This is a genomic window from Sphingomonas sp. 3-13AW, from assembly GCF_049311085.1.
Classification (GTDB): domain Bacteria; phylum Pseudomonadota; class Alphaproteobacteria; order Sphingomonadales; family Sphingomonadaceae; genus Sphingomonas.
Genome location: NZ_JASNVZ010000003.1, coordinates 228908 through 284342 on the forward strand (window position 1 = coordinate 228908; position 55435 = coordinate 284342).

At 68.5% G+C, this 55435-nt stretch carries 52 protein-coding genes and 2 tRNA genes (2 of these 54 cut by a window edge); 26 read left to right on the forward strand and 28 right to left on the reverse strand.

Annotation, left to right across the window (positions count from 1 at the left end):
* The 3 genes in view from QP045_RS06010 to QP045_RS06020 are tightly spaced (at most 7 nt apart) and all read right to left on the reverse strand, a layout consistent with a single transcriptional unit that may run on beyond the window.
* Positions 1-413, reverse strand: the 5' end (the start) of a protein-coding gene (locus QP045_RS06010; protein WP_422514059.1) for an MlaD family protein. Its footprint begins 553 nt before the window's first position; the window shows 413 of its 966 coding nt (coding positions 1-413); its start codon is at positions 411-413; its stop codon lies off the left edge, out of view.
* 7 nt (positions 414-420) lie between these two features.
* Positions 421-1230, reverse strand: a complete 810-nt coding sequence (locus QP045_RS06015) for an ABC transporter ATP-binding protein (RefSeq protein WP_422514060.1) — start codon at positions 1228-1230, stop codon at positions 421-423.
* Positions 1227-2333: an MlaE family ABC transporter permease gene (locus tag QP045_RS06020; RefSeq protein ID WP_422514061.1), complete on the reverse strand. Its 1107-nt coding sequence runs from the start codon at positions 2331-2333 to the stop codon at positions 1227-1229. The genes QP045_RS06015 and QP045_RS06020 overlap by 4 nt, the downstream gene beginning before the upstream one ends.
* 56 nt (positions 2334-2389) lie before the next feature.
* Here QP045_RS06020 and QP045_RS06025 point away from each other — a divergent pair, with 56 nt between their 5' ends.
* Entirely contained in the window at positions 2390-3070 is a 681-nt protein-coding gene (locus QP045_RS06025) for an HAD family hydrolase (protein WP_422514062.1), read from the forward strand.
* Positions 3071-3090: 20 nt separating this feature from the next.
* Here QP045_RS06025 and QP045_RS06030 read toward each other — a convergent pair whose 3' ends face one another.
* Genes QP045_RS06030 through QP045_RS06040 form a run of 3 tightly spaced genes read right to left on the reverse strand, consistent with a single transcriptional unit; the run spans position 3091 to position 8743 of the window.
* Positions 3091-4356: a DUF445 domain-containing protein gene (locus QP045_RS06030; protein WP_422514063.1), complete on the reverse strand. Its 1266-nt coding sequence runs from the start codon at positions 4354-4356 to the stop codon at positions 3091-3093.
* 45 nt (positions 4357-4401) lie between these two features.
* Positions 4402-7542, reverse strand: coding sequence for an efflux RND transporter permease subunit (locus QP045_RS06035; RefSeq protein WP_422514064.1), 3141 nt, complete (start codon positions 7540-7542; stop codon positions 4402-4404).
* A gap of 4 nt (positions 7543-7546) precedes the next feature.
* Complete coding sequence (locus QP045_RS06040; RefSeq protein WP_422514065.1) at positions 7547-8743, reverse strand: efflux RND transporter periplasmic adaptor subunit; 1197 nt, start codon at positions 8741-8743, stop codon at positions 7547-7549.
* 207 nt (positions 8744-8950) lie between these two features.
* Here QP045_RS06040 and QP045_RS06045 point away from each other — a divergent pair, with 207 nt between their 5' ends.
* Positions 8951-9679, forward strand: a complete 729-nt coding sequence (locus QP045_RS06045) for an SIMPL domain-containing protein (RefSeq protein WP_422514066.1) — start codon at positions 8951-8953, stop codon at positions 9677-9679.
* A 111-nt stretch (positions 9680-9790) separates the two neighbouring features.
* Here the strand turns inward: QP045_RS06045 and QP045_RS06050 are convergent, their stop codons facing one another.
* Both QP045_RS06050 and QP045_RS06055 read right to left on the reverse strand, forming a co-directional pair.
* Positions 9791-10042, reverse strand: a complete 252-nt coding sequence (locus tag QP045_RS06050) for a GlsB/YeaQ/YmgE family stress response membrane protein (protein ID WP_422514067.1) — start codon at positions 10040-10042, stop codon at positions 9791-9793.
* 349 nt (positions 10043-10391) lie between these two features.
* A tRNA-Leu gene (locus tag QP045_RS06055) sits at positions 10392-10478 on the reverse strand.
* A gap of 152 nt (positions 10479-10630) precedes the next feature.
* On the opposite strand from QP045_RS06055, the gene QP045_RS06060 reads away from it, so the two are divergent.
* From QP045_RS06060 to gltB, 4 genes are all read left to right on the forward strand, one after another.
* Positions 10631-11560 (forward strand): complex I NDUFA9 subunit family protein, encoded by a 930-nt coding sequence (locus tag QP045_RS06060; protein WP_422514068.1) that lies wholly within the window; start codon positions 10631-10633, stop codon positions 11558-11560.
* 21 nt (positions 11561-11581) lie between these two features.
* On the forward strand, positions 11582-12382 hold the full coding sequence (locus tag QP045_RS06065; protein ID WP_422514069.1) for an undecaprenyl-diphosphate phosphatase: 801 nt from the start codon (positions 11582-11584) through the stop codon (positions 12380-12382).
* 154 nt (positions 12383-12536) lie between these two features.
* On the forward strand, positions 12537-14018 hold the full coding sequence (locus QP045_RS06070; RefSeq protein WP_422514070.1) for an NAD(P)-dependent oxidoreductase: 1482 nt from the start codon (positions 12537-12539) through the stop codon (positions 14016-14018).
* Between the two features lie 17 nt (positions 14019-14035).
* Positions 14036-18583, forward strand: a complete 4548-nt coding sequence (gltB, locus tag QP045_RS06075; protein WP_422514071.1) for a glutamate synthase large subunit — start codon at positions 14036-14038, stop codon at positions 18581-18583.
* A gap of 131 nt (positions 18584-18714) precedes the next feature.
* On the opposite strand, the gene QP045_RS06080 is transcribed toward gltB, so the two are convergent.
* The 4 genes from QP045_RS06080 to bsh form a co-directional block, all read right to left on the reverse strand.
* On the reverse strand, positions 18715-19752 hold the full coding sequence (locus tag QP045_RS06080) for a zinc-dependent alcohol dehydrogenase family protein (RefSeq protein ID WP_422514072.1): 1038 nt from the start codon (positions 19750-19752) through the stop codon (positions 18715-18717).
* Positions 19753-19937: 185 nt separating this feature from the next.
* Complete coding sequence (locus QP045_RS06085; protein ID WP_422514073.1) at positions 19938-21269, reverse strand: ferric reductase-like transmembrane domain-containing protein; 1332 nt, start codon at positions 21267-21269, stop codon at positions 19938-19940.
* A 128-nt stretch (positions 21270-21397) separates the two neighbouring features.
* Positions 21398-22066: a trimeric intracellular cation channel family protein gene (locus tag QP045_RS06090; RefSeq protein WP_422514074.1), complete on the reverse strand. Its 669-nt coding sequence runs from the start codon at positions 22064-22066 to the stop codon at positions 21398-21400.
* A gap of 62 nt (positions 22067-22128) precedes the next feature.
* Complete coding sequence (gene bsh / locus QP045_RS06095) at positions 22129-23103, reverse strand: choloylglycine hydrolase (RefSeq protein WP_422514075.1); 975 nt, start codon at positions 23101-23103, stop codon at positions 22129-22131.
* Positions 23104-23579: 476 nt separating this feature from the next.
* Here bsh and QP045_RS06100 point away from each other — a divergent pair, with 476 nt between their 5' ends.
* Positions 23580-23993 (forward strand): MucR family transcriptional regulator, encoded by a 414-nt coding sequence (locus QP045_RS06100; RefSeq protein ID WP_422514076.1) that lies wholly within the window; start codon positions 23580-23582, stop codon positions 23991-23993.
* 63 nt (positions 23994-24056) lie between these two features.
* Here the strand turns inward: QP045_RS06100 and QP045_RS06105 are convergent, their stop codons facing one another.
* Positions 24057-24455, reverse strand: a complete 399-nt coding sequence (locus tag QP045_RS06105; protein WP_422514077.1) for a RidA family protein — start codon at positions 24453-24455, stop codon at positions 24057-24059.
* A 150-nt stretch (positions 24456-24605) separates the two neighbouring features.
* Here QP045_RS06105 and QP045_RS06110 point away from each other — a divergent pair, with 150 nt between their 5' ends.
* Positions 24606-25202 (forward strand): TetR/AcrR family transcriptional regulator, encoded by a 597-nt coding sequence (locus tag QP045_RS06110; RefSeq protein WP_422514078.1) that lies wholly within the window; start codon positions 24606-24608, stop codon positions 25200-25202.
* Positions 25203-25216: 14 nt separating this feature from the next.
* Here the strand turns inward: QP045_RS06110 and QP045_RS06115 are convergent, their stop codons facing one another.
* Positions 25217-25762: a TlpA family protein disulfide reductase gene (locus tag QP045_RS06115; protein ID WP_422514079.1), complete on the reverse strand. Its 546-nt coding sequence runs from the start codon at positions 25760-25762 to the stop codon at positions 25217-25219.
* 52 nt (positions 25763-25814) lie between these two features.
* Here QP045_RS06115 and argH point away from each other — a divergent pair, with 52 nt between their 5' ends.
* Genes argH through QP045_RS06140 form a run of 5 tightly spaced genes read left to right on the forward strand, consistent with a single transcriptional unit; the run spans position 25815 to position 30427 of the window.
* Positions 25815-27194, forward strand: a complete 1380-nt coding sequence (gene argH / locus QP045_RS06120; protein WP_422514137.1) for an argininosuccinate lyase — start codon at positions 25815-25817, stop codon at positions 27192-27194.
* Positions 27191-27436 (forward strand): hypothetical protein, encoded by a 246-nt coding sequence (locus QP045_RS06125; protein ID WP_422514080.1) that lies wholly within the window; start codon positions 27191-27193, stop codon positions 27434-27436. The genes argH and QP045_RS06125 overlap by 4 nt, the downstream gene beginning before the upstream one ends.
* A gap of 12 nt (positions 27437-27448) precedes the next feature.
* A complete protein-coding gene (lysA, locus tag QP045_RS06130; RefSeq protein WP_422514081.1) occupies positions 27449-28711 on the forward strand; it encodes a diaminopimelate decarboxylase in 1263 nt (420 codons plus the stop codon).
* Position 28712: 1 nt separating this feature from the next.
* A complete protein-coding gene (locus QP045_RS06135; protein WP_422514082.1) occupies positions 28713-29477 on the forward strand; it encodes an NAD(P)-dependent oxidoreductase in 765 nt (254 codons plus the stop codon).
* The gene (locus tag QP045_RS06140) at positions 29474-30427 is read left to right on the forward strand and encodes a CorA family divalent cation transporter (protein ID WP_422514083.1); all 954 of its coding nucleotides are present in this window, start codon (positions 29474-29476) and stop codon (positions 30425-30427) included. The genes QP045_RS06135 and QP045_RS06140 overlap by 4 nt, the downstream gene beginning before the upstream one ends.
* A gap of 29 nt (positions 30428-30456) precedes the next feature.
* Here the strand turns inward: QP045_RS06140 and QP045_RS06145 are convergent, their stop codons facing one another.
* Complete coding sequence (locus tag QP045_RS06145; RefSeq protein ID WP_422514084.1) at positions 30457-30855, reverse strand: Dabb family protein; 399 nt, start codon at positions 30853-30855, stop codon at positions 30457-30459.
* Positions 30856-30939: 84 nt separating this feature from the next.
* Positions 30940-31479: an NADPH-dependent FMN reductase gene (locus QP045_RS06150; RefSeq protein ID WP_422514085.1), complete on the reverse strand. Its 540-nt coding sequence runs from the start codon at positions 31477-31479 to the stop codon at positions 30940-30942.
* A 118-nt stretch (positions 31480-31597) separates the two neighbouring features.
* Between QP045_RS06150 and QP045_RS06155 the strand changes: the two genes are divergently transcribed.
* From QP045_RS06155 to QP045_RS06170, 4 genes are all read left to right on the forward strand, one after another.
* A complete protein-coding gene (locus QP045_RS06155; RefSeq protein ID WP_422514086.1) occupies positions 31598-31807 on the forward strand; it encodes a ParD-like family protein in 210 nt (69 codons plus the stop codon).
* Between the two features lies 1 nt (position 31808).
* Positions 31809-32585: a type I methionyl aminopeptidase gene (gene map / locus QP045_RS06160; RefSeq protein WP_422514087.1), complete on the forward strand. Its 777-nt coding sequence runs from the start codon at positions 31809-31811 to the stop codon at positions 32583-32585.
* A 74-nt stretch (positions 32586-32659) separates the two neighbouring features.
* A complete protein-coding gene (locus tag QP045_RS06165; RefSeq protein WP_422514088.1) occupies positions 32660-32791 on the forward strand; it encodes a hypothetical protein in 132 nt (43 codons plus the stop codon).
* A 77-nt stretch (positions 32792-32868) separates the two neighbouring features.
* Entirely contained in the window at positions 32869-33816 is a 948-nt protein-coding gene (locus QP045_RS06170) for an aspartyl protease family protein (protein ID WP_422514089.1), read from the forward strand.
* Between the two features lie 42 nt (positions 33817-33858).
* Here the strand turns inward: QP045_RS06170 and QP045_RS06175 are convergent, their stop codons facing one another.
* The 3 genes from QP045_RS06175 to QP045_RS06185 all read right to left on the reverse strand — a co-directional run bounded on the left by QP045_RS06175 (position 33859) and on the right by QP045_RS06185 (position 38919).
* A complete protein-coding gene (locus tag QP045_RS06175) occupies positions 33859-36609 on the reverse strand; it encodes a TonB-dependent receptor (RefSeq protein WP_422514090.1) in 2751 nt (916 codons plus the stop codon).
* A gap of 74 nt (positions 36610-36683) precedes the next feature.
* A complete protein-coding gene (locus QP045_RS06180; protein ID WP_422514091.1) occupies positions 36684-37676 on the reverse strand; it encodes an MBL fold metallo-hydrolase in 993 nt (330 codons plus the stop codon).
* Between the two features lie 157 nt (positions 37677-37833).
* Positions 37834-38919: an anhydro-N-acetylmuramic acid kinase gene (locus tag QP045_RS06185; RefSeq protein WP_422514092.1), complete on the reverse strand. Its 1086-nt coding sequence runs from the start codon at positions 38917-38919 to the stop codon at positions 37834-37836.
* 118 nt (positions 38920-39037) lie between these two features.
* Here QP045_RS06185 and QP045_RS06190 point away from each other — a divergent pair, with 118 nt between their 5' ends.
* The 3 genes from QP045_RS06190 (at position 39038) to QP045_RS06200 (ending at position 43583) form a co-directional block, all read left to right on the forward strand.
* Positions 39038-40675 (forward strand): FAD-dependent monooxygenase, encoded by a 1638-nt coding sequence (locus QP045_RS06190; protein WP_422514093.1) that lies wholly within the window; start codon positions 39038-39040, stop codon positions 40673-40675.
* 78 nt (positions 40676-40753) lie between these two features.
* Positions 40754-43261, forward strand: coding sequence for an ATP-dependent helicase HrpB (gene hrpB, locus QP045_RS06195; RefSeq protein ID WP_422514094.1), 2508 nt, complete (start codon positions 40754-40756; stop codon positions 43259-43261).
* 40 nt (positions 43262-43301) lie between these two features.
* A complete protein-coding gene (locus QP045_RS06200; RefSeq protein ID WP_422514138.1) occupies positions 43302-43583 on the forward strand; it encodes an ETC complex I subunit in 282 nt (93 codons plus the stop codon).
* Positions 43584-43620: 37 nt separating this feature from the next.
* On the opposite strand, the gene QP045_RS06205 is transcribed toward QP045_RS06200, so the two are convergent.
* The 4 genes from QP045_RS06205 to QP045_RS06220 are packed head-to-tail and all read right to left on the reverse strand — an operon-like array spanning position 43621 to position 46323.
* On the reverse strand, positions 43621-44157 hold the full coding sequence (locus QP045_RS06205) for an NUDIX hydrolase (RefSeq protein WP_422514095.1): 537 nt from the start codon (positions 44155-44157) through the stop codon (positions 43621-43623).
* Complete coding sequence (locus tag QP045_RS06210; RefSeq protein WP_422514096.1) at positions 44154-44825, reverse strand: TPM domain-containing protein; 672 nt, start codon at positions 44823-44825, stop codon at positions 44154-44156. Before QP045_RS06210 ends, QP045_RS06205 begins: the two co-directional genes overlap by 4 nt.
* The gene (locus tag QP045_RS06215) at positions 44825-45724 is read right to left on the reverse strand and encodes a TPM domain-containing protein (protein WP_422514097.1); all 900 of its coding nucleotides are present in this window, start codon (positions 45722-45724) and stop codon (positions 44825-44827) included. The genes QP045_RS06210 and QP045_RS06215 overlap by 1 nt, the downstream gene beginning before the upstream one ends.
* 8 nt (positions 45725-45732) lie before the next feature.
* Positions 45733-46323: a LemA family protein gene (locus tag QP045_RS06220; protein ID WP_422514098.1), complete on the reverse strand. Its 591-nt coding sequence runs from the start codon at positions 46321-46323 to the stop codon at positions 45733-45735.
* Between the two features lie 81 nt (positions 46324-46404).
* Here QP045_RS06220 and mscL point away from each other — a divergent pair, with 81 nt between their 5' ends.
* The gene (gene mscL / locus QP045_RS06225) at positions 46405-46869 is read left to right on the forward strand and encodes a large conductance mechanosensitive channel protein MscL (RefSeq protein ID WP_422514099.1); all 465 of its coding nucleotides are present in this window, start codon (positions 46405-46407) and stop codon (positions 46867-46869) included.
* Between the two features lie 21 nt (positions 46870-46890).
* Here mscL and hisN read toward each other — a convergent pair whose 3' ends face one another.
* Positions 46891-47676, reverse strand: a complete 786-nt coding sequence (hisN, locus tag QP045_RS06230; protein WP_422514100.1) for a histidinol-phosphatase — start codon at positions 47674-47676, stop codon at positions 46891-46893.
* 123 nt (positions 47677-47799) lie between these two features.
* Between hisN and QP045_RS06235 the strand changes: the two genes are divergently transcribed.
* Together QP045_RS06235 and QP045_RS06240 are read left to right on the forward strand one after the other, a co-directional pair.
* Positions 47800-48354, forward strand: a complete 555-nt coding sequence (locus tag QP045_RS06235; protein WP_422514101.1) for a peroxiredoxin — start codon at positions 47800-47802, stop codon at positions 48352-48354.
* Between the two features lie 561 nt (positions 48355-48915).
* Entirely contained in the window at positions 48916-49533 is a 618-nt protein-coding gene (locus QP045_RS06240) for a YbhB/YbcL family Raf kinase inhibitor-like protein (protein WP_422514102.1), read from the forward strand.
* 48 nt (positions 49534-49581) lie between these two features.
* On the opposite strand, the gene QP045_RS06245 is transcribed toward QP045_RS06240, so the two are convergent.
* Both QP045_RS06245 and QP045_RS06250 read right to left on the reverse strand, forming a co-directional pair.
* Positions 49582-50433 (reverse strand): glucose 1-dehydrogenase, encoded by an 852-nt coding sequence (locus tag QP045_RS06245; protein WP_422514103.1) that lies wholly within the window; start codon positions 50431-50433, stop codon positions 49582-49584.
* Positions 50434-50500: 67 nt separating this feature from the next.
* Positions 50501-51172, reverse strand: coding sequence for a glutathione S-transferase family protein (locus QP045_RS06250; RefSeq protein WP_422514104.1), 672 nt, complete (start codon positions 51170-51172; stop codon positions 50501-50503).
* A gap of 65 nt (positions 51173-51237) precedes the next feature.
* Here QP045_RS06250 and QP045_RS06255 point away from each other — a divergent pair, with 65 nt between their 5' ends.
* Positions 51238-51795, forward strand: a complete 558-nt coding sequence (locus tag QP045_RS06255) for a hypothetical protein (protein ID WP_422514105.1) — start codon at positions 51238-51240, stop codon at positions 51793-51795.
* A 4-nt stretch (positions 51796-51799) separates the two neighbouring features.
* Here QP045_RS06255 and QP045_RS06260 read toward each other — a convergent pair whose 3' ends face one another.
* Positions 51800-52669 carry a PEP-CTERM sorting domain-containing protein gene (locus QP045_RS06260; protein ID WP_422514106.1) on the reverse strand — a complete coding sequence of 290 codons (870 nt, stop codon included), beginning with the start codon at positions 52667-52669 and terminating at the stop codon, positions 51800-51802.
* Between the two features lie 427 nt (positions 52670-53096).
* Between QP045_RS06260 and QP045_RS06265 the strand changes: the two genes are divergently transcribed.
* Positions 53097-54227, forward strand: a complete 1131-nt coding sequence (locus QP045_RS06265; protein WP_422514107.1) for a glycoside hydrolase family 26 protein — start codon at positions 53097-53099, stop codon at positions 54225-54227.
* A gap of 132 nt (positions 54228-54359) precedes the next feature.
* Here QP045_RS06265 and QP045_RS06270 read toward each other — a convergent pair.
* Positions 54360-54433, reverse strand: a tRNA-Gln gene (locus QP045_RS06270).
* A gap of 206 nt (positions 54434-54639) precedes the next feature.
* On the opposite strand from QP045_RS06270, the gene QP045_RS06275 reads away from it, so the two are divergent.
* Positions 54640-55435 carry the 5' portion of a Ppx/GppA phosphatase family protein gene (locus QP045_RS06275; RefSeq protein WP_422514108.1) on the forward strand. It continues 248 nt past the right edge of the window, so only the first 796 of its 1044 coding nucleotides appear in the window; the start codon lies at positions 54640-54642; the stop codon falls past the right edge of the window.

Consider the following 55435-nt stretch of genomic DNA (forward strand, 5'->3'; position numbering starts at 1 on the left):
GGCACGCCCATCGGGCACGAGGTTTCCGGATGCACTTCCGGGCAGGCGATCGGCGGCGCGCCCTTGACCGCGCCGTCGAGCGCGATCTGGCTGACGCCGGTGAAGCCCACGCCCTGGATGGTGGCGGTGGTGCCCTCGAGGATCGGAACGCCCTCGTTGACGGCGATGCGGACCCGGACCAGCGAAGGGTCGGGCTTGAACAGCGAAATTTCCTTCACCTGTCCGGACGGTACCCCGGAAAAGGCGACGGGCGATCCCTTGTTGATGCCGTCGACTGCCTGCTTGAAGAAGATGTCATACTCCTTCTCGTCAGAGCCGTTCACGCGCGCCAGCCACACGGTGAAGATCGCCAGCATGGCCAGCAGGATCAGCACCACCGCGCCGACCAGGACATGGTTCGATCGGGTTTCCATCAGCCTCTCAAGCCCCCTGTGCCTGGCGCGCTTCGGCGCTGCTGGCGCTGGCCACCGCGGCACGTCCGCGAGGCCCCTTGAAATATTCCTGAATCCACGGGTGATCCAGTGCGAGAAGTTCGTCGATCGTGCCGACGGCGATCACCTTCTTGTCCGCCAGCACGGCGACTCGATCGCACACCGCATAGAGCGAATCGAGGTCATGGGTGATCAGAAACACGGTCAGGCCCAGCGTGCGCTGGAGCGACCTGGTGAGCTCGTCGAACGCGGCCGCGCCGATCGGGTCGAGGCCGGCGGTCGGCTCGTCGAGAAACAGCAGGTCGGGATCGAGCGCCAGCGCGCGGGCCAGGCCGGCGCGCTTGCGCATGCCACCCGACAGCTCTGCCGGAAACTTGGGCGCGGCATCGGCCGACAGCCCGGTCATCACCACCTTGTAGGTCGCGATCTGCTCCAGCAGCGCCTCGTTGAGGCCCGGGTAGAACTCGCGCAGCGGCACCTGCACATTCTCCCCCACGGTCAGGGTAGAGAAGAGCGCGCCGCCCTGGAACAATACGCCCCAGCGCTTGCGGATCTCGATCGCCTCGGTTTCCTCGCGCCCCAGCGTCGACTCGCCAAAGACCGAGATCTCGCCCGCGACGGGCGTCTGAAGGCCGATGATCGAGCGCATCAGCACCGACTTGCCGGTGCCGGAGCCGCCGACGACGCCCAGGATTTCGCCGCGGCGGACGTCCAGGTCCAGGTTCTCGTGCACGACCTGCTCGCCGAACGCGTTCTTGAGACCGCGCACCTGAATGACGAATTCGTCCTTCGCCGTCATATCCAGCCGATCCGTTCGAAGAAGACGGCGAAGAAGGCGTCGAGCACGATCACCAGGAAGATCGCCTGCACCACTGCAGAAGTGGTCCGCAGGCCGACCTGCTCGGCGTCGCTTTCGACCTGCATCCCCTGGAAACAGCCCGAAACCGCGATGATCAGGCCAAATACCGGCGCCTTGATCATGCCGACGTACAGGTCGGTAATCGGCACCACCTCGCGCAGCCGCTGGATATAGGTGACGGGCGGGATGTCGAGCGTCGTCCAGCACAACAGGCCGCCGCCGATGATCGCGACGATCGAGGCATAGAAGCCGAGCAACGGCATCATCAGCACTGCGGCCAGCGTCCGCGGCACGACCAGCGCCTCCATCGGCGACACGCCGATGGTGCGCATCGCGTCGATTTCTTCGGTCAGCTTCATGGTGCCGAGCTGCGCTGCGAACGCCGAGCCGGAGCGCCCGGCGACCATGATGGCCGTCATCAGCACGCCCAGTTCGCGCAAGGTGATGCGGCCGATCAGGTTGATCGTGAACACCTCGGCGCCGAACTGGCGCAGCTGCACCGCACCCTGCTGGGCGATGACGACGCCGATCAGGAAGCTCATCAAGCCGATGATCGGAAGCGCCGAGACGCCGACCACCTCGAACCGCTGCACCGTCGCGTTGAAACGGAAGCGGCTGGGGTGGCGAAGGACGCTGCCGAACGCAAGCACCGTGGCACCCAGGAAGCCGAGCAGGCCGACGAAGCTGCGGAACGCCAGCACCGTCCCGGTACCCAGTTCGTCCAGCACCCGGAAGAAGGCAGGCAGCGGCTTGGGCTTCTGCACGACGGGCTGGTCGGCACTGGCGACCTGGTCGAGCAACTGGCGATTGTCCGTGCCGACGCCTTCGATCGGGGCGTCGCGGGTCGCCGCGAATCGGTGGACGATATAGGCGCCGACGGTGTCCATCCGGTCGATACCGGATAGATCGACCCGGTCGACAGGACCATCATAGTCGTTGAGGCGGTCAGGCAGGTCGCCCAGGCGGGCAAGGGTAAGCTCACCGGTAAACCGCAACACGCGTTGGTCCTGCGGGTCAGGAGCGAAGTCGACGGCCACGGTCATCACCATGCTCCATCGGCGATTTCCGCTGGCACGGCAAGGCGCCAGCTTGCAGAGACATGCAGATGCATCGTCTCGCAATCTATGACATGGACAGGACCATTACCCGCGCGGGTACCTGGACACCTTTTCTTCTGCACACCTTGGAGGGCCGCCAGCGCTGGAGAATAGCGCTGCTGCCGGTCGCAGTGCTGCTCGCCGCCGGCTATGCCAGCAAGCTCTACAGCCGCGGCCGGCTGAAAGAGCTTACCCAGCGGCTGATGCTCGGCCGCGAAGTTCCGGCCGAAACGCTGCGGACGCTGTCGCACCGATTCGCCGAGCGGACGCTCCAGAAGGGCGTGTTCGCCGACGCCGTGAAGCAGATCGCCGCCGATCGCGCCGAAGGGCGCACGCTCGTGCTCGCCACCGCCTCCTATCGCTTCTACGCGGCAGAGATCGCCGCGCGGCTGGGCTTCGATCACGTCATCGCCACCGACTCCAAGCTCGGGGCGACCGGCGCACTGCTCCCCCAGATCGACGGCGAGAATTGCTACGGCCCCGGCAAGCTGCGGATGATCGAATCCTGGTATGCCGCCCAGGGGCTGCGACGCGAGGACACGCACGTCCGCTTCTACAGCGACCATGTGTCCGACGCGCCGGTGTTCGAGTGGGCGGACGAGCCGGTCGCCGTCAACGCGCACCCGCCGCTGCGCATGCTCGCCAAGGCGCGGGGCTGGCGGATTCTCGACTGGACGGCCTGAGCGCACGTCCGACGTTTGGTTCATAGGAGCACGTCGACCGCGTGGATGCACAGGCCGACGAGCCCGCCGACGAGGGTGCCGTTGATCCGGATATACTGGAGGTCGCGGCCCACCGCATTCTCCAGCCGGCCGGTGATGGTGTTCGCGTCCCAGCCGCGCACCGTGTCCGAAACCAGCCGCACGATCGCGTCGCCATAGTCCGCGACCATGCCCACGGCAGCGCGCCGCACGAAGCGGTTGATCGTGAGCGACAGTCGCGGGTCGCGCTGCAGCGTCTCGCCCAGCTGGCGCAGGGCATCGCCCAGGCCGCCGGCCATCGCCCGATCCGGATCGCGCACCACCCGCAGCAGCGCGGCGCGGCTGCGCTCCCACATGCCGTCCAGCCAGCGCTGCAAGGCCGGATTGCCGATCATGTCTTCCTTGAACTGCTCGACCCGCGCCTGGAGCTCAGGATCGTACTGCAGATCGACCGCAAGGCGGGCGAGCCCCTCCTCCGCCTTTGCGCGCAGCGGGTGTTGCGGGTCCGCCGCGATGTCGTCGGCCAGCTTGCGCAACCCGTCGAGGATCTTGTTCGCCAGCGTCTCGTCCAGGCCGGTCCAGCGCAAAATCGATCCGGACCGATCGTGCACCATCGCGCGGATCACCGGCTCGTTCGCGTCGATGGCCTTCGCCACGAAGCGGATCATGCCGTCGATCAGCGGGACATGCCGGTCCTCGGCAATGGCGGATTGGATCGCCTGGCCCAGCAGGGGCGCGATCTCGGTCGTGCGCAGCCGGTTCGCGATCGCGCCTTTCACCATGCCGCCCAGCTGCTGCTGGTCGAACGACTGGATCAGGCTGGCCGCCAGTCGCGAAGCGCCGTGCCGCAGCCGTCCCTGGCCGCCGACCGGGTTGGCGAGCCACCGCCCGACGATCGCCGCCACGTCGAGCCTGCGCATCCGCCGGGCAACGACGCGCGCGGTCAGGAAATTGTCGCGCAGGAAGATGGCGAGCGTGTCGCCGATCCGATCCTTGTTGCGCGGGATGATCGCGGTGTGCGGTACCGGCAGGCCGAGGGGGTGCCGGAACAAGGCCGTCACCGCAAACCAGTCGGCCAGGCCGCCGACCATCGCCGCCTCGGCAAAGGCCTGGACATAGCCCCAGCCGGGATGCCGTGCCTCCAGCGCGCGGGACGCCAGGAACAGCAGCGCCATCACCACCAGCATCGCGGTGGCGATGCGGCGCATCCGGGTCAGCGCAGGGGGAACGGCGCCCCCGCTGCCGGGAACGCGCGCAAGCAATGTCATGGGTGAAACAATCCCCGAACGCGGGGAAGGTTCAAGCCCTTTGCATCACTCGGCGGGTGCCGTGCCTTCCTGCCCGCCGCTGCCATAGCCGATCCGCCCCCCGGGATGGTGGTCGATCACCGGCCCGCTCGGGATTTCGTCGCCCGGGCGATAGGTCAGCAGCCGCCGCGACAGCCGCGGCCCGACCCAGCGCTCCACGCCCACTGCCAGGCTGAAGGTCGCCGGCACGATGATCAGCGTCAGCAGCGTCGACAGCACCAGGCCGCCGATCACGGTGATGCTCATCGGCGCACGGAACGAGGCGTCGCCGGTCAGCGCCAGCGCGGTCGGAACCATGCCCGCCACCATCGCGACCGTGGTCATCACGATCGGCTGGGCGCGCTTGTGGCCCGCATCCAGGATCGCCGCGTTCTTGTCGACGCCCTTGTCCATCTCCTCCAGGGCGAAGTCGATCAGCAGGATCGAGTTCTTGGCGACGATCCCCAGCAGCATCAGCAGGCCGATGTAGACCGGCATCGAAACCGGGTGCCCGGTCGCCCACAGGGCGAGGAGCCCGCCCAGCGGCGCCAGCAGCAGCGAACCGATGTTCACGAACGGCGGCATCAGCCGCTTGTAGAGCAGCACCAGCACCGCCAGCAGCAGCAGCAGGCCCGAGATCACGGCGATGATGAAGTTCTGGATCATCTCCGTCTGCCACTTGGCCTGACCCAGCGTCAGCTCGCGCACGCCGATGGGAAGCTTCTGCATCGTCGGCAGCGCGTGGATCTGCTTCATCGCGTCGCTGCTGACGACGCCCGGCGCCAGGTCGGCCCCGACCACCAGCTGGCGCTGCTGGTCAACGCGTTCGATCATGGTGGGGCCGGCGCCGAAGCTGATCTGTGCGACCACGCTCAGCGGCACGGAACCGCCGCTCGCGGTCGGCACCGGCAGGTTCTGGATCGTCGACAACCGCTCACGCGAGTCCTCCGACAGCGCGACCCGGATCGGGATCTGCCGGTCGGAAAGCGAGAAGCGCGCGCTGTTCTGGTCGATGTCGCCCAGGGTCGCGATTCGGATCGCGTTCGACAATGCGCTGGTCGTCACCCCCAGGCTCGCGGCAAGGTCGAGCCGCGGGCGGATCACCAGTTCTGGCCGCTGCAAGTCGCCGCTGACGCGCGGCGCCACGATCGACTTGAGGCCCGACATCTCCTGCACCAGCCGGTTCGCGGTCTCGTTCAGCAGCACCGGATCGTCGCCGCCCAGCACGATCGAGACGTCGCGGCTGTTCGAGCCCCAGCCGAACTGCGACCGGAACGCGACGCGCGCATCGGGAATCTCGCTCAGGCGTGGGGCCAGGCTGCGCTCGAATTCTGTGCTGGTCATGTCGCGCTTTTTGGCGAGCTCCACGCTCACCCGGCCGCTGCCGACCATCGTGGTCGAATAGGCGGAGGTGACGAGCGGGTGCGCGCGCAGGATGGCCTCGACTTCCTTCACGACCTTGCCGGTCTGCTCGAGCGTGGTGCCGGGCACCATCTCGATCATCGCGGTGGAGCGGTCGCGATCCTGGGCCGGCTGGAAGGTAGCTGGCAGGACCGAGAACATGAACAGGGTCAGCCCGAACGCCACCACGCTCGCCACCACCGCGACCCAGCGATGTTTCAGCGTCCAGCGAAGGGTCGACATATAGAGGCGCATCGCCCAGCCGTCGCCCTTCTCGACATGGCCGTGGCCTTTCAGGAAATAGGCCGCGATCATCGGCGTGATGAGGCGGGCGACCGCGAGGCTCATCAGCACGGCGGCGACCACGGTCAGGCCAAAATTCTTGAAGAACTGGCCGGCGATGCCCGGCATCAGGCCGACGGGCAGGAACACCGCGACGATCGCCATGGTGGTCGCCAGCACCGCGAGGCCGATCTCGTCGGCCGCATCGATCGACGCCTGATAGGCAGTCTTGCCCATCCGCATGTGGCGGACGATGTTCTCGATCTCCACGATGGCGTCGTCGACCAGCACGCCCGCGACCAGGCTCAGCGCGAGCAGGGTCATCTGGTTGAGCGTGAAGCCCATCATGTCCATGAACCAGAAGGTCGGGATCGCGGACAGCGGGATGGCCAGCGCCGAAATCACGGTCGCGCGCCAGTCCCACAGGAACAGGAACACGACGATGACCGCGAGCACCGCGCCCTCGACCATGGCCTGAACCGCGGATTCGTACTGGATCTCGGTATATTTGACGCTGTTCGACAGGAGCGCGAAGCGCACCTGCGGATTGCGCTCTTCCAGCGCCTTCAGCCGCTTCTCGGCCTCGTGGAACACGGTGACGTCGGACGCGCCCTTCGCCCGCTTGATGTCGAACGACAGCACGCGCCCGCCATTATAGGTCGCCGACGAGCGCTGCTCGGCATAGGCGTCGCGCACATCGGCGATGTCGGCCAGCCGGACCGTGCGGCCATTGCCCAGCGAAATCTGCGTCTGGCCGAGCTCATAGGCCGAGGCGGCGTTGCCCAGCACGCGCACCGATTGCTCGGATCCCGCGATCTCGGCGCGGCCGCCGGCGGCGTTGACGTTCACCTGGCGCAGCGCCTGGTTCACCTGGCTCGCCGTGATGCCCATGCCCTGCAGGCGTGCAGGATCGAGGATCACGCGGATCTCGCGGTCGACGCCGCCCACCCGCTCCACGGTCGACATGCCGTCGATCGACAGCAGTTCCTTGGCGACCGTGTTGTCGACGTACCAGCTGAGCTCCTCCGCGGTCATGTCGGTGGCGATCGCGGTCCAGCTCGCCAGGTCCTTGTCAGTGGTGTTGGCGCGATAGATCTGCGGCTCCAGGATGCCTTCGGGCAGCTGGCTGCGGATCTGGTTCACGGCTTCGCGCACGTCGGTCACCGCGCGATCGATCGGCGTGCCGATGTCGAGCTGGACGACCGTGGTGGAATTGCCTTCGCTGACGTCCGACGTGATCTCGTCGATGCCCTGGATGCTCCGCACCGCCGCCTCGACCCGCTGGGTAATCTGCGTCTCCAGCTCGGTCGGCGCGGCGCCCGGCTGGTTGATCACGACGATCACCACCGGAAACTCGATGTCGGGATCCTGGTTCACGTCCATCCGCATGAAGCTCACGATCCCGGCGATCGTCAGCGCGACGAACAGCACCAGGGGTGCAACCGGGTTGCGGATCGACCAGGCCGAGATGTTGCGGAAGCCCATGGGTTTAGCGTCCCGTCTTGCGAAGGATCGGCTTGATCTTCTGTCCGGGGTTGAGGAACGCACCCGCGCTCACCACCACCCGTTCGCTGCCGTCCAGCCCGTCGGCGATCGCGACGCCGGCGTCGGACACCTCGCCGACCTTCACCGTGCGGCGTTGTACCTGTTCCTTGGCGTCCAGAACATAGACGTAATTGCCCTGCCCGTCGCTCAGCACTGCCGATTCCGGCAGCAACGGCGCGGCGCGCGCGCCAGCCACGATGCGCGCCGTCGCAAAGCCGCCCGGGCGCAGCTGCGGGTCATAGGACAAGGCGACCCGGACGATGCCCTGGCGCGTCTGCGGATCGATCACGGGAGAGACCTGCCACACCTCGCCCCGGAAGGTCTTGGTGGAACCCACCGGCGTCACCTCGACAGGCACACCCACCTTCACGCGCGCCACGTCGGTCTCGGAAAGCTGGACGCGCATCTCCATCTGCCCGCCCATCGCCATGCGGAACAGCGTGCCGCTGCCCGAGGAAATGATCTGCCCCGGCTCGACGCTGCGCGTCAGGACCAGCCCGGCGGCCGGCGCCCGGATGTCGAGGCGGCGGTTGCGTGCGCGCGTCTCGGCAAGCTGCGCCTCGGCGACGCGGACCCGTGCCTCGGCCGAATCGCGGGTCGCGGTCTTGCGATCGATGTCGGCCTTGGAAACGAAGCCGCGACCCAGCAGCTGCTGCGAGCGCTCGAGTTCGGTCTGGGCGATGCGCGCGTCGGCGCGTGCGACGCGCACCTGTGCATCCAGCGATTCGGCGGTCTGCGCCTGGACCGAACGGTCCACGGTGGCGAGCACCTGGCCCTGCCCGACCCAGCTGCCCGGCTCGACCAGCACGCGCGTGACTTCCCCGCCCTCGCCCGCGACGCCGATCGGCATCTCGCGGCGCGCGGCCAGCGATCCGGTTCCGGTGACCACGGTTTCGATCGATTCGCGCCCCGGCACCATCACGGTGACGGTCGGCACCTGTGCGGCGCCGCCGCCTGCGCCAGGCGCGGCACCGGCCTCGGCCTTCTCGTCACCCCGGCCGAACGCATACCACGCGGCCAAGATGACCAGCAGCAAGACCCCGGCGGCAATGATCCACTTGCGGCGGCGGCGCGACGGCGCCTCCGGCCCGCTCAGCTGAGGGCGATCCTCTGCACTGATCGCCTTCGCCTGATACTCCATCTACGCCACTCCCCCGGCCGGCCATGCTGCATTACTGTGTTATAGTAATAAGTCACCCGTCTCAAGGGCGATCAGCCGCCCGCGACTTGCCCGTTGCCCAGGCCGCTCGCAAGTGAAACCGGCGTTCACCCTGCGTTGTTGTGCGACCGGGCAGAGAATGCCCCCGTCACAAACGACGGACGCTCAAGTTCTTTGGAGAATAATTCGATGCGCAGCCTTCCGTTTTTCGCCGCAGCGCTGGCCACAAGCGTAACCGGCATCGCGGTCCCGGCCATGGCGCAGCAGGCGGCGACCGCGCCTGTGCTGCTCGACGCGACGATCCTGGACGTGGTTGCCGACGGCAAGGCGACGCGGGTGCCCGACATCGCGACCCTGCGGGCGGGCGTCGTCACCCAGGCCGCGACCGCCGCCGCTGCGCTGCAGGAAAACGCGACTCGCATGAACCGCGTGGTCGCAGCGCTGCGCAAGGCCGGCGTCCAGGCCCGCGACATCCAGACCGCGCAGATCGGCCTCTCGCCGCAGTATCGCTATGCCGAGAACGCGCCGCCCGTCATCACCGGCTATCAGGCATCGAACCAGGTCTCGGTGCGGTTCCGCGACATCGCCAAGAGCGGCGCCATCCTCGATGCGCTGGTGGCAGAGGGCGCGAACCAGATCCAGGGGCCGGAGATGACGGTCGATAACGCCAATCAGGCGATGGACGAGGCGCGCGTCGACGCGATGGCCAGGGCACGGGCCCGCGCCGAACTCTACGCCCGGGCGGCGGGTCTGCGGGTCGACCGCATCCTCACGATTGCAGAGGGGAATGCGCCGATCTCGCCGGGGCCAGTCATGGTGCAGGCACGGATGCGGGCGGCCGAAGCCGATTCGACGCCGATGGTCGCCGGCGAGCAGGACATCATCGCGACCGTCACGGTCCGCTTCCTGCTGCGCTGACGGTTGCACCGACAGGCTCGATCCGGCGGACACCCGCCGGATCATCCCATCAAAAAAGGGCCGCCCCAGCCGGGACGGCCCTTTTCTTTAGCGTCGAGATAGGTTCGCGGTTTAGCGGACCGACCCGCGGCGGATCAGGTTCACGATCGCCAGCAGGATGATCGCGCCGACCAGCGACGTGATGAACGAAGTCACCGTGATGCCGTCGTTGATGTTCTGGCCGAAGATCAGCGACGCGATGAAGGCACCGACGATGCCGACGACGACATTGAGAATGATACCCTGCTGCGCGTCGGTCCGCATGACCAGGCTGGCCAGCCAACCCACAACACCGCCCACGATGAGCCAGATGATGACACCCATTGTACTCGTCCCTCCGTTACGACCGCTCGTTCGGCCTGTTGAAGCAAGGACTCGTAACAAACCGGAAGGTTCCGGGCGCGTCACGAATATTGGTGAAGACAAAGCGTCCCCTAAACCTGCCGGTCGGGGCAGGAATGGACTGACCATGCATGGGAAAAGAAGCCGGAGCCGGTAAGGCCTCAACATGGCGACGTCGGGGGAGCAGGTGTCTCCCCGGTGCCCACCAAGCCTCGCGGCCGATCTGTGCCGCGCGGATCACCCTGCCCAACCCCACCGAGCGCTGCGTATATTTACCGTCGGGAAGCTGCGATTCATCACGATCGCTGCGGTCACCTGCGTCGCAGGAAAATGGTGCCCAGAAGAGGACTCGAACCTCCACGACCTTGCGATCGCCAGCACCTGAAGCTGGTGCGTCTACCAATTCCGCCATCTGGGCACGGGGTAGGCCGGCGCCTCTACGGGGCCCTGCCGGGGGTGTCAACAGGGCCCTATGCGTTTTTTCGGAATGCCACGCTCCCTTGCCCTTCGCGGCCGGGCGCGGCATGGGCTGGACATCCCGAGATATCCTGGCGAACCAAGGCAAAGCAGATGAAGAACAAGGTGATCACGCTGATCGGCGGTGGCGGGTTCGTCGGCCGCTATGTCGCACAGGCGCTGCTGCGCCGCGGCGCACGGGTTCGGATCGCGCAACGCGATCCACGCCAGGCCTATTTCCTTCGCACCCAGGGGGGCCTGGGCCAGACCCAGTTCATCGCGGCCGACGTCCGCCGCCCGGACACTATCGCGCGGGCGATGATGGGCGCGGATGCCGTCGTGAACCTCGCCGGCTTGCTGACCGGCGACGTGGAGGCGGTTCAGGCCAAGGGCGCCGGCACCGTCGCGCAGGCCGCTGCCGCCGCCGGTGTCGAGGCGCTGGTGCACCTGTCCGCGATCGGCTCGGACGCCAACGGCGACACCGCCTACGCCCGCTCCAAGGGTGAGGGCGAGGCCGCCGTCCGCCAGCACTTCCCCGCCGCCGTCATCCTGCGCCCGTCGCTGGTGTTCGGTCGCGAGGACCAGTTCGTCAATCGCTTCGCCCGCATGGTCGCCCGGCTGCCGGTGGTCCCGGTGGTGGCGGCCAAGACGCGGTTCCAGCCGGTCTATGTCGCCGATGTCGCCGCCGCCGTCTCGGCAGCGCTCGAGGATCCGGAGCGCTTCGCCGGCCGTACCTTTGAACTCGGCGGCCCTGACGTGCTGACCATGACCGAGCTCGTCCAGCAGATCGCAGCGCTCCTCGATCGCAAGCCCCGCCTCCTGGAGCTCCGGAACGACACCGCCGGGCTTCTCGCGGCGCTGCCCGGTACGCCGATCACGCGCGATCAGCTTCGGATGCTCGGCCACGACAACCTCGTGTCGCCGGACGCAGAGGGGCTCGCCGCACTTGGCGTCACGCCGACGCCGTTCGAATCGGTAGCACCGCAGTGGCTGGTCCAGTTCCGCCGCTACGGCCGCTTCTCGCGCCACGTCCACGCGGCCTGACCGCCCTCACACGGGACCCTCATGACCGATCTCCTGACCATCATTCTCCTCGGCATCGTCGAGGGGGTCACCGAATTCCTGCCCGTATCCTCGACCGGCCACCTGATCCTTGCCGGGGCCCTGCTGGGCTTCAAGGGCGAGGCGTCGGGCACGTTCGAGATCGTGATCCAGCTGGGCGCGATCCTGTCGGTGATCGTCCTGTACTGGCGGCGCTTCTGGGACGTGTTCGTGGGGCTGGGCCAGCGGGATCCGCGCGCCATCGCCTTCACCCGCAACGTGGCGCTGGCGTTCCTCCCCTCCGCCGTCATCGGCCTGATCGTCTACAAGATGGTCAAGGCGATGCTGGAGCAGCCGATGATCGTCGCGGTCGCGCTGGTCGTCGGCGGCATCGCGATCCTGGTCATCGAACGGCTCGTCCGCGCGCCCACCGTGACGGACGTCGACCAGATGAGCTGGAAAGTCGCGCTCGGCATCGGCCTCGTCCAGTGCCTGGCGATGATCCCCGGCGTCAGCCGCTCGGGCGCCACCATCATGGGTGCGCTGGGCCTGGGCGTCGATCGCAAGACCGCGGCCGAGTTCAGCTTCTTCCTGGCTGTCCCGACCATGCTCGCGGCCTCCGCCTATGATCTCTACAAGAACGCGGGCGATCTGGGCAGCGACGGCTGGTACGCGATCGCGATCGGCTTCGTCGTCTCCTTCGTGGTTGCGCTGCTGGTGATCCGCTGGTTCCTGGGGATCGTCACCCGCCACGGCTTCACCCCGTTCGCCTGGTATCGGATCATCGCGGGCGGCATCGCCATCGTATGGCTTTCGCTGGGGTAGGGCCGAAACGGCCAGATCGGCAGGAAGAAAGCTCCTCATCCTCCGCGTCGGCCGCAGTCTTACAATAGAACAAGGTCAGCACTGCTGACCTAAAGACCTTTTATTGCGTGACTTGGCCCTCCGGCTGTGCTTTTCGCACAAGCCGGAGGAAGTCATGGCTGCTGACCCAATGCTTAAGTTCGTCGTCCGTCCCCAGGCCTATCCGGCCAAGCGGGAGCCGGAGTTGCGTGCAGAGGATTTCCGCGAGATTGCGGACCGCTACGCAACCCCGAGCGCGGAGGAACAGGCCAGCCGCTGCTCGCAATGCGGCGTGCCCTATTGCTCGGTGCACTGCCCGCTCCACAACCACATCCCGGACTGGCTCCGCCTGACCGCCGAAGGGCGGCTTCGCGAGGCGTATGAGCTGTCCAACGCGACCTCTGCCATGCCCGAGATCTGCGGCCGCATCTGCCCGCAGGACCGGTTGTGCGAGGGCAATTGCGTCATCGAGTTCTCTGGGCACGGCGCCGTCACCATCGGCTCGGTCGAGAAGTTCATCACTGACAAGGCATGGGACGAGGGTTGGGTCGAACCGGTCGCGGTCGGCCCGGCGCGCGGCCAGTCGGTCGGCATCATCGGCGCGGGCCCGGCGGGGCTGTCGGCGGCCGATTGGCTGCGGACCGCCGGCTATGACGTCCATGTCTATGACCGCCACGATCGCGCGGGCGGGCTGCTGACCTACGGCATCCCCGGCTTCAAGCTCGAAAAGCACGTCGTCACCCGCCGGGTTCAGCGGCTGAAGGACGGCGGCATCGTCTTCCACGAAGGGTTCGAGGTCGGCCGCGACGCCACCCTGGAGGAGCTTCGCCAGCGCCACGACGCGCTGCTGGTCGCAACCGGCGTCTACAAGCCGCGGGCGATCAAGGCACCGGGCGTCGGCTCGGAAGGCGTGGTCGACGCGCTCGATTATCTCATCGCGTCCAACCGCAAGAGCTTCGGCGACGCGGTTCCCGCCTTCGACGGCGGCGCGCTCAATGCCCAGGGCAAGAAGGTCGTCGTCATCGGCGGCGGCGATACCGCGATGGACTGCGTCCGCACCGCCATCCGCCAGGGCGCGACGTCGGTGAAGTGCCTCTACCGCCGCGACCGCGCCAACATGCCCGGCTCGCAGCGCGAAGTCGCCAATGCCGAGGAGGAAGGCGCCGAGTTCGTCTGGCTCTCCGCCCCCGCATCCTTCGAAGGCGATGGCCAGGTGACGGCGGTCCGCGCGACGGCCATGCGGCTGGGCGCGCCCGACTCGACCGGCCGCCGCGCGCCCGAAATCGATCCCGGCAGCGAATTCGTGCTGGAGGCCGATCTCGTCATCAAGGCGCTCGGCTTCGATGCCGAGGACCTGCCCACGATGTTCGGCGCGCCAGAGCTCGGCGTCACCCGCTGGGGCACGCTGCGCGTCGACGGCAAGTCGATGATGACCAGCCTCGACGGCGTCTTTGCCGCCGGCGACATCGTCCGCGGCGCGAGCCTAGTCGTCTGGGCGATCCGCGACGGCCGCGACGTTTCCGAACATATCCACCGCTACCTGCGCGAGAAGGCCAAGGCCGCAAAGGCGGGCGCCGCCCCGGTGCCGGAGCGCGAAGCCACGATGGTGGCGGCATGATCGAAGAGGATTTTTCCATGGCTGCCACCCCCACCCTGCAGTCGGAGCGCGAGCGCCTCGCCCGTGAGGGCATGTACCGCCCCGAGTTCGAGAGCGACGCATGCGGCGTCGGCCTGGTCGCCGCGACCGACGGCACCGCCTCGCGCCGCGTCGTCCAGTCGGCGATCGACGCCCTGCGCGCGGTCTGGCACCGCGGCGCCGTCGATGCCGATGGCAAGACCGGCGACGGCGCCGGCCTCCACGTCGATCTGCCCACGCGCTTCTTCGAAGATGCGGTCGCGGTCGCGGGCCACCGCATGCGCCCGAACCGGCTCGCGGTCGGCATGATCTTCCTGCCGCGCACTGACCTCGGTGCGCAGGAAACCTGCCGCACCATCGTCGAGAGCGAGATCATCGACGCCGGCTACACCATCTATGGCTGGCGCCAGGTGCCCGTCGACGTGTCGGTGATCGGGCTCAAGGCCCAGGCCACCCGCCCGGAGATCGAGCAGATCATGATCGCCGGCCCCCTGCCCGATGCGCAGGACGCGGCCGAGTTCGAGAAGAACCTCTATCTCGTCCGCCGCCGGATCGAGAAGCGGGTGATCGCGGCCCAGATCAGCGGCTTCTACATCTGCTCGCTGTCGTGCCGGTCGATCATCTACAAGGGGCTGTTCCTCGCGGAATCGCTGTCGGATTTCTATCCGGACCTGCGCGACGACCGGTTCGAAAGCCGCGTCGCGATCTTCCACCAGCGCTATTCCACCAACACCTTCCCGCAATGGTGGCTGGCCCAGCCGTTCCGCTGCCTCGCCCACAATGGCGAGGTGAACACGATCCGCGGCAACAAGAACTGGATGCTCAGCCACGAGATCAAGATGGCGAGCCTGGCGTTCGGGGAACGGTCTGAGGACATCAAGCCGGTGATCCCGGCCGGCGCTTCCGACACCGCCGCGCTCGACGCCGTGTTCGAGGCGATCTGCCGCTCCGGCCGCGACGCGCCCACCGCCAAGCTGATGCTGGTGCCGGAGGCGTGGCAGGAGAACAAGGACCTGCCCTCCAGCCACCTTGCCATGTACGAATATCTCGCCTCGGTGATGGAGCCGTGGGACGGGCCGGCTGCGCTCGCGATGACGGACGGCCGCTGGGCGGTCGCGGGCATGGACCGCAATGCGCTGCGCCCCTTGCGCTACACCCAGACCAACGACGGCCTGCTGATCGTCGGCTCCGAAGCCGGCATGGTCGTGGTGCCGGAGGCGACCGTGCTCGCCAAGGGCCGCCTGGGCCCGGGCCAGATGATCGCCGTCGACCTCGACGAAGGCCGGGTGTTCGACGACCGCACGATCAAGGACCAGCTCGCGGGTGAGGCCGATTACGCGGCCATGATCCGCAACTTCCTGACCATCGACGATCTCGCGCCCGTCGCGGGCCAGCAGTTGCCCCGCTACGATCGCGCCGAGCTCGCGCGACGCCAGGTCGCGGCGGGCCAGACGCTGGAGGACATGGAGCTCATCCTCAGCCCCATGGTCGAGGGCGGCAAGGAAGCGATCGGCTCGATGGGCGACGACACCCCGCTCGCCGTCATCTCCGACAAGCCGCGCCTGGTCAGCCAGTTCTTCCGCCAGAACTTCAGCCAGGTGACGAACCCGCCGATCGATCCCTTGCGCGAACGGCAGGTGATGTCGCTGCGCACGCGGTTCGGCAATTTCTCCAACATCCTCGACACGCGTGAGCGGCCCAATGCCGTGCTGGTGCTCGACAGCCCCGCCCTCACCAGCGAGGAATGGCTGCGCCTCAAGACCTATTTCGGCGCCCAGGCGGCCGAGATCGACTGCACGTTCGAAGTGTCGGACGATCATGAGGTGCTGCGCGCGGCCATCCAGCGCATCCGTCAGGAGGCCGAACAAGCCGTGCGCGAAGGGCGCAGCGAGCTGTTCCTGACCGACGAGAATGTCGGGCCGGACCGCGTCGCCATCCCGGGCGTGCTCGCGGCCGCGGCCGTTCACACCCATCTCGTGCGCCGGGGCCTGCGCGCCTATGCGTCGGTCAACGTTCGCACCGCCGAATGCCTCGACACCCATTATTATGCGGTGCTGGTCGGCGTCGGCGCGACCACGGTGAACGCCTATCTGGCCGAGGCCGCGATCGCCGATCGCCACGCCCGCGGCCTCTTCGGCGACATGAGCCTCGACCAGTGCCTCCACCAGCATCGCCATGCCGTGAACGAGGGGCTGCTCAAGATCCTGTCGAAGATGGGGATCGCGGTGATCTCCAGCTATCGCGGCGGCTATAACTTCGAGGCGGTCGGCCTGTCGCGCGCGCTGGTGAACGATCTTTTCCCCGGCATGCCGGCCAAGATCTCGGGCGAGGGCTATCACTCGCTCCACTACAGCGCGATGCTCAAGCACCAGGCCGCGTTCGACCGCGGCGTCGCGACGCTGCCGATCGGCGGCTTCTACCGCCAGCGCGACGGCGGCGAGACCCACGCCTATTCGGCGCAGCTGATGCACCTGCTGCAGTCGGCGGTCTCGCGCGACAGCTTCTCGACCTATCTGCAGTTCTCGCGCGGCGTGCGCGACCTGCCGCCGGTCTATCTGCGCGACCTGCTCGAATTCAACTTCCCCGACGAAGGGATCGCGATCGAAAAGGTCGAGGCGATCACCGAGATCCGCAAGCGCTTCGTCACCCCGGGCATGTCGCTCGGCGCGCTCTCCCCGGAAGCGCACGAGACGCTGGCGATCGCGATGAACCGCATCGGCGCCAAGGCGGTGTCGGGCGAGGGCGGCGAGGACAAGGCGCGCTACCAGCCGTATGAGAATGGCGACAACGCCAACTCGACGATCAAGCAGATCGCCTCCGGCCGCTTCGGCGTCACCGCGGAATATCTCAACGCCTGCGACGAGATCGAGATCAAGGTGGCCCAGGGCGCCAAGCCCGGCGAGGGCGGCCAGCTGCCCGGCTTCAAGGTGACCGAGTTCATCGCCAAGCTGCGCCACGCGACGCCGGGCGTCACGCTGATCTCGCCGCCGCCGCACCACGACATCTATTCGATCGAGGATCTCGCGCAGCTCATCTACGACTGCAAGCAGATCAACCCGCGCGCGCGCGTCTGCGTAAAGCTCGTCTCCTCGGCGGGCATCGGCACGGTCGCGGCCGGCGTGGCCAAGGCGCATGCCGACGTCATCCTGGTCTCCGGCCATGTCGGCGGCACCGGGGCGAGCCCGCAGACCTCGATCAAATACGCCGGCACCCCCTGGGAAATGGGTCTGTCGGAGGTCAACCAGACCCTCACCCTCAACGGCCTGCGCGGGCGGGTCACGCTGCGCACCGACGGCGGGCTCAAGACCGGCCGCGACATCGTTATCGCCGCGATCCTGGGCGCCGAGGAATTCGGCATCGGCACGTTGAGCCTGGTGGCGATGGGCTGCATCATGGTGCGCCAGTGCCATTCGAACACCTGCCCGGTCGGCGTCTGCACCCAGGATGCAGCGCTTCGCCAGAAGTTCGTCGGCACGCCGGAAAAGGTCATCAACCTGATGACCTTCATCGCCGAGGAAGTGCGCGAGATCCTGGCCCGCCTCGGCGTCTCCAGCCTCGACGAAGTGATCGGCCGCACCGAGCTCCTGCGCCAGGTCAGCCGCGGTGCCGAGCATCTCGACGACCTCGACCTCAACCCCGTGCTGGCCAAGGTCGATGCGACCGACGCGGAACGCCGCTTCTCGCTCAACACCTTCCGCAACGAAGTGCCCGACAGCCTCGATGCGCAGATGATCAAGGACGCGGCCGCCGTCTTCTCGCGCGGCGAAAAGATGCAGCTGACCTATTCGGTGCGCAACACGCACCGCGCGGTCGGCACGCGCCTGTCGAGCGAGATCACCCGCACCTTCGGCATGTCGAAGCTTGCCGACGGGCACGTCACCATCCGGCTGCGCGGCTCCGCCGGCCAGTCGCTGGGCGCGTTCCTGTGCAAGGGCATCACCCTCGAAGTGTTCGGCGACGCCAACGACTATGTCGGCAAGGGTCTGTCCGGCGGCATCATCGTCGTGCGCCCGATGGTGAGCTCAAAGCTGGTCAGCCACCAGAACACCATCCTGGGCAACACCGTGCTCTATGGCGCGACCTCGGGCCGGCTGTTCGCCGCGGGCCAGGCGGGCGAGCGCTTCGCAGTGCGCAACTCGGGCGCGACCGTCGTGGTCGAAGGCTGCGGCGCCAATGGCTGCGAATATATGACCGGCGGCGTCGCCGTGGTGCTGGGGGAAACCGGCACCAACTTTGGCGCAGGGATGACCGGCGGCATGGCGTTCGTCTACGACGTCGACGATCGCTTCCCCCGCCACGCCAACCCGGAAAGCATCGTCTGGCAGCGCCTCGACTCCGCGCATTGGGAAGGCGTGTTGCGCGACCTCGTCGAACAGCACCACCGCGCCACCGACAGCCGCTGGTCCGGTGAGATCCTGGAAGACTGGGCCCGCAACCGCGGCCGTTTCTGGCAGGTGGTGCCCAAGGAAATGCTCACCCGCCTGCCCCACCCCCTCTCCGACACCCCCGCCGAGGCATCGGAAGAAGCGATGGTCGCAGCGGAATAACTGAACTCCGGTCCGGCCCCCGCCGGGCCGGCTTTGCCCCGCGGGAGGCCGCTTGTACGCTGTTGCGGGCAAGCAGCCTCCTCGTAGCGGTTGCGCGAAACCTGCCGACCAGATGGGATCGGGTGCCGGCACTAGGCCGCGATGATCACTTTCAGCGCCCCCGTCTTGGCGGCATTGCCGAAGGTCTCGTACGCCTCGAGCATCTGGTCGAAGGTGAAGCGGTGGGTGATCAACAGCGCCGGGTCGATCTTCTTTGAACCGACGACCTTCAGCAGCATCGGCGTCGTGGAGGTATCCACCAGTCGCGTCGTGATCCCGATGTTGCGATCCCACAGCGCTTCCAGGTGCAGCGAAACCGGTGCCCCGTGGACGCCGACATTTGCGATCACCCCGCCCGGCGCGATGAGATGCTCGCACAGTTCGAACGTCGCAGGCACGCCGACCGCCTCGATCGCCGTGTCGACGCCGCGGCCGCCGGTCAGCGCCATCACCCGCTCGACCGCCTTGCCATCGCCGCTGTTGACCGTTTGCGTCGCACCAAAGCGCCGCGCGACCTCAAGCCGGTTGTCGTCCAGGTCGATCATGATGATCTCGGCCGGGGAATAGAATTGCGCGGTCAGCAGGGCGGCAAGGCCGATCGGCCCCGATCCGACGATCGCGACGATCGCGCCGGGCTGCACCTTGCCGTTGAGCACACCGCACTCGAACCCGGTCGGCAGGATGTCGCTCAACATCACCAGCGCTTCCTCATCCGCCCCGCTGGGGATCGGATAGAGGCTGGTGTCGGCATGCGGCGTGCGGACGAACTCCGCCTGCGTGCCGTCGATGGTGTTGCCCAGGATCCAGCCGCCCGTCGTGCAGTGGGAGAACATGCCTTTGCGGCAATATTCGCACTTGGCGCAGGCGCTGACGCACGAGATCAGGACGCGATCGCCGGGTTTGAATGCGGTCACCGCCGCACCCACCGCATCGACGACCCCCACGCCTTCATGGCCGAGGATCCGGCCCGGTGTGCAGGTGGCGACGTCGCCCTTCAGGATGTGGAGGTCTGTCCCACAGATCGTCGTCTTCGTGATGCGGACGATCGCATCGGTCGGGTCGCGAATCTCGGGTTTATCATGCTCTTCGAACGACTTGAGGCCGGGACCCTTGTACACGAGCGCTTTCATTGCAGACCCCTTTTCAGGTCGAGGGCGTTCGGCGGCGCAGCACCGTCGATCGGATCACGGAACGCCTCGAAGGGCGCCGGATCTGGAGCGCGTACTGTAGCGGGCGAGGCGTCGGCCCACAGCTTCGGAGTCTACGTACGCCGCGTTCGAAGGTGGCGGCTGGCCCCGGAATGCGAGCGATCCGCTCAGCGCGTGGTGTAGAATTCCTCATGAAAGCGGCCGGGGGGCAGGCCTTGGGCGATCATGGGTGCGCGCAACGCGTCGGCGAAGCCTGCCGGCCCGCAGAACCAGATGTCGGCGGTCTTCCAGTCCGGCACCATCTCCTCAAGCCGCTTCAACGTCAGCAGCTTGTCCGGCGGGGTCACCAGAACATGGAGGGTCACGCCGGTCTGCCCGGTCAGGTCCACCAGACGGGATATGAGGCCCGCGTCGGGGAGGCGGGTCGAATAGATGAGATCGACCTGCGCCCGCTCATGCTCTTCGGCGAGCGATTCGAGCCCGGCCAGAAAGGGGGCGATCCCCACGCCGCCCGCGATCCACAGCTGGCGCCCCCCGTTGCGCAGGTCGAACCTGCCATAGGGTCCTTCGATGGTGACCGCCTGGCCGGGAAACACCCGATCGGGAAGCGTGCGCGTATAATCGCCGAGTTTCTTGATGCCGAAGCGCAGCCTGCCATCCTGGTGCCAGGCGGAGGAAATCGTGAAGGGATGGGGCGCCTCGCGGTCGCCAAAGTCGACATAGGCGAACTGGCCGGGGCTATGACCGGGCCAGGCAGTGCTCAGTCGCACCGTCACTTCGGCCACGCCGCTGTCCGGATGATATTCGACGTCCTCGATCGCGCCCGTCGCCCGCCGGGACTTGCCGATGCGGTGGAACAGGGATGTGAGCGCGGCAACGGTCGCGGCCGCCATCAAGAGCCCGAGGACCGGCCCCACCGGCGCGAGCCAATAGGTCGGGCCCATCAGGATTGCCGCATGGAATACCAGCACGAGATAGACGATCGCCAGCAGGCGGTGCGTCTTGAAGAAGAAGCGGTACGGAAACCTTTTGTACAGCGCGATGAGGACGAGCGCGATCATCGCATACAGGGCAGGCTCGGCCACGCTCACGGCGGGTCCGTGCAGGTCCCGGAACAGGTCGAAGCCGGTCGAGCTCCGCGGCGGCCGGTGGCGGACGGGCGCGGCGAGCCAACCCCAGCGCACGAAGTTGCGCGGCAGGATCTCGATCAGCCAGTGCAGGATGCCAAGGCTCGTTCCCGTAATCCCTAACCACTTGTGCAGGCGGTAATATTTGTCGAGCCCGCCAAGGGCGTCCTCGAACTGGGTAGGGCGGGCCGCCAGGATCATCCCGGTCGACAGACAGCCGATTGCGAGGATCCCGGTAGAATAGACCGCAATCCTGCGGACGGACCAGAAACCGGCTTCAACCGGGTGCGTCCAAATGGTGACCGCCCAGAGCAGGGTGAGCAAAACCGGGACGAGGAGGAACGCTAGTATGAGGCGGCCCCGATAGGGCATTCTGGCTCTCCTTAGCGACATCCACCCCGTCGGAAGACAGGCGTAGATCGCATGGAGCTACCGCGGCGGCCCTTAGCAATGTTACGGATCATCGGCGAAGGACTCTGGAAGACCGGTGCCTCGCGGGGTTACCCCGCCTGGCCGCCCTCCTCGGTGCTGGCAGAAAGGGCTACCGGCAGGTGCCATCCATATCGCACCGCCGCCACCCGTAGCGCGAAACATGCGAGGGCAGAGCAGATCGCAGTCGGCACCACCGGCAGGTGCAGCCCGGCCCCCGCCACCGCCAATCCTGCCCCCAAGAGGGCCGCAACCGCATAGATGTCGCTTTGAAGGACGGCCGGCGTTCGTACCACCAAGAGGTCCCGCACGACCCCGCCCCCGGCCCCCGTCACCATTCCCAGCAGTGCAGCCATCACCGGGCCAAGCCCATAGGCCAGTGCTTTCTGGGCTCCGGCTACCGAAAACAACGCGAGGCCCGCGGCGTCGAACAACAGGACGGCGGTGTGGAGCCGCGACATCGGAGTGTACCAGAAGAAGATGATCAGGCCCGCCGCGACGGAGGTGGCCAGGTATCGCCAGTCGCTGACCGCGGTCGGCGGCACCGCCCCGATCAGGATGTCGCGCAGGATACCGCCCGCACTGGATGCGGCGAAGGACAGCACCAGCACGCCAAAGACGTCCAGCCTGCGCTTCACGCCCAGCATCGCCCCGCTGATCGCGAAGACGAACGTGCCGGCGAGATCCATGACGAACAGCAGCTGTTGAACGTGCTGCTCGATAACCTCAGCGTTCGTCATCGGCCTCCGCCTCCGTCGTGGGAGCCCATAGCAACGCCGGACCGAACCCGAGCCACCGCCACCTAGTTCTGCATCCGGATCTGCTGCCCGGTGATCAGCGGATAGCTCGCGACCGCCGACCCATTCAGATCCTCCTTGTGCATGTCCACGGCCGTGATCTGGCTGTTCTCATAGGTGGTGTAATAATAGACGCCCTGGTCGACGTTGCAGCACGAGGAATAGATGGTGATCTCGTACTGATCGTCGCCGACATTGGCGCAGCCGCGTTGTTGGGCGACCGATCCCAGGATGTGAAAGAACTGGCTGATGGATGCGGATTCCGTCTCATCGGCGATCGAGTTCATCTTCGTGAAGACCGCGCGCACGAAGCGCGAGGACGAGGACAGGTCCCCCGGCAGCCCCAGCGCACCCATTCCCCGGCTGTACACGTCGAACTGGATTGCGTCCGAGAAGTTGTTGACGGGTGCGTTGCGCGACAGATGCATGTAGTTGTTGAGGTTGAACAACTGGATGTCGAACGTGGGGTTGTTGGTCATCACGCCCACGGGATTGTCATAGACCCGCAGTCCGTCGCGAAGTGGCTCGACCGTGATCGACTTGGTGCGGTCCGCGATGATCCAGTGCAACGGCGACGTCGGCAGGCCTTCGCTAAACGCAATGTCGACAAGATTGACCGATCGAAGCGCCTCACGAACCGCATCGACGGTTTCGAATTGCGCGAGCACCCACAGGACGAACTCGAACGACGTAACGTTCTGCTTGCCGGGTTCTTCCGGGCGGTAGACGGCGTTCCCCATGAAGGCCAGGCCCGCCACGCTGAGCCCCTTCTCGTTCGTGCCGTCATAATAAAGCGGGAAATTGTTCGCGACCGTCGCCATGCCGATGATCGCATGATGGGTCGCGATCGCGGGCAGCTTGCGGAATTCGATGGGGTAGTTGCGCGGCGTGACGGCAACCGCCTCGCCGTAGGATTTCTCGTAGTCGAGATTGCGGCCGAAATAATGGTCCTTGGTCTTGAAGCTGAGCCCAGTGCACATTGCCGGTCTCCGAATGCCGATCCTCGGCGAGACAAGCCACCCGGGCCCCAAACGGAACGCCGATGCCTTGGTTCCACCCACCCCCAACTGGGAGTGCTTCTTGGTCAAACCGGGCAATAGCACCCCCTACGCAGCATTTGTCTTTCGGGTTACTACGTATTGTTCGGCGCGCAGACGGGGCGCCATCTTCGGCCCAGGAGCATGCGTCGGTCTAAAGCCCACCCGGCCGACGCCGCTCTTCATCAAAGCGCATCCCGAGGGATGACGCGCCATCGCCGGCCGCAGTTGCGGTCGCGGTCGCTGATCCGCACCCGCCCGTCCAGCACGGCCAGTCCCCCGCAGAGTTCTGGCAGGTCGCGCGTTCGCGCGCTGGCCGTTGGGCCGCCCCACTCGTCATCGTTCCGACAAAGTAACGAAAAGGCTAGACCATAAGTATACGAAATACTATGTAGGCTTGTCACAACCTAGGATATGAGATGGACGACCGCCGGCCTGATCGCATCGCTCTCATCGAGCAGGTCGCCACCGCCTGGCTCAACAATCCGGACCATCGCATCGACACGGCGGAGCTTCCGACCTTGCTTCGCAAGATCGGCGAGGGGATCGACGCTGCCCTGGCCCCGCCGGTGCTCCATCCGCCTGCGGTCTCGATCGAAGCATCGCTGGCGTCGAACGATCACATCCTGTCGATGATCGATGGCAAGCCGTACAAGGGATTGACGCGGCACATCGCCACGCACGGCCTCACGCCCGATGAATATCGCGCGCGATATTGCCTGCCACCCCACTACCCCATGGTCTCCCCCGCCTACTCCGCCAAGCGCCGCGCCGCTGCAAAGAAGCTCGGCCTGGGCCGCCACATCCGCCCGCGCGGCGAGGGGGAGCGATAACGGAAGCGTCCGCGGCTCTGTCGGAGTGAACCGCCGGGCAAGGCTGACGATCTACCCCGGCAATCAGCCCTTGTTCGGGATCCGGGCGACCACCTTGATCTCGAAGTCGAAGCCCGCGAGCCAGGTGACGCCGATCGCCGTCCAGGTCGGATAGGGCGCGGCTCCGAAAATCTCGTTCTTCACCGCCATGATGGTCTCGAACTGCTGCTCGGGATCGGTGTGGAAGGTCATGACGTCGATCACGTCGTCGAACCCGCACCCGCCTGCGCGCAGCGTCGCTTCCAGGTTGGCAAAGGCCCGCCGCACCTGCGCTTCGAAGTCCGGTTCGGGCGACCCGTCGTCGCGGCTGCCGACCTGGCCCGACACGAACAGGAGATCGTCCGATCGGACCGCCGCCGAATAGCCGTGCGCCTCGTAGAGCGCGTGCCGGTTGGGAGGAAAGACTGCGTCACGCCTGGCCATGTCATCATTTCCTTCGTCGTGCCGGCACGCTTTGCGATGCGCATGCTGGACATCGGGTGCTTGCAGGATCATCTGCATACGCAGCGTATGTGAACATGCGTCCGGCGCATGTCAACTCAGATACGTCGCGTATGTGAAAGGAACAATGTCTTGGCCGCACAGCGCCGTGCCGAAACCATGGAGGAAAATCGCGCCAAACTGATCGGCGCCGCGCGCAGGGCGTTTGCCGCCTCGGGTTTTGCGGGCGCGTCGATGGATGAGCTCACCGCCCAGGTCGGCCTGACCCGCGGCGCCCTCTATCATGGCTTTGGCGACAAAAAGGGCTTGCTGGCCGCCGTGGTGGCGCAGGTCGATGGCGAGATGGCGGCGCGCGCGCAGCGCGCCGGGGCGGCCGCGCCCAGCGAGTGGGAAGGGCTGCTCGCCGAAGGTGCCGCCTATATCGAGATGGCGCTCGATCCGGAGGTGCGGCGGATCGTCCTCCTCGACGGTCCCGCCTTCCTGGGCGACCCCGCGACATGGCCGAGCCAGAATGCCTGCCTGAGCATCACCATGGAGGCGGTCGCGCGGCTGGTTGCCGAAGGCGTCATGCAGTCGGTCGATGTCGAGGCCGCGTCCCGCCTGCTGAGCGGCGCTGCCTTCAACGCCGCGCTATGGGTCGCCGCCAGCGAGGATCCCCAGGTCACCCTGCCCAAGGCGATCGCCGCCTTCCGGCTGATGGCCGAGGGCTTGCTGGCCAAGCGGGACTGAGTTCAGGCTTGGGCTCAGGCTCCCGCTTCGCCCAGCAATGCCCGCGCTTCCGGGTCCGTCCACTCCATCGCGCCCTGCACCCGCCACAGCTCCTTGCCGGCGGCGTCGTACAGGATGGTGGTCGGCAGGTTGGCGTTGAGGCCGGTCGAAAGCCCCAGCGTGGGATCCGCATAGGCGGCCAGCTTCGTCCAGCCATGCTTCGCCAGGAACGGCGCCGCCGCCTTGCGGCCTTCCAGGTCCTGGCTCACCGCCACGACCTTGAGCTTCCCCTCGCCCGCGAGCGCGTCGAGCGTCGGCATCTCCTTGATGCACGGCGCGCACCAGGTTGCCCACAGGTTCACCAGCACCGGCGCGCCGCGGAACGCCGCAAGGCTCGTGGCCACGCCGTCCGGCCCCTCGAACGCGACGTCCGGGGCAGCCTCCCCCTTGTGGCTGCGGTCGACGGTTCCGGCCGCCTGGGGCGCTTCGCTGCCGGCGTCTGCCGAGACGTCGGGCACGGTGCCCGCTTCGTCTTGCCGGGCCGGGTCGGGTCGCCTATCGCAACCCCCGGTTATCAGCATGGTTGAGGCAAGGAGAAGCGCGATTACCGAGCGCAAGGCAGGCTCCAATTCGATGTGGGGTGGGCGCTTCGCCGAAGGCCCTTCGGCAGTGATGCGGGAGATAAATGCCTCCATCCCGTTCGACAAGCGAATGTGGCAGCAGGACATCGCCGGATCGCAGGCGCATGCCGCGATGCTGGCCGCCCAGGGCATCCTGACGGCGGAGGACGCGGCCGCGATTCGCGCCGGGCTTGAGGGCGTCGCCGAGCATTATGCGCGCGAAGGCGTGGCCGAGGACCTCGCGCTCGAGGATATCCACATGCAGACCGAGGCGCGGCTGGCCGAAGCGATCGGCCCGGCGGCCGGCCGCCTGCACACCGCGCGCTCGCGCAACGACCAGGTCGCGACCGATTTCCGCCTGTGGGTGCGCGACGCGATCGATTCGGTCGACGCGGCGCTGGGCCAGCTCCAGGACGCGCTGATCGCGCGCGCCGACGAGCATGCCGAAACGGTGATGCCCGGCTTCACCCATCTCCAGGTGGCCCAGCCGGTGACGCTCGGCCATCACCTGATGGCGTATCACGCGATGGTGGCCCGCGACCGCGGCCGCTTCGCCGACGCCCGCGCGCGCCTCAACCGCTGTCCGCTCGGCGCCGCCGCGCTCGCCGGCACCGGCTTCCCGATCGATCGCAAAGCGACCGCCCGCGCGCTCGGCTTCGACGGCCCCACCGACAATTCGCTCGATTCGGTCTCCGACCGCGACTTCGCAATCGAATATCTGACCGCCGCGGTCCAGGCGTCGCTGCACCTGTCGCGCATGGCCGAGGAGTTCGTGCTCTGGGCGTCGCAGCCGTTCGGCTTCGTCTCGCTGTCGGATGCTTGGTCGACCGGCTCCTCGATCATGCCGCAAAAGCGCAACCCGGATGCGGCCGAGCTGGTGCGCGGCCATTCGGGACGCATCCTTGGCTGCATGACCGCGTTGATGGTCACCATGAAGGGTCTGCCGCTCGCCTATTCAAAGGACATGCAGGACGACAAGCCGCCCGTGTTCGAGGCGACCGACCTGCTCGCCCTGTCGATCGCGGCGATGACCGGCATGGTCGAAAGCGCGACCTTCCGCCCGCAGCGGATGCGCGCGGCGCTGGAGGCGGGCTTCCCGACCGCCACCGATCTTGCCGACTGGCTGGTGCGCGAGGCGGGGCTCCCCTTCCGTGAGGCGCACCATGTCACCGGCCGCACCGTGAAGCTCGCCGAGGAGCGCGGCGTCGCATTGGACGCGCTGCCGCTCGCAGATCTCCAGGCGATCGACCCGCGCATAACCCAGGGGGTCTATGACGTGCTGACCGTGGATGCATCGGTGCGCAGCCGCACCAGCTTTGGCGGCACCGCGCCGGACCGCGTGCGCGCGGCCGTCGCCGCCGCCCGCGCCGCCCGTGCCGGAGAGGCCGCATGACGCGCCGCCCGCTGCTCCTGCTCGGGGTTGCGCTTGCGCTCGCCGGCTGCGGAGCGCGGCGCGATCTGCGCCCGGCCCCGGGCGAAAAGCTGACGCCGGTCCCCTATGGCGACACCACCAGGCCCACGCCTGCCCAGCTGATGACGCCCTCCACGCAGCAGCGCCCCACCCGCAGCGACGAGCTGCTGCGCGAATCGACGGAGCGCCCTGACGATCCGTTCGATATGCCGCCCCGCAACTGAGCCCCTGAACCCATGGACAATTTCCAGCTGCGCGACGGCGCGCTTCATGCCGAGGACGTGCCGCTGACGGCGATCGCGGACGCGGTCGGCACCCCGGTCTATGTTTATTCGACCGCGACCCTCGCCCGCCACGTCGCCGTGTTCCGCGAAGCGCTGGCGGGCATCGACAACCCGCTGATCGCCTTCGCGGTCAAGGCCAACCCCAATGGCGCGGTGCTCGCGACGCTTGCCCGCGCCGGGCTTGGCGCCGACGTCGTCTCCGGCGGCGAGCTCGCCCGCGCGCTCCATGCCGGGGTGCGGCCGCAGGACATCGTCTTCTCCGGCGTCGGCAAGACCGCCGAGGAGATGGCGCAGGCGCTCGACGCCGGCATCGGCCAGTTCAACGTCGAGTCCGAGCCGGAACTCGACATGCTTTCCCAGGTCGCGACGGCACGCGGCGTCACCGCCCCGGTTGCGATCCGCGTCAACCCGGACGTGCTCGCCGGCACCCATTCCAAGATCTCGACCGGCGGTGCCGACAACAAGTTCGGCATCCCCTACCACCGTGCGCTGGACGCCTTCGCGCATGTCGCAGCCCTGCCGGGGCTCGAAGTACGCGGCGTCGCCGTCCACATCGGCAGCCAGCTGACCGACCTCGCCCCGCTCGAAGCCGCCTTCGACCGCATGGGCGCGCTCATCGCGGAGCTGCGTGCGGCAGGCCACCGCATCACCACCGCCGATCTCGGCGGCGGTCTCGGCGTCCCCTATGATCCGGCCAAGCCCGCGCCGCCATCGCCCGCCGCCTATGGCGAGATGGTGCGCCGCGCCACCGCCGGCTGGGACGCGCGCCTGATCTTTGAGCCCGGCCGCCTCATCGTCGCCAACGCCGGGGTGCTGGTGTCGCGCGTGATCCGGGTGAAGCAGGGGGCCAACGCCCCGTTCGTGATCGTCGATGCGGCCATGAACGACCTGCTGCGCCCCAGCCTCTACGACGCCTATCACGCGATCGAGGCGGTGAAGCCCGACGGTCGGCAGGAAACCGTCAACGTCGTCGGCCCGGTGTGCGAGACCGGCGACACCTTTGCCACCGGCCGCACCATGGACCATGTCGTCGCCGGCGATCTCGTGGCGTTCCGCACCGCCGGCGCCTATGCCGCCTCCATGTCGAGCAGCTATAATTCGCGCGCCCTCACGCCCGAGGTGCTCGTCACCGGCGATCGGTTCGCGGTGGTGCGCGAGCGTCCGACCATCCAGTCAATGGTCGAGGCCGATACGCTGCCGGACTGGCTCGCCTGACATGATCGGCCTGCCGGTCCTGCTGCGGCTGGCCGGCAGGCCCGTGATCCTGAAGGGCAGCGGCCCGGCTGCCGACGCCAAGCGCCGCCTGCTCGAACGCGCCGGCGCCGTGGTGGTCGAGGATCACCCCGACGCGCGGCTGGCGGTCGTCGCCCTCTCGGACGAGGCAGAGGCGCACGCCGCCATCGCCGCGCTTCGCGCCCGCGGCCTGCTCGTCAACGCCGTCGACCGGCCGGAATTCTGCGACTTCACCCTCCCCGCGATCGTTGACCGCGATCCCCTGCTGGTCGCCGTCGCCACCGGCGGCATTTCCGCGGGGCTCGCCGCCGCCGTCCGCCAGCGCCTCGAAACCCTGCTCCCGGCCAGCCTCGGCCGCCTTGCCGAGCAGCTCCACGCCGCCCGCGCCGGCTTGCGCCAGCGCTTCCCGGACGGCGATGCCCGCCGACGCGCGCTCGGCACCGCCCTGTCGGCAGGGGGCGCCCTCGACCCGCTCACCGCCCATGGCGACGGTGCCGTCGCCCGCTGGCTCGACACCGCCGACGCGCCCCCTTCCGAGCATATCCGCATCGTCCTGCGCTCGACCGACCCGGACGACCTTACCCTGCGCGAGGCCCGGCTGCTGGCGCGCGCGGACCGGCTGGTCCACGCCGCCGACGTGCCGGCCGCGATCCTCGACCGTGCCCGCGCCGACGCCGACCGCATCCTCGGCGAGACCCCGCCGCCCGACGCCCCCGGGCTCACGATCCTGCTGGAGATGACGCGGTGACAGGCTTTGCGATGCAGGTGAAGGACGGCGCCGCCCACTCCCTGACGCCGGAGGCCGCGCTCACCGCCGACGGCCCGCTGGTGTGGATCCACCTCCACGGCGACGAGCCGGAGCTGCGCCCCTGGCTGGAGGATGTCGCCAACCTGCCCGCCTATGTCGTCGACCCGCTGGTGGCGGTCGAGACGCGCCCGCGCTGCACCGCGCTGGAGGACGGCGCCTTCGTCAACCTGCGCGGCCTCTCCCCCGACGAACTCGCTAGCTCCGATCCGCTTGCTTCGGTGCGCCTCTATGCCGCGGCCGGCCGCGTCTACTCCGTCACGCGCCACAAGCTGACGGCGATGCCGGCGGTCCGTGCCCAGGTGGAACAGGCGGTGATCGCCGATCCCGGCGACCTCATCGTCGCCTTTGCCGAAGAGATCACCGGGGAGCTCGACCCGCTCGTCGCCGACCTCGGCGACACGCTCGACGATTGCGAGGAGGAACTGAGCGCCGACCGCGTGTTCGAGCTGCGCCGCGTCGTCAGCCGCGCCCGCATCCGGGCGATCGGCTATCGCCGCTTCCTCGCGCCCCAGCGCGCCGCGCTCGAAAAGCTCTCGGCGCTGCCCGGCGACTGGCTCGGCGCCGACGACCGCCTCCACATCGCTGCCGCCGCCGATCAGGCCGCGCGCATGGCCGAGGAGCTGGAGTCCATCCGCGAGCGCGCCGCGCTGATCCACGAGACGCTCACCGACCTGCGCGCCGAGCAGATCGACCAGCGTTCGCTGCAGATCGCGATCGTCGCGGTCGTCTTCCTGCCGCTGACCTTCCTCACCGGCCTGCTTGGCATGAACGTGGAGGGCATCCCCTTCGCCCACGCGCGCTGGGCCTTCGCCGGCGTGATCGGGGTCTGCATCCTGCTCGCGGTCGGCATCACCGCCTGGTTCGTCCACCGCCACTGGCTCCGCCGCTAACGGGCAGAGCCTGGGCGGTGCCGTCGCCGTCAGACGTCGACGCTGTCGTAGACGACCACGCGATCCCACAGCGGCTCGCACGCGGCGACGAACGCCAGGTGGATCGGATGTTCCTGATAGCGTCGCTGGTCCTCGACCGTGTCGAAGATCATCAGCTCGGACACCTGGTAGCTGCTGTCGACCACCGAACGCTGTTCGGTCGGCGCGGGCACGCCGATCCGTAGCTCGCGGATCTGGGGAACACCGCGCAGGGTGCGCAGGCCCGCGATCAGCTTGTCGGCATCCGCCTTGGACGCGGGGTTCTTCAACCAGAAGAAGACGTGGTGCACGATCTGCCCGCGCTTGGGCGCGGCGGCGGCGGCGGTGGCGCCGGCCGCCGGGGCAATCCCCAACAGCATGAGCAGGCTGATCCAACGTCTCCGGTTCACGACCATGCAACTCTCTCCCCTGATGGTTCGCAGGGAAGGTGCCACGGACGCTTGCGGATGACGAGCCGCAATCCCGCTCGGCCGTCAGCGCCGCTGCACGAACGCCATGATCTGCTCGACCATGATCGCGATCTGCGGCTCGGCCTGGTTGATCGCGTCCGGGTTTTCGATCGTGTTGATCGCCACGCCCATCGGCGTCGGCCAGCCGCGCAGCGCGTGCGCCACCATGCGCAGCGTCGCCATGGTCGCAACCGCCGCCTGCCAGCCCGCCGCCGTCGCGATCACGCCCACCGGCAGCCCGTCGAAATAGACCCGGTCGTCGCCGCGCATCAGCTCGACATGGTCGAGCGCGTTCTTGACCAGCCCCGACATCGTGCCGTGATAGCCCGGCGATCCCACGATGATCCCGTCCGCATCGCGCAGCGTCGCCAGGAACGCGGCGATCGCGGGATTCTCCAGCGCGCTTTCGGGTTCATAGTTCGGAAAGTCGATCGCGGCGCCCGTCAGCAACGTCGTGCGCGCGCCACGGCTCTCCGCCTGGGCTAGCGCGATCTCGAGCGCACGGGCAGTGCCCGAACTGGCGCGGAGCGTGCCGCCGATGGCGACGATATGCGGTTGCTTCATGCGGAAGGCGCTACCGCAAAGCCGTAATGGATGCCAGCGAGGGCGCGCGGCCCGGCGCTTGACCGGGAACAATACGGACCATATACGCTTCGTATATTCTCCAAAGGCAGTTCAATCCATGGGTATCGTAAAGATCGACGACGCGCTGCACGCGCAGGTGCGGCGCGCCAGCACGGTGATGTGCCGTTCGATCAACGCCCAGGCCGAGTTCTGGATGAAGATCGGCATGCTCGCCGAAGCGAACCCGACTCTGTCCTTCAGCGACATCGTCAAGGCAGAGCTCGCCGGCGCTCCGGACCGGCCTTTCGCGGTCGATACAGCCGCCTGAGATGGTGAAGACCCCCGACGAGATCGCCCTGATGCGCATTTCGGGCCGGCTGCTCGCGTCGGTGTTCGAAATGCTCGATCGCCAGGAGCTGGCCGGCATGTCCACGCTTGCGGTCAACGACCTCGTCGAGCGCTTCATTACCGAGGATCTCGGCGCCCGCCCCGCCAGCAAGGGCCAGTACGGCTTCAAGTTCGTCCTGAACTGCTCGATCAACGAGGTCGTCTGCCACGGCGTGCCGGACGCCGACACGATCATCCGCGACGGCGACATCATCAACCTCGACATCACGCTCGAAAAAAACGGCTTCATCGCCGATTCCAGCAAGACCTACATGGTCGGCACCGTCGCGCCTGCTGCCCGCCGGCTCGTGCGCGTGGCGCAGGAGGCGATGTGGCAGGGCATCCGCCAGGTCCGCCCCGGCGCGCATCTGGGCGACGTCGGCGCCGCGATCGAGCGCCATGCCAGGAAGAACGGCTATTCCGTCGTGCGCGAATATTGCGGCCACGGCATCGGCCGCGAGATGCACGAGGAGCCGTCGGTCCTCAACTTCGGCCGCCCCGGCACCGGCGCGACGCTGCGCGAGGGCATGACCTTCACCATCGAGCCGATGATCAACCAGGGCACGCGCCGCGTCTCCACGGCCGACGACGGATGGACGGTGGTGACCGACGACGGCAAGCTCTCGGCCCAGTTCGAACACACCGTCGCCGTCACCGCGACCGGCGTCGAGGTCCTGACCCTGCGCACCGACGAGACACCCCCCGCCCGCCGGAACTAGGCCTTAGGCGCGTGCGCCGTGAGTGGGGGAACGCTCCATTTGCGGACGTTGAGCGATGGTGTAGCGTCATCCGTATGAGCGATGGCTATCGTCCGCCAAGTAGCCGGTCTGGTTTCTACGCAGCTGGCTTTGCCCTGGCAGTGGTGCTGTTTGTTGCGTTCGTCGCAACTCTGTTCGTCTCTGGCGGCTTTATGCACGGCGACTGACCAACATTCGCGACATCCACACGCCGGCTTGCGGTCCCCCCGGAACAGGCGCAGCCTGCGCTGTCATGTGGAGGAGGATGCTGGCCGTCGCGGCGCTCGTGGCCGCGCCTGCGGGTGCGCAACAGGCGTTCCCGGATCCCAGCCCTCTGCCCGCCCCGGTCGAACCACCGCCAGAGGGGGTGATCGACCAGCTGGCGATTACCGAGGCGGACCTGCGCATGACCGTCCCCGTGTCGATCGCGGACGGTAGCCCCTGGCCCTTCGTGATCGACACCGGCTCCGAACGCACGGTGCTGTCGATCGAGCTTGCCCAGCGCCTCGACCTGCCGCGCGGGCCGATGCGCCGCGTGACGACGATGGCGGGTACCGCGCCCGCCCCCACGGCGCGGGTGCCGGACCTGCAGGTCGGTTCGATCGCGATCGGAGAGATTGAGGCGCCGGTGTTCACGCGCGCCAATCTGGGCGCGATCGGGATGCTCGGCATCGACGCGCTGCAGGGGCACAAGGTGGCGATCGATTTCGATCGCGACACGATGACGCTGGTCCCCTCGCGCAAGCGCCGCCGCCCGCCGCCGCGCCGGGACGAGATCGTCGTCGTCGCCCGGTCGCTCTACGGCCAGCTGATCGTCACCGACGCACGCTGGCGCAACCACAAGATCGCGGTGGTGCTCGACACCGGCTCGCCGCTCACCATCGGCAACGCCGCGCTGCTGCGGCTCGGCCAGCGACCGCCCCCCAATCTGGGCAGCGTGACGATGATCGCGGTCACCGGCGCCCCCATCCCGGCGGACAGCTACCGGCTGGATCGGCTGGAGATCGGCGGCGTCAGCTTCCTGGGCGTCCCCGTGGTGATCGCCGACGTCGCCCCCTTTCACAAGTTCGGGCTCACCGACCGGCCCGCACTCCTGCTCGGCATGAACGCGTTGCGGCTGTTCCGGTCGGTCGACATCGACTTTGCCAACCGCACCATCGTCCTCAAGCTCCCGCGCGACACGCAGGCCGGCGCCCGCGGCTTCGGCCGCTGAACCGAAACGGGCGGCCCCTCGAAGGGGCCGCCCGCCGCGGGATCAGAAGAACAGCTTGCGCACGCTCAGCCGCACCGTCCGGCCGAGCGGATCGAGGAACCCGCCCTGATAGCTCAGCGGCACCACTCCCTGCGCGTTGCGCACCTCCTGTCGCTGGTTGAAGATGTTGTCCACCGACAGCGTCACGCGGGTGCCACGCAGCCACGGATTGTCGCGCACCAGGTCGGGTTGCTGGCCCAGGTTGGCGAACAGCCGCAGGTTCGCGGTCGCCAGCGAGCCGAAGCGCAGCTGGTCGTTGCCGGTCGCGCCGCCATTGACTCGCGTCGCGCTCTGCCAGTTGGCGCTGACGCGCGCGCCCAGGCCGTTGACGACATAGCCGCCCTGCAGCTGGATCTGGTGGCGCGCCTGCCCGCCCCGGCTGCCGGACGCCGATCCGTTCAAAAGGTCGAGCTCGGGCAGGCCCTCACGGATCAGGATCGTGTTTTCGAACTGCCAGGTGTGATAGGCCGCGAACTGCAGTCGGCCACCGGACCCGCCGCCACCACGACCGCCGCGACCGCCCCAGCCGCCGCCCCCGCCCGGACGCCCCGCACCGGCACCTGGCCCGCGACCTTCGCCCTGGCCACGCGGCGGCGCCGTCCCGGCCGCTTCCGCCGCCTCGCGCTCGGCACGCCGGGCGGCGCGCGCCGCCTCTTCCTGGCGCTGCCGCTCGGTCACCACCGGCTTGGAGAAGTTGAACCCCCAGCGCAGCTGGCTGCGGTTGGAGCGGGCGAAGTTCACCGGCCGCGCATCGACACGCAGCAGCGTGCCGTCTTCGCCGCGTTCGAAGCGGTCGGGGAATGCATCTTCGATCTCCGCCGTCGCCGCCGGGAAGCTCGACACCGGGTTCTTGATCCGGCTCGCCACGTAATCGGCGGTCAGGGTAAGGTCGGTGTCGCGGATCGGCCGCAGGTTCAGGCCCGCCTTGAACACCCGCCGGCTGTCGCCCCGCAGATTGGGGTTGCCGCCCTCCAGCTGGGTCACGTCCACCGTCTCGCCACGCACATAGTCAAAGACGCGGACGTTGGGCGTCACCAGCACCGGGTTGCCCAGCTGCTGCGGCGTCGGCGCGCCTTCCTCATGCGTCACCGATACCAGCAGCCGCACGGGATCGACCGGCTGCCAGTTGAGCCCATAGCCCAGTGTGGTGAGCGTTCCGAAGTCGGACAGCTGCTCCACCTCGGCATTGCCGTTCAGCGACAGGTTGCCCAGGAACCCCAGCACGTCGCGCGACCGGCTGGAGATCGGCAGGTCGATGTTGCCGCGCGCGGTGCCGCTGTCGCGGCCGATGTCGACCAGCTGGGCGATGCCGGACCGCACCGAATCGCTGCGCAGGTCGGTGGTGTTGCCTCGCACGCGCAGGCTCGCCGCCGCCGGGCCCGCCGGCAGCTCGAACAGGGTGCCGGCCGCCAGCGCGTCGATCGTCGCGACCTGCGTCACCGCCTTCGCGCGGTCGGCGGTGCGGGCATAGAGGTCGAGCGGGCCGAACGGGCTCGCGGTCGGATCGCCCGCGTTGATCGCGTCCTGCAGGCTGGTGATGTCCAGCCCGCGCTCGGTCGTGGTGCGCGATTCGTCGCGCTGGTAGCTGGTGTTGAGCGACCAGCGCCACCGGCCGACATCGCCGTTGAAGGCGGCGGTGGCGTTGCCCGACCAGCTGCGGTTGTTGCGCTCCAGCGGATCGGTATCGGCAAAGCGATAGAGGCTGATGTCGTTGGTGAAGGGGGAGAACGGGCTTCCCCCCGGCACGTTCAGCGTGACGCCGGGCAGGCCCAGCAGCGCATTGGTCTCGGCATGCTCCAGCCGCACCGTGCCCGTCGCCGCGACATTGCCAAAGATGCTGGTGCTGTAGACCGCATTGCCCGTCACCCGGTTGCTGGACGGCACCAGCGAGCGGAAGGGCGTCGTGTCGGTGACGTTGAGGATGCCGGCGGTCGCCGCATAATCGGCCAGCGTCGGGTTCGCGATGCCGACCGGCACCCCGGCTTCGGTCACGGGGCGGCCGACGAGCGCGGTCAGCGCCGGGTCGATCTGGCCGCCGCCCTCGCCGGTGATGTTCCCGACCAGGTCGAACGGGCGCCGCGGGTTCGTCAGCGGGGTGATGTCGCGCTCGCTCTCCAGCAGCTTCGACACCGTCTCCGCCTGCAGGTTCACGTTCAGCCGGCCGCTGTCGTTGATCCGGGTGAGCCCGGTTTCCGCCTTGAACTGGTTGCTGCCCCCGGCCGTCGGAATGCGGTCATTGAGCTCGGCCGTGATGCTGCGGAAACGGGGCCGCAGCACGAAGTTCACCACGCGCTGGTCCGCGCGGAAACCGAACTTGAGCGCGGCTTCCTCGGGCAGGATGTCGACGCGCAGGATCGCCTCGGTCGGAAGGTCGCGAATTTCCTGGAAGCCCGCGGTCCGCCTGCCGTTCACCAGCACCACCGGCGCGCCGCCGCCGTCGCGGCCCCGGCCGCTGCCGGTCTGCGGCGCCAGTTCCTCCAGCAGCTCGGCGACCGAGCTCACGCCATAGGAACGGATGTCGGCCGGCGACAGCTGGATCTCGGGCGCGATGTCGCCGGGGACGGTTCCGGGCTGCGCGCGGCCCGTGACGACGATCTCGGTACCCTCGGTTTCCTCTTCCACGATTTCCGGCGGACCGGAATCACCGGGATCCTCCGGTGTCGTCTGGGCCGGAACCGGATCCGTTTGCGCTGCTGCAAGCGCAGGACTGGCCACACCCAGCAGCAACCATGCTGCCTTCGACATCGGACGCATTCATCTCTCCCACCCGCGCGACCCCGCGCGTTCACTTCAGCGATGGGCGTTAGCGACCAATTGTCGCAGAAGTTTCACGCCATCACGGGTGCGAAGGAATAAGTTTCCCCAGGTGTCGCTGCGATGAATCGTTCCGGGGCGATCCCGCGCGCGTCCAGCGCCGCGGCCAGCCGCATCACCGGCTCCTCGCGCGCTTCGTCGGTAAGCTGGAACGTGCCCCAGTGGATGCCCAGCGCGTGGCGGGCGCCCAGCACCTCGAACATCGCCACCGCCTCGTCCGGATCGGCGTGCTGCGGCGCCATGAACCAGCGCGGCGCATAGGCCCCGATCGGCAGCAGCGCGACGTCGGGGGAGCCATGCGCGGCAGCGATGTCACGAAAAATGTCGCCCCCGCACCAGCCGCTGTCCCCGGCGAAATAGACGCTGCCCGCCGGCGTATCGATCCAGTGCCCCGCCCACAGGGCCATGCGCCGGTCGCCGGTGCCGCGCGCCGACCAGTGGTTGGCCGGCACCAGCGTCGTCACCGCCCCGCCGGGCAGCGCGATCCGCTCGCCCCAGTCGCCCGCCACGGTGTTCGCCCCCGGCACGCCCTTGCGCACGATCGTGTCGTTGCCGAGCGGCATCACCATCAGCGGCTCGTCGCGCGCATGCAGCCGGCGCAGCGTCGCCATGTCGAGATGGTCGTAATGATTGTGCGACAGCAGCACCGCGTCGATCGGCGGCAGTGCGTCAAACGCGATCCCCGGCGCCGTCACCCGCTTTGGCCCCGCAAAGGAAAAGGGGCTCGCCCGCTCCGACCATACCGGGTCGGTGAGCAGGTTGATGCCGGCCGCCTGGATCAGCAGCGTGGCATGGCCGACCGCGGTGACGCACAGCCCGTGGACGCGCGGTTCGGGGACGGTCTGCGTCACCGGCACCGACTGCGGCCACGCGGCCGGCCGCTCGTTGATCTTCCACCGCAGCACGTCGGGCAGGCCGCGATCGCCAGACGGCATGCCCGGGTTGAAGAAGCGCGTCCCGTCGAAATGGTCGCTCGGCGGCCCCTGGTAATAGCGGTTGCGCGCCATTCAGCCCTCCCGCCCGGCCCGCCTGGGCACAGGGGCGCGCAGCGGCGCAGCAACTTGTGGAACAGCTTGGGTCACAGTCACCTCGTCGCTCGGTGGCGATCGGTGAACCGCCGAACGCCGCGGGAGTTCACCGGAAAAACGCGGTCCGCTCCGGCACCTACCCCCGATAGAGCACCCCGCCGGTCATCGGCTCGGGCGCACCGGTGGTGCCGGGGAAGGAAATCGGCAGCCCGCGCACCGACCGCGCCGCCAGATAGGCAAAGGCCTCTGCCTCGATGAAGTCGCCGCGCATCCCCAGCGTGTCCGATGAATCGGCCCGGCCCAGCGCATCCGCCAGCATCGCCATCATCACCGGATTGTGGCGCCCGCCGCCGCACACGATCCACTGCGCGGGCGGCTCGTCCAGCTGCGCGCGGCTCGCCACCACCGCCGCGACCGTGAACGCCGTCAGCGTCGCTGCCGCATCGGCGTCCGACAGCGCGGCCACCGCATCGAGCGGAAAGTCATAGCGGTCGAGCGACTTGGCCCCCGTGCGGGTGAAATAGGGCGACTCCATCAGCCGATCGACCACGGCGCGATCGACCGTCCCCGCCGCCGCCACGCGCCCGCCCTCGTCATAGCGGCCAAGGCCCCGCGCCTGCACCAGCTGGTCGATCAGCCCGTTGCCCGGTCCCACGTCGAACGCCGCAAGGCTGCCGTCGCGGCCGATGACGGTCACATTGGCGACCCCGCCGATGTTCAGGAACGCGACCGGCCGCGCGCACCCGGCCCAGTCGGCCAGCGCCGCGTGATAGATCGGGGCCAGCGGCGCGCCCTGCCCGCCCGCCGCCAGGTCCGCCTGGCGTAGGTCCGCGACCACCGGCACCCCCAGCGCCACCGCCAGCGCATCGGGATCGCCCAGCTGGATCGACAGCTTGCGCTCGGGCCGGTGCAGCACCGTCTGGCCGTGAAAGCCGACCAGCTCGATCGTGCCGGCGTCGGGCTGCGCCAGCAATTCGCGCGCGGCGCGGACATGGACGTCGTGGATCACCCGCTCGGCCTCGGCAAAGCTCGCCGGGCGCGGGCCGCGTCCGTCGCTTGCCACCGCATCCGCGGTCGCCTGCTCCAGCACCCGCCGTTCCTCGGCGTTGAACGGCAGCATCAGCGCGGGGCCGAACCCGGCGATCCTCTCGCCGTCCGTCTCCAGGATCGCGGCATCGACACCGTCCAGCGAAGTGCCGCTCATATACCCCAGCACGCGCATTGCCCGCTCTCCCCCGAAATCGCCGCTCGCCGCGCGACGCGACCCGCGATAGCGTGTGCGGCGCGGCGCTGCTGGCCAATCCAAAGCACAGCGCGCCGGGCGATGCCAGCGTGGAGGCATGACCATGTCGGACGGCGATCGGTGCGAAGTGCTGGTGGTGGGTGCAGGACCCACCGGGCTCATGGCGGCGCTGCTGCTGCGACGACAGGGGATCGACGTCCGCATCGTCGACCGCAATGCCCAGCCCAGCCGCGAGTCCCGCGCCTTTGCCGTCTCGGCACGAACGCTGGAGCTGTTCGCCAGCCTCGGACTCGCCGACGCGCTGCTCCAGCGCGGCGTCATCAACAGCAGCATCGGCTTCCACGTCTCGGGCGAATGGATCGGCGGGCTCGACTTCGATCAGGCGAGCGCCCCCGACACGCCCTATCGCTTCATCCTGATGCTGCCCCAGGCAGAGACCGAGGCGGTGCTGCTCGACGCGCTGGACGAGGGCTGGCTGGCGGTGGAGCGCGAGGTGGAGGTCACCGGCCTTTCCGCCGATGCCGATGGCGTGCGGGTAAAGGCGCAGGATGCGACCGGCGTCGCCACCACCCTCCACGCCCGCTACGTGATCGGCGCGGACGGCGCGCACAGCATCATCCGCCACGCGCTCGACCTGCGGTTCGAAGGCGCGCCCTATCCGCAGAACTTCCTGTTGGGCGACGTCGCGGTCGACTGGCCGCTCGGGCATGATCGCTTCCGCGTCTTCGTCCACGCCGACCGCATCGGCCTCTATTTCCCGCTCGACGGCGGCAGCATGTCGCGGGTCATGACGACCGACCTGCGCGCCGATCCCGACGAGCACGCCGCCCCCGACCTCAGCCTCGCCGAGCTTCAGGATGCCTTCCAGGAGGCGAGCTGCCTTCCCGTCACCCTCTCGCAACCGCAATGGCTGACGCGCTTTCGCAGCCATCACCGAGTGGTCGATCGCTATCGGGTCGGGCCCGTGTTCGTCGCGGGGGATGCCGCCCACATCCACTCGCCCGCCGGCGGCCAGGGCATGAACACCGGGCTGCAGGATGCCGCCAACCTCGCCTGGAAGCTCGTTTCGGTGCTGCGCGGGGGCGCGCCGGACGCGCTCCTCGACAGCTATGGCGCCGAACGCCTGCCCGTGGCGCAGGACGTGCTGCGCTTCACCAACCGCATTTTCAGCGCGGCCGCCGGCCAGGTCGGCTGGCGGGCGTGGCTGCGCGACGCGCTCGCGCCCATGCTGGTCGGCCCGGCCTCCGCGCTCGACGTCGTCCAGGACCGCGCCTTTCGCAAGTTCGCCCAGATCGACATCGCCTATTTTCCCAACCCCGCCGTCGCCGAATGCGCGAAGGGGCCTTCCCCCCGCCCCGGCGAACGCGCGCCCAATGCGCAGCTGACCCGGCACCGCGACCTGTTCGACCTGCTGTCGGGCTATCGCTTCCATGTCCTTGCCCTGTCCCACCGACATCTTTCGCCGACCGAGGCCGGCGCCCTCGCCGACGCGCTCGCGCGGCTTTCGGGGGAGCGGGTCGCCACCCATCTGCTCGCGCGGCTGACGGTGGGCGCGCATGGGTCGGTCGAACGGCTCGAGCGCGCCGACCTGTTCGAGCGCTACGGCCTCACCGCCGAAGACGCACAGGCGCTGCTCCTGGTCCGCCCCGACGGCGTCGTCGCCTGGCGCAGCGACAGCATCGACCTCCCCGGCTGCACCACCTTCCTCCGCCGCCTGGGTGTCGCCCCCCACTGATCCCGCCTGCCCGCGCTGTCCTACCGGCCGGAACCATGGCATGGAGGCGCCACGCTGCCCTGTGGCGCAGCCCGCGCAATGCCGCGCCTTGGCCTCACCTTAGACGAACCTTCCGCCGCGATGACCCTGCCGATCCACGCCGTCCTGCCCGATCTGCTCGGCCACCTGGCCAGCCGCAGCAGCGTCGTGCTCGTCGCCCCGCCCGGCGCCGGCAAGACCACCGCCGTCGCCCCTGCGCTGCTGGGGGAAGCCTGGTGCACCGGCGAGATCCTGCTCCTCTCGCCCCGCCGCATCGCCGCCCGCGCCGCTGCCGAACGCATGGCAGCACTTGCCGGCGAGCCCGTAGGCCGCACCTTCGGCTATGCCACCCGCATGGACAGCCGCCGCTCGGCCGAAACCCGCGTGACGGTGGTGACCGAGGGCATTTTCGTCGCCCGTATCCAGGCGGATCCCGAACTCGCCGGCATCTCGGCCGTTCTGTTCGACGAAGTCCACGAACGCAGTCTCGACAGCGACTTCGGCCTCGCCCTCGCGCTCGACGCCCAGGCCGGGTTGCGCCCCGACCTGCGCATCGTCGCCATGTCGGCGACCCTCGACGGTGCCCGCTTCGCCCGCCTGCTCGACGACGCGTCGGTGGTGGAAAGCGAAGGCCGCAGCCACCCCCTCGAACTCCGCCACCTCGGCCGCGCCGCCGGACAGCGGATCGAGGACAGCATGGCCCGCGCCATCCGCACCGCGCTTGCCGATACCGACGGCGGCGTCCTCGCCTTCCTGCCCGGCGTAGGGGAGATCGAGCGCACCGCCGAACGGCTGGAGGGCCTCGGCCCCGACATCGTCCTCCACCGCCTGCACGGCAGTCTCGAGCCCGCCCAGCAGCGCGCCGCCATCGCCCCCGATCCGCAAGGGCGCCGCAAGCTCGTCCTCGCGACCTCGATTGCCGAGACGTCGCTCACCCTCGACGGCATCTCGACCGTGGTCGACTCCGGCCTCGCCCGCCGCCCGCGCTACGATCGTGCCGCCGGCATGACCCGGCTGGTGACCGAGCGTGCCAGCCAGGCCGCCGTCACCCAGCGCGCCGGTCGTGCCGCGCGCCAGCGCCCCGGCGTCGCCTATCGCCTGTGGGAGGCCGCCGCCACCGCTGGCCTGCCGCGCTTCGACCCGCCCGAGATCCTGGAGGCGGACCTGTCGGCGCTGGTTCTCGACTGCGCGCGCTGGGGCGTCGCCGATCCCACCACGCTGCGCTGGCTCGATCCCCCCTCGCCCGCCGCCGTAGCCGAGGCGAAGGCACGCCTCACCACGCTGGAGGCGATCGACGCCGACGGGCGGCCGACCCCGCACGGCGCGGTGATCGCGTCCCTGCCGCTGCCCCCGCGGCTCGGCCACATGCTGGTCCGCGCCGGCGAGCGCGGCCTCGCCCAGGTTGCGGCCGAAGTCGCGGTGCTGCTGGGCGAGCGCGGCCTCGGCGGCCAAGACGCCGACCTCGAACTGCGCCACCGCCGCTGGCGCACCGAGCGCGGCCAGCGCGCCGAAGCCGGTCGCCGCATGGCCCAGCGCTGGGCCCGGCTCGTCCCCGCCGCGCCGCCTGCCGATCGCGATCCCCAGGCGCTCGCCACCTGCGTCGCGCTCGCCTTTCCAGACCGCGTCGCCCGCCGCCGCGACGCCAGCGGTGAGCATTGGGCAAGCGTGGGCGGTCGCGGCTTCCGCCTCGACCCGACCTCGCCGCTCGCCAGTGCCGAATGGCTCGCGGTCGCCGAAACCCAGGGCGCGGCCTCGGGCGCGCGCATCCTCTCGGCCGCCGCGCTCGACCTTTCCACCATCGAATCGCTGTTCGGGGATCGCATCGCCGTGCGCCGCGATGTCGCCTTCGATCCCGCCACCGGCGCGATCAGCGCGGTCCGCGCCCGCGCGCTCGGCGCGCTGCGGCTGAGCTCCGGCCCCGACAGCGCCGCGTCCGCGGCCGAGATCGAGGGGGCGCTGCTCGAGGGCGTCCGCAACCACGGCCTCGCCCTCCTGCCCTGGGGGGACGATGCCGCTGCGCTCCGCGCCCGCGCGCGGTTCGCGGCCGAGATGGGCGGGATCGACGATCCCTTGTCGGACGCGGTGCTGCTCGACCGGCTCGACGAATGGCTGCCGCCGCTCCTCTCGGGCAAGCGCCGCCTCGACGCGATCGCGCCGTCCGCGCTGGTCCAGGCGCTCGAGTCGCTCGCCGGATGGGACGCGATGCAGGCGGTCCGCCGCCTCGCCCCCGCCCGCTTCGAGAGTCCGGCGGGCTCGACCCACGCGATCGACTATGGTGCGGAGGGCGGTCCCCGGGTCGAGCTTCGCCCGCAGGCGCTGTTCGGCCTCGCCCGCCACCCGACCGTCGCCGGAGGCGCGGTGCCGCTGGTGCTGAGCCTCACTTCCCCTGCCGGCCGCCCGATCCAGACGACCCGCGACCTGCCCGGCTTCTGGGCCGGCAGCTGGGCCGCGGTCGCCAAGGAAATGCGCGGCCGCTATCCCCGCCACCCCTGGCCCGAGGACCCTGCCTCGGCCTCCGCGACGCTGCGCACCAAAAATGCGGATGCACGCCGCCGCGAGGGGCGTTAGAGCGTTTGCCAACAAACCCCATTCCCGCGTGGAGAAGCTTGTGCCGTCCGCCCGTATCTATCAGCGTCCCAAGAATTCCACCCAGTCCGGCCGCGCGCGGACCAATATCTGGGTCCTGGAGTTCGAGTCCACCGAACCCAAGTTCGCCGATCCGCTGACTGGCTGGGCAGGCTCTGTCGACACCCGCGACCAGGTCCGCCTGACCTTCCCGACCGCAGAGGCCGCGCAGGCCTATGCCGACAAGCACGGCATCACCTATCACGTGATCCCGGCGCCAGAGCGCAAGCTCAAGCTTCAGGCCTACGCCGACAACTTCCGCTAAGCGCTCCGCCCTCGGCCGGATCGCGGCCTGGCCGGGGCTAGGCCGCGGCCAGGATGCCGGCGCCGAGCAGCAGCAGCAGCTTCACGTCGATCGCCATGCCCTCGGCGCGCTTGGCAGCGACGAACGCGCCCACCTCCTTCAGGGGAACGCGGTGGACGACGATGTCCTCGCCGTCGACGCCGCCCCCCGGCCCGGTCTTCACCAGCCGGGTGGCGCGCATCAGCGTGAAGCCCTCGCTGACCATGCCGGGTGAGGAGTGGAAGGTCCCGAACGACTCGATTCGGCCGGGATGGTAGCCCGTCTCCTCTTCCAGCTCGCGCGCCGCCGCGATCGCGACACTTTCGCCTGCGACATCGTCGCCGACCAGTCCGGCGGGCAGCTCCAGGCAGCGCCTGCCCAGCGGCATGCGGAACTGATCGACCAGCAGCACGCAGCCCTCGTCGTCCACCGCCAGGATCACCGCCGCCTCGATGCCGCGGGCGCGGGCGACATATTCCCAGCTGCCCTGCTTCTTGGCGACGATATACTTGCCCTCCCACATCGTCTCGACGGGGAGCTCGGCGTCCTTGGTCATAGTTCGATCAACCGGTCCGGGAGTTCGTTGACGTCATCGGCGCTGCGCGGGAAGTGCTCGGCGAGCACCACCCCCACCTGCGCCACCGCCTGGGCCATGCCGTCGGCGACCCGGCCCTCGCGCACGGCGCCGACCAGCGCGGCCATCACCTCGCCCCATACTTCGGGCGCGACCTTGGCGTGGATGGCCTCGTCCGCGATCAGCTCGGCACGGTGTTCGGCCAGCGACAGATAGAGCAGCACCCCGGTACGGCCGCGGGTGCGCTTCTCGGCCGCGGTGCGGAACAGGCCCATGGCACGCCTGCGCACCCGCCGCGTCTTGGTGGCGCCCGGCGTCACCGCCAGCCGCACCTGCGGAAGGGTCAGCAGCAGCCGCACCACCAGGAACACCAGCACCTGCAGCACCAGCGCGATCAGCAGCAGCACGCTGGGGTGCACCACCTGCGTCCACGGGTCGAACACCCGCTCATACAGTGCGGCCGCGATGCCCGGCCACACCGACAGCAGCGCCAGCACCAACAGCATCGCCAGCACCGCCCAGTGCATCGCCACGTCGAGGTAACTGTCGGACTGTCCCGCGACGACCGTCACGATCTCGCCATCGGTGTTGCGCTCGGCCGCGGCCACGGCCTCGGTGACGACCGCGTGATCCTGTTCCGTCAGATGCATTACCAGCTCCCCGAAGCGCCGCCGCCGCCGAACGACCCACCGCCGCCGCCGCCAAAGCCGCCGCCGCCCCAGCCGCCGCCGGAACCGCCACCGCCGCCAAAGCCGCCCCAACCGCCGCCGTCGTCGTCGTCGTCGCGCGCGCTGCGTCCGATCTCGTTCGCGATCGTCCACAGGATGATCGGCCAGTTGGCGTCGACACCACCGCCACTGCGGCTGCCGCGTCCGCGATAGCGCCGTCTGCGCCCCTTGGCACCGCCGCGCCCGCGCAGCATCGACAGCAGCACGAACAGCAGCACCATGCCCCAGAACACCAGGGCCAGGTGGCTGCCGCCGCCGTTGCCGCCCCGCGCCGCGGTCGCATGGGTGCGGTCATATTCCGCCGCGGCCGCCTTGGCGCGTGCCTCGGCATCCGCATCCGGCAGCGACAATTGCGCCGCCAGGGCATCGGCGCCCGCGATGATGCCGCCCGGCAGGTCGCCGGCCTTGAACCGCGGCAGGATCGTGTTGTTGACGACAAGGCTGGAGAAAGCGTCGGTCAGCACGGGTTCCAGCCCATAGCCGACCTCGACCCGCACCTTGCGCTCGTTGGGCGCGACCAGCAGGATCGCGCCATTGTCGGCATCCTTCAGCCCGACGCCCCAGGCGCGGCCCAGCCGATAGCCATAGTCATCGATCGCATAGCCCTGCAGGTCGGGCACCGTCGCCACCACCAGCTGGTGGTTGGTCTTCTGCTGAAGCTGGTCGAGCTTCTGGGTCAGCGCCGCCTCCTGCTCGGGCGACAGGACGTTCGCCGCGTCCACCACGAAACCGGTGAACTTGGGAAAGTCCTGCGCCTGTGCAGGAGCGGCCGTCAGCCCGCACGCGAGCAGCGTCGCCAGCAGCAGCCGCAGCAGCGCCATGGCCCGGCTCAGCTACCGTTGCCGAAGTTGACCGTAGGTGCGGTCTCGGCGCCCGGCTGTGCCTGGAACGGGATCTTGGGCTTGGCGCCATAGAAGACGCGTGCGCCGATCGCGTCCGGGAAGGTCCGGATGCGGGTGTTATAGGCCTGCACCGCCTCGTTATAATCGCGCCGCGCGATGGCGATGCGGTTCTCGGTGCCTTCCAGCTGGCTCTGCAATGCCATGAAATTCTGGTTGGCGGTCAGCTGCGGATAGGCTTCCACCACGGTGCGCAGCTGGCCCAGCGCCTGGGTCAGCTGGTTCTGCGCCTGGCTGAACCGCTCGAAGGTCGCCGGATCCGACAGGTCGTTGGTGGTGATGTTGATCGAGGTCGCCCGCGCGCGTGCCTCGGTCACCCGCTCCAGCGTGCCCGACTCGTGCGAGGCATAGCCCTTCACGGTCGCAACCAGATTGGGGACCAGGTCGGCGCGGCGCTGGTACTGGTTCTGCACCTCGCCCCACTTCGCGTTCACATTCTCCTCGGCGGTCGGGATGCTGTTCACCCCGCAGGCGGCGAGCAAACCCGCACCGAGCATTGCCAGCATCGTCCGAAAGCGCATCACCTTCTCCTTAAGCCTTGGTATATCCCTATGTAGCGGCGCACGCTCGCTCCGCGAAGGGCAATCGAACAGGAGGCATGGATGACGCTGTTGCAGGAATTCCGCACGTTCGTGGCACGCGGAAACGTGCTCGATCTGGCTGTCGGCGTCATCATCGGCGCCGCCTTTGCGACCATCACCAAGTCGCTGACCGACGACCTCATCATGCCGGTGATCGGCTGGCTGTTCGGCGGCTTCGACTTCTCCAGCTACTTCATCCGCCTGGGCCCGATCCCGGCGACCTACACCGGCTCGCCCGATAATTATGCGGCGCTCAAGGCGGCGGGCGTGCCGCTGTTCGGCTATGGCCAGTTCGTGAGCGTGGTGATCAACTTCCTGATCCTCGCCTTCATCGTCTTCCTGCTGATCAAGTTCGTGAACCGCGCGATCTCGGTCGTGCACGAGGGTAAGGAGGCGGAAACCGCCGCCGAAGCCGCCGAGATCGCACTGCTGCGCGAGATTCGCGACGAGCTGCGCGCGGGAAAGACGCCGTCGCAGACCGTCTGAAGACAGGGGTGGGCGCTGGCCTCAGTGCCCGCCGCGGCAGGCGAGCGTCTCGACCAGTTCCTCGATCCGCGCGGGATCCCCGGCCGCAATGACCTCGCCGTTGCTGGCGGCGTGCAGCGGGTCGCCCGCCCAGTCGCACATCCGCCCGCCGGCCCCTTCGACCACCGGCACCAGGGCGGCGAAGTCGTGGAGCTTCAGCCCCGCCTCGATCACCACGTCGAGGTGGCCGGAGGCCAGGCACGCGTAATTATAGCAGTCGCCGCCCAGCACGGTGCTGCGCACGCCGGCATCGACATGCTCGAACGCGTGGAGCTGATCGTCCGTGAACAGCGCCGGCGAGGTCGTCGCCAGCAGCGCGTCGGCCAGGTCGCGGCAGCGGCGGGTATGCGCCTCCTGCCCGTTGAGGGTGGTCTGCCGGCCGACGACGCCCAGCCAGCGCTCGCGCAGGATCGGCTGGTCGATGATGCCCAATACCGGCCAGCCGTTGTCGACCAGCGCGATCAGCGTGCCAAAGATCGGGCGCCCGGCGATGAAGGCGCGGGTGCCGTCGATCGGGTCCAGCACCCACTGCCGCCCGCTGGTGCCGGCGCGCTCCCCCTCCTCCTCGCCCAGGATGCCGTCCATCGGCCGCTCGGCGATCAGCAGCCGGCGCATCGCCGCCTCCGCTTCCTTGTCGGCCAGCGTCACGGGCGAGGCATCTTCCTTGGTCTCCAGCCCGAATTCCGCGCGGAAACGGGGGCGGATCGCGGCGCCGGCGGCATCCGCAAGGCGCAGGGCGAGGTCGATGTCGGTCTGGGATACGGGCATGTCCCGACCCTAGACGGGGCATCCGCCCCCGCCAACCACGAAGCAGCACGGCGCCCACGTCAAGTCGCGTGACGGACGCCCGGGCGCGCGCTACGCTTGTGAAAATCCTGCGGGAGTTCGACCATGCGTCCGATGCTGCTGATTGCCTCGTTGCTGCTGCCGTTCGCCACCCCGGCCGGGGCCGCGCTCGCCCCCGGGGCCAAGGCGCCCGACTTCGTCGCCAAGGGCGCCATCGCCGGCAAGCCCTTCACGCTCAACCTGCGCTCGCAGCTGCGCAAGGGGCCGGTGGTGCTCTACTTCTTCCCCGCCGCCTTCACCGGCGGCTGCAATGCCGAGGCGCGCGCCTTTGCAGAGGCGGTCGACGATTTCCGCGCGGCCGGCGCGACCGTGATCGGCATGTCCGCAGACCCGCTCGACAAGCTGGAGGCCTTCTCGGCCCAGCATTGCGCGGGAAAGTTCGCGGTGGCGAGTGCCACGCCGCGGGTCATCCGCGGCTTCGATGTCGCGAGCGGCGGCGCCGGTTCCGGGCGCACCACGACCAGCCGGACCAGCTATGTGATCGCACCCGATGGGCGCATCCTCTTCGCGCACGACGACTCCAGCCCGCTCGAGCATGTCCAGCGCACGCTCGCCGCGGTTCAGGCCTGGCATCGGCAGCATGGTGGCGGCCGCAGCTGAGGCGGTAAGATTTGGCGCCGAGGTGTGGCGGATTGCGCCGCAAGCTTGTGGTGGAATTTACCACCTCGGCAGGTCTGAGATTTAAAGATCCCCTGTTTTCCGTCACTTAAGAAACTGGCACGACACCTGCAAAGTAACTGGCATCGGCAGCCGGATGGTCCGGAAGCCGCGAGACCAGGGACTTTCTACCATGTCGACTCGCCTCCAGACTCTGCAGTTCAGCGTCGCCTCGCTCGTTGCTTCGGTCGCTTTCGCAGCACTGATGATCAGCTCCGCCGCATCGGTTGTCCCGGTCGCCTGACCGGGACGGCATCTCCACACTCGGAGACACAGACATGCGCTCTTTCCTTCTCGTCCTCGCCTCCTTCGCCACCACCGCCGTGGTGATCGTCGCGACCAGCGTGCCCTTCACCGGCGGCATCGCCTGACCCGACAGCAAGCCGGTCTCAACTGACATGCCACTTGTTCTGCACGTGTAACGAACCCTAGGATTGCGGGCGCCGGCGGAGCCAAGCCGACGCTGAGCGGTTGTCCAAGGGGCAAGCAGCAAGAGGAGTTAGGATGCTCGAACATCTACCACGCTGGCTCGGAGCGCTCCTGCACGATGTCCGTGCCGGCGCGAGCAAGCTCACCATCGTGGACCCGGCGCTGGGCGAGTTCACGGCGCTGAATCTCGCGAGCCCCGCCTTTGCCGACGGCGTCCGCCTGCCGGAACGCTTCACCGCCGACGGCGCCGGCGTCTCGCCGCCGCTCTACTGGACGGGCGTGCCGGAGGGCACCGAATCGCTGGTGCTGCTGGTCGAGGATCCGGACGCGCCCGCCGCACAGCCGCTGGTCCACGCCATCGTCTGGGGCATGCCGCCGACCACCGACCAGTTGCGCGAAGGCGCGATCCAGGCCGATGGCGACGGCGCGCTCGACGGCAGCGACGTCGGCCGCAACAGCTATCTGCGCGAAGGCTGGCTGCCGCCCGATCCACCCAGCGGCCATGGTGAGCACCGCTATGTCTTTCAGCTCTTTGCGCTCGGCCCGGGCGAGGATCCCGCTCCCACGCCGGGCCGCGGCGCGGTCATCGATGCGATGGCCGGGCGCGTGCTCGCAGCCGGCCTGCTGACCGGCACCTATTCGCGCGACGAACCGGCCGACATCGGCCCGGTCGGAACGGCGGTCCCCGCCTGACCAGTTGCCCGAAGGGATACGGCGCGGTCCCTTCGGGCCTCGGCCGGATCAGCCGTTGACGATGGTCCCGCCGTTCGGGTGCAGCACCTGCCCCGACATGTAGCTCGCATCCTCGCACGCCAGGAACAGGAACGACGGCGCCACTTCATTGGGCTCGCCGCGGCGGCCCATCGGCGTGCTCTCGCCGAAGCTCTCGAGCTTTTCGGGCGTCGCGCCACCGGACGGGTTGAGCGGCGTCCAGATCGGGCCCGGCGCCACCGCATTCACGCGGATGCCCTTTTCGATCAGGTTTTCGGACAGGCTGCGGGTGAAGGCGGTGATCGCCCCCTTGGTGGACGAATAGTCCAGCAGCTCCTTCGACCCCTGGTACATGGTGACGGAGGTGCAGTTCACGATCGCCGCGCCCGGCTTCAGGTGCGGCATCGCCGCCTGCACCAGGAAGAACATCCCGAAGATGTTGGTCTGGAAGGTGCGGCGCAGCTGCTCCTCGGTGATGTCGGTGATTTCCTTGTCGGCATGCTGCTCGCCGGCGTTGTTCACCAGCACGTCGAGCTTGCCGAACTCCGCGATCACCTTGGCAACGGCCTGCTCGCAGAAGGCCTTTTCGCCGATGTCGCCGGCGATGGTGAGCGCGCGCCGGCCCTCGCCCCGCACGATCTCGGCGGTCTTCTCGGCATCGTCATGCTCGCACAGATAGACGATCGCCACGTCCGCGCCCTCGCGCGCATAGAGCGCGGCGACTGCACGGCCGATGCCGCTGTCTGCGCCGGTGACGATCGCGACCTTGTCCTTCAGCCGCCCGGAGCCGGGATAGCGCGGCTGCCAGTCGGGCTTGTCGTCCATCCCGCTCTCGTGGCCGGGCAGCGCATCCTCATGGATCATCGGGTCGAAGTCACTCATTGCGAAGGCCTTTCATGGGGATGGCCTTTGAACGGGAGCAGCGCGCGCGAAGTTCCTGAAGCGTCGGCTAGAGGTCGAGCTTTTCGTAGTCCGGCGGCGGCGTCACGCCCTCCATCCGCTCGGCGAGGAGAGGGCGGAAGCTCGGGCGGCTCTTCATCCCGACATACCAGCGCTTGGCCGTCGTATGCGTCTTCCAGTCGATGCCGCCCAGATAGTCCGCAACCGAGATCTGCGCCGCGGCCGCCAGGTCGGCCAGGCTCATCGTCGCCCCGCCCAGCCACGCCCGGTGATCGAGCAGATAGTCGATATAGTCGAGATGCTCGACCGCCGCCTTCATTGCATCGCGCAGCGCCCGCGTGTCCGGCGGCAGCCGGTGGACGATCCGCTTCTCCATCCGCTCCAGCAGCAGGGGGCCGGTAATCTCGCGGAAGAAATGCGTGTCGAACCAGGTGACCAGCCGCCGAATTTCCGCGCGGTCGGCCGCACTGCCGTTCAGCATCGCCGCCTTGTCGACGGTTTCCTCAAAATATTCGCAGATCGCCGCGGAATCGATCAGCGTTACGCCGCGCTCGACATCTACCATCACCGGGGTCTGGCCGGCCGGGTTCATGTCGAGGAACTCGTCGCGCCGGGCCCAGGGCGATTCCCGCACGGGTTCATAGCCGATGCCCTTTTCGGAAAGGAGCAGGCGAACCTTGCGGGAAAAGGGACACAGGGGAAATTGCAGGAGCTGCCACATGGCTTTTGCTGTTAGGCGGGCGAACACGCGGGCGGAAGGGGCTTGATGCAGGGCGGGTACATAGAATGACGGCAGTGCTGTGGCTTGCAGGGGCTATCCTGCTGGCAGAAGTGTCGCGCCATCGTGCGATCTGTGCCGTTGCGGTACTGCTTGCATGCATCAGCGGCACGACGCTGCCCGATCTCGATCTGTCGCTCGGGCTGGTGCACCGAAGCATCCTGACTCACGGGCCCTTGCTGCCCGCGCTGCTCCTGCTGGGGCCGCCGCGCTGGCGGGTGGTGGCCGCCGGGCTTGCGCTGGGCATCGGCCTCCACGTCGCGGCCGACAGCTTTCCCAATGCCATGACCGGTTATGCGACGGTGAAGCTGCCGTTCGCCGGCTCGATCGGCGCGACCGCTTCCTATGCCTGGCTGGCGCTCAACGCGCTCGGCCTCAGCATCGCCGGTACGGTGCTGCTCGCACGCGAGTTCCCACCGCGCTGGTGCGTCGGGCTGCTGGCGGCAAGCGCCGCGATCGGCATCGCCTATCTGTTCGTCACCGACGGCGGCTGGCCGGCGCTGGGCGTCTATGCCGCGTTTGGCTGGCTCGCCGTCCGCCAGCGCAAGCGCGAGCGGATCGCCTGACGCGTCAGCGGCAGGTCGTACCCGGCCGCGTCGCCTCCCACGCCACCGTCTGCAGCCGCGCTGCCATGTCGCCGCCGATGCCCAGCTCGGTTGCCGCCGTCTCGCCGCGCCCAAGCGTCCGCGGGTCGCGGCCGGTGACTTCTGCAAACACGATCAGCGCCTCCAGATAATAGCCGTACGCGCTCGCGTGATACTGGTCGTAGGACCAGAGCGGCGCCTGGTCCCAGGCGATGCCGTCATAGGGGTTGGCATCCGCGACCCCGCGCGCAATCGCGCAGTTGAACCCCTCGCCCACCGGCAGCACCCGCGTTCCCGGCCGCACCTTGGCCGCCTGGTCATAAGCCGCACGCAACTCCCTCGCCATCGTCGCGATCGGCTTGCCGCGCCACGGGCTCTGCTTCTGGAACACCAGGTCCGGTCGCGACCAGGTCGCCATCAGCCGCAGGTCGACCTTTGGATTGCGCGCCGCAAACAGCGCCGACAGGCGCCGCACCCCCTCGACCAACCCGGCGGGGTCGCCCGGCCGCTGCGGATCGAGCGTGCTGTATTCCTGCAGGACGACATGGTCCCAGGCCCGGTCCAGCCGGTCGCGCCGGTTCTCCCAATGCCAGTTGAGCGTGCGCCCGCCCGCGGTCTCAAGCGACACCTGATACTCGAGCCCCGCCTGCTCCGTGAAGCGCTTGAACAACGCCGGGACGCCGCCGATCCCCTCGCCGTTGAGATCGGTGACCGCGTCCGCGCGATATTTCCACGCGGGGGAGTTGGCGCCAAAGGTAAAGCTGTTGCCGACGAACAGGATGGTCTCGGCGCAAGCAGGCGCTGCTCCCGCCAGGAGCGCGGCCGCAGCAGCGGCAATCCAGCGGTTGATCTGCAAGTTCCTCTCCCGATGCGCCCTCGGTCCGTGGCGATGGCATCAACCGCAATCCCCTAGCCGACCGCACCTGTCTCTGGTCAAGACGCGCCCCGCAAAACAGCGCCGCGCAAGCACGCCGGCAAGTGCGCCGCAGTCCATCTCCAGGCACGTACGTAGTTTATGAAGTCGCTATCGCTCTACCCCGCTGCGAGCGTACTTCGCCGCAACATTCCTGATGTATGATTGTCATCGACAATTGTTGCACCTACCCACCTCGCAGGCAGACGCGACCCAGTGAGTCCAGCAGAGTCTCGCTTAGATGTCCGCCCCGCGACCCCGGCAAATGACCGGGGCGTGTCCAGACTCCAGCACTATATCTCCCACTCCCGATACACGCGATTCGGCCGGCCTGGTGCTGCCGTCCGGTGTTCCGCGTCCGAGGACTTGTATGAAGCTCCATCACATCTTGGGGGGCGGCGGAATAGTCGCGCTTGCCCTTGGCTCCGTCCATGCGGCAGCAGCCGGCGCATCCCCGCAAAGCAGCACCCCCGGCACCGTCGTAGCGCCCCGACAAAGCGGCGCCTCCAACCCCTATAAGCGCTGGGCAACACCCCGGCCGGCGCCGACACCCACCCCTTCCCCGGCCGCCACATCCAGGACGACAGCGGCGACCACGTCCGTCACCGCGACGGCGACGGCGTCCACGGCCGTTCGGCAGTCGGTCGCGCTGGGCAATGATCCGGCGGTGCTCACCCAGTATCAGAACTGGCTGGGCCGCCCGGTCGACGGCGTGACCCTCGCCGGCGGCTCGGCAAACTGGACGGACTGGCAGAATTCGCCCGGCTATCTGGCGAACCGCTACAAGGGAAAGACCAGCGACATCCTCTGGTCGATCCCCCTCATCGTGAAGGGCGCGACCCTCGATGAGGCAGCACGCGGCGGCTATGATTCCTATTACCGGACGTTGGCGCGCAACATGGTGAACTTCTCGTCGAACGATCCGTACATCAACGTGCGGGTCGGCTGGGAATTCAACGGCAAGGGCTGGTTCCCCTGGTCCGCCGTCGGCAAGGCGGAGCAGTACAAGGGCGCGTTCCGCCACTTCGTCCAGGCCTTCCGCTCGGTCGCGCCCAAGCGCTTCGTGTTCGAATGGGCGCCCAACGTCGGCAATGTCGGCATGGACCCGACCACCGCCTATCCCGGCGATGACGTCGTCGACATCATCAGCATGGATTTCTACTGGGACACCCGCTGGCTTGGCACCGATCCCGCCAAGGCGTGGAACACGATGGTGACACAGAAGTGGGGGCTCCAGTGGCACCAGGACTTCGCAAAGGCGCACAACAAGCCCACCGCCTATTCCGAATGGGGCGTGAACTCCGACACGGCAGGTCCGTACATCCAGTCGGCCTCGAAATGGTTCGACGCCCATCGCGTCGTCTACCACGCCTATTGGAACAATAATTCCAACTTCCGCGGCGACCTCAGCCACGGTCAGTATCCGCGCACAGCCTCGACCTTCAAGGCGACCTTCGGCCCCAAGCCCAAGGCAGGCCCGATCCCGATCGTCGCTCGATAAGCCAGGCGGGCCGCTCCCATGCGGGGCGGCTCGCCTGAATCTCCCGCGACTCAGCCGCCGGAAACGAACGACAGCCGACCGCACGAAAGGTGCCGGCCGGCGAGGCAGTCTTGCGATGTGGAAGGTCCGCGCTGGATGCCCCGTGAGGATTCGAACCTCAATTAACGGAGTCAGAGTCCGTGGTCTTACCATTAGACGACAGGGCAACGTCGCTGCGGTGGAGCGGGCCTCTAAGCGGCGGCCTCGCGGTGGTCAAGTCCCTATTGCGCCACCGGCGGCGGCTGGGGAGCCTGCCACAGCCGGCGATCAGCCTCGCCTTGCCGTTGCCATAAGGTTCCGCTAGCTTTTTCCCCAAGCACCGAGCGGCGGATCTCCGCCGTGACGGAACAGAACATAAGAAGAAAGTGACGGCATGGGGGATTCGACCGCCCGGTTGCCGCACCGGCGGGGTACGTCCCCCGCCCGTTCGGGACCACATGCACCAGCGCAATCGCGCTTTCCGAAGGCGCGCCACTTTGCGGCGCTGGACCTTGGCACCAACAACTGCCGGCTGCTGATCGCGCGGCCCCAGGGCTCCGGATTCGCGGTCGTCGACGCCTTTTCGCGCATCGTGCGACTCGGAGAGGGACTTGCGGCGACCGGCCGGCTGAGCGAAGCCGCGATCGACCGTACCATCGCGGCGCTCAAGATCTGCGCCGACAAGCTGCGCCGACGCAACGTCACCCTGTCGCGCGCGGTCGCGACCGAAGCGTGCCGGCGGGCCACCAACGGCGCCGACTTCATCCGGCGCGTACATGAGGAGACCGGTATCTTTCTGGACGTGATCTCGGCGGAGGAAGAGGCGCGGCTGGCCGTGCTCGGCTGCCATGCGCTGCTCGAACCCGGCGACGGCCCGGCGCTGGTGTTCGACATCGGCGGCGGCTCGACCGAACTGGTGCTGCTCGACACCTCCGGCCCGGTGCCCAGCGTCGTCGACTGGCACAGCACCCCCTGGGGCGTGGTGTCGCTGACCGAAAGCCTGGGCGCCGGCCGCGCCGCCCCGATCGCAAGCGGCGCGTTCGAGGCCATGCGCGCCTGCGTATCCGAAAGCTTCGCGCCCTTCGCCGCCCGCCTGCCCCAGGTAGAGGGGCAGCGCCGCCTGCTCGGCACCAGCGGCACGGTGACGACGCTCGCCAGCGTCCATCTCGGTCTCGACAGCTATGACCGGT

Coding starts and splice junctions, on each gene's coding strand:
- hisN (WP_422514100.1), bottom strand. CDS start 47,676: ATGCCCGTATCCCAGACCGACATCGACCTCGCCCTGCGCCTTGCGGAT.
- gltB (WP_422514071.1), top strand. CDS start 14,036: ATGGCTGCCACCCCCACCCTGCAGTCGGAGCGCGAGCGCCTCGCCCGT.
- QP045_RS06235 (WP_422514101.1), top strand. CDS start 47,800: ATGCGTCCGATGCTGCTGATTGCCTCGTTGCTGCTGCCGTTCGCCACC.
- QP045_RS06215 (WP_422514097.1), bottom strand. CDS start 45,724: ATGGCGCTGCTGCGGCTGCTGCTGGCGACGCTGCTCGCGTGCGGGCTG.
- QP045_RS06155 (WP_422514086.1), top strand. CDS start 31,598: ATGGGTATCGTAAAGATCGACGACGCGCTGCACGCGCAGGTGCGGCGC.
- hrpB (WP_422514094.1), top strand. CDS start 40,754: ATGCCGCGCCTTGGCCTCACCTTAGACGAACCTTCCGCCGCGATGACC.
- QP045_RS06080 (WP_422514072.1), bottom strand. CDS start 19,752: ATGAAAGCGCTCGTGTACAAGGGTCCCGGCCTCAAGTCGTTCGAAGAG.
- QP045_RS06255 (WP_422514105.1), top strand. CDS start 51,238: ATGACGGCAGTGCTGTGGCTTGCAGGGGCTATCCTGCTGGCAGAAGTG.
- QP045_RS06030 (WP_422514063.1), bottom strand. CDS start 4,356: ATGACATTGCTTGCGCGCGTTCCCGGCAGCGGGGGCGCCGTTCCCCCT.
- QP045_RS06265 (WP_422514107.1), top strand. CDS start 53,097: ATGAAGCTCCATCACATCTTGGGGGGCGGCGGAATAGTCGCGCTTGCC.
- QP045_RS06240 (WP_422514102.1), top strand. CDS start 48,916: ATGCTCGAACATCTACCACGCTGGCTCGGAGCGCTCCTGCACGATGTC.
- QP045_RS06050 (WP_422514067.1), bottom strand. CDS start 10,042: ATGGGTGTCATCATCTGGCTCATCGTGGGCGGTGTTGTGGGTTGGCTG.
- mscL (WP_422514099.1), top strand. CDS start 46,405: ATGACGCTGTTGCAGGAATTCCGCACGTTCGTGGCACGCGGAAACGTG.
- bsh (WP_422514075.1), bottom strand. CDS start 23,103: ATGTGCACTGGGCTCAGCTTCAAGACCAAGGACCATTATTTCGGCCGC.
- QP045_RS06070 (WP_422514070.1), top strand. CDS start 12,537: ATGGCTGCTGACCCAATGCTTAAGTTCGTCGTCCGTCCCCAGGCCTAT.
- QP045_RS06250 (WP_422514104.1), bottom strand. CDS start 51,172: ATGTGGCAGCTCCTGCAATTTCCCCTGTGTCCCTTTTCCCGCAAGGTT.
- map (WP_422514087.1), top strand. CDS start 31,809: ATGGTGAAGACCCCCGACGAGATCGCCCTGATGCGCATTTCGGGCCGG.
- QP045_RS06125 (WP_422514080.1), top strand. CDS start 27,191: ATGACGCGCCGCCCGCTGCTCCTGCTCGGGGTTGCGCTTGCGCTCGCC.
- QP045_RS06105 (WP_422514077.1), bottom strand. CDS start 24,455: ATGGCCAGGCGTGACGCAGTCTTTCCTCCCAACCGGCACGCGCTCTAC.
- QP045_RS06165 (WP_422514088.1), top strand. CDS start 32,660: ATGAGCGATGGCTATCGTCCGCCAAGTAGCCGGTCTGGTTTCTACGCA.
- QP045_RS06190 (WP_422514093.1), top strand. CDS start 39,038: ATGACCATGTCGGACGGCGATCGGTGCGAAGTGCTGGTGGTGGGTGCA.
- QP045_RS06115 (WP_422514079.1), bottom strand. CDS start 25,762: ATGCTGATAACCGGGGGTTGCGATAGGCGACCCGACCCGGCCCGGCAA.
- QP045_RS06035 (WP_422514064.1), bottom strand. CDS start 7,542: ATGGGCTTCCGCAACATCTCGGCCTGGTCGATCCGCAACCCGGTTGCA.
- QP045_RS06170 (WP_422514089.1), top strand. CDS start 32,869: ATGCTGGCCGTCGCGGCGCTCGTGGCCGCGCCTGCGGGTGCGCAACAG.
- QP045_RS06100 (WP_422514076.1), top strand. CDS start 23,580: ATGGACGACCGCCGGCCTGATCGCATCGCTCTCATCGAGCAGGTCGCC.
- QP045_RS06090 (WP_422514074.1), bottom strand. CDS start 22,066: ATGACGAACGCTGAGGTTATCGAGCAGCACGTTCAACAGCTGCTGTTC.
- QP045_RS06025 (WP_422514062.1), top strand. CDS start 2,390: ATGCAGATGCATCGTCTCGCAATCTATGACATGGACAGGACCATTACC.
- QP045_RS06210 (WP_422514096.1), bottom strand. CDS start 44,825: ATGCATCTGACGGAACAGGATCACGCGGTCGTCACCGAGGCCGTGGCC.
- QP045_RS06245 (WP_422514103.1), bottom strand. CDS start 50,433: ATGAGTGACTTCGACCCGATGATCCATGAGGATGCGCTGCCCGGCCAC.
- QP045_RS06205 (WP_422514095.1), bottom strand. CDS start 44,157: ATGACCAAGGACGCCGAGCTCCCCGTCGAGACGATGTGGGAGGGCAAG.
- QP045_RS06220 (WP_422514098.1), bottom strand. CDS start 46,323: ATGCGCTTTCGGACGATGCTGGCAATGCTCGGTGCGGGTTTGCTCGCC.
- QP045_RS06185 (WP_422514092.1), bottom strand. CDS start 38,919: ATGCGCGTGCTGGGGTATATGAGCGGCACTTCGCTGGACGGTGTCGAT.
- QP045_RS06135 (WP_422514082.1), top strand. CDS start 28,713: ATGATCGGCCTGCCGGTCCTGCTGCGGCTGGCCGGCAGGCCCGTGATC.
- QP045_RS06065 (WP_422514069.1), top strand. CDS start 11,582: ATGACCGATCTCCTGACCATCATTCTCCTCGGCATCGTCGAGGGGGTC.
- QP045_RS06015 (WP_422514060.1), bottom strand. CDS start 1,230: ATGACGGCGAAGGACGAATTCGTCATTCAGGTGCGCGGTCTCAAGAAC.
- QP045_RS06045 (WP_422514066.1), top strand. CDS start 8,951: ATGCGCAGCCTTCCGTTTTTCGCCGCAGCGCTGGCCACAAGCGTAACC.
- QP045_RS06020 (WP_422514061.1), bottom strand. CDS start 2,333: ATGACCGTGGCCGTCGACTTCGCTCCTGACCCGCAGGACCAACGCGTG.
- QP045_RS06085 (WP_422514073.1), bottom strand. CDS start 21,269: ATGCCCTATCGGGGCCGCCTCATACTAGCGTTCCTCCTCGTCCCGGTT.
- QP045_RS06180 (WP_422514091.1), bottom strand. CDS start 37,676: ATGGCGCGCAACCGCTATTACCAGGGGCCGCCGAGCGACCATTTCGAC.
- lysA (WP_422514081.1), top strand. CDS start 27,449: ATGGACAATTTCCAGCTGCGCGACGGCGCGCTTCATGCCGAGGACGTG.
- QP045_RS06175 (WP_422514090.1), bottom strand. CDS start 36,609: ATGCGTCCGATGTCGAAGGCAGCATGGTTGCTGCTGGGTGTGGCCAGT.
- QP045_RS06040 (WP_422514065.1), bottom strand. CDS start 8,743: ATGGAGTATCAGGCGAAGGCGATCAGTGCAGAGGATCGCCCTCAGCTG.
- argH (WP_422514137.1), top strand. CDS start 25,815: ATGTGGGGTGGGCGCTTCGCCGAAGGCCCTTCGGCAGTGATGCGGGAG.
- QP045_RS06060 (WP_422514068.1), top strand. CDS start 10,631: ATGAAGAACAAGGTGATCACGCTGATCGGCGGTGGCGGGTTCGTCGGC.
- QP045_RS06150 (WP_422514085.1), bottom strand. CDS start 31,479: ATGAAGCAACCGCATATCGTCGCCATCGGCGGCACGCTCCGCGCCAGT.